Consider the following 55,361-nt stretch of genomic DNA (forward strand, 5'->3'; position numbering starts at 1 on the left):
CATCCCGTCCCTGCCAACGCGTTCCCCACGTTCCAGACCTTGCCGCGGTGAAAGAAACGCAGCGGATCGGCACGTCCGCGCTACCAAATAGGCCCCGAAACAAACTCTGGTGAATAGGAACGGCTAGGCGTCGGCGCCGGTCGGGCGGCAGATGCTGCCATTGGATGATTGTCGATCGCAGGGTCATGGCGTGTTGCCACCCATAAGGCCAAGGCGCGCAGCGCCTGATGGCCCACTCGCGGAGTCAATGGAACCTCACGTTCAGAGGTTCCACGTTGGTCCGATCTCCATGGGATTAAGATCAGGCGAATAAGCCGGTAGAAACAGGAACCAGGCGCCGCGCTGTTTCAGACACCGGGCGGCCTTCTCGCTCTTATGGACGGCCAGATTGTCGAGGATCACCACGTCACCTTTGTGCAGGGTCGGAGCAAGTTGCGTCTCAATGTAAGCCTCGAACGCCAAGCGGGTGATCGGACCATCAATCACCCACGGGGCGCTCAACTCGTTGCAACCCAGCCCGGCCACAAGGGTATGGGTTTTCCAGTGTCCGAAGGGAGCGCTTGCACGTAGGCGCTGGCCCTTGCGGGAGCGGCCGCGCAGGCGCGTCATCTTGGTTTGACGTACGTCTCGTCGAGAAACACCAGCCGGTGCGGCTGCTCGCGCATGCGGGCCTGGCGCTGTGTCCGCCAGACGCGGCGCTCATCGCGCACGTCGGCGCGTGCGCACTCCGCGGCCATCTGGGCTTTTTTTATAGGTGAAGCCGTGCCGGCACCGCCGCCGCGAGAGGACGGCGGGAGCGGCAACCACTCCATGCTGCTCCAGCAGCCTTGCGGCCAGTTCGGGCATGGTGATGGCGGGCCTTGCCTCAACAGTCTGGATCAGGAAGCCCTCATACGGCACTAGCTTGCCGCCTCCGGGCGGACGGCCTTGCCGGGCTGGCGCCGGTGAACTGGTGTCGCGTGTCCGCCGCACCAGCTTGATGGCGAAACTCTCGCTGACGTCAAAGTGCTCGGCTGCCGCCCGGCAGGAATGCCCCGCCTCGACAAAGTCGGCGACGCGCACCCGAAGATCGAGAGAATAGCAATGACCCATGATCCACCTCCCGGTCCAGGCAGTGAATCACAGATCGCACCAAGCCAAAACCCAGGAGTCGAATTTCCAGTCCGATGCGCTAGACAAGACTAATCTTGCCGCCGGGCAAACCCTCTCACGGCTTCTCACTTTGAGGCCGGCCGATGAATTGATTTCTCTCATCGTCGCAGGCCTTGATAAGGCGACTGCGGCTGGCAACAGCGAAGCGCTCATTGGCTTGGCTCATGCCTATGCGGATGGGATCGGTGTCAATGCGTCCCAAGAGAAGGCAGCAAGCCTGCTGCAGGTCGCGGTTGATTCAGGAATTCCAGAAGCCAAGTACCGGCTTGGGCTCATGTACAAGTCCGGGATCGGAGTCAGCGCGGATCTCAACAAGGCCGTCGAACTCATCAGCAGCGCTCGAGAGAGCGGCTTTCCTCTCGCAGCTGTTGCTTTAAGTTCCATGACGGAGCCTGCATTGTCCGGTTCGGTCAATGAAGCTGGGAATGGTCCATCCGCAGCGCCGAATGCCGTCGCTCAATGACAAACGCATGAACGAGACATGCTGTCAGACTCGAATGCATGCCTTGAATCCAAACATGCTCATCGATCAGTGACAGATGGCGGCAATACAAGACGCTCCTTCAATTTTGCAGTGCGGGATTGATTCTATATTACCCAGCTCTGGGCGCGTTGCTATTGCCAACCACGCTTGGCTTTAGAGCCCTTGCTTAAAGAATGATCGCCAAGATTGACCGCCAAGGCAGAACACGAGTGAGTCATGTGTTCATCCATGAACGAAGCAAGTTGTGGATCGGTTTAGGTTAGTTCCAATCCAACGTTGGTGGCTATACTTGCTGTGAGAGGTTGGTGAAATATTGTATCAACATGCCGGGAGCCATTGTCCAGATTGCCTGTGCCAATGTACGCTTAAGATGAACTATCCTTGCTAAGGCATCCTTTTCTACCTCCTAAGCATAATTAGATACCCCTTTATTAAGGATGGATAACAAACCGTTAATTTGTACAATTCGAGGTAACCTCTGCGGAAAGGCTTCCTCGCATGTCACACCTTCTGCCAGTCACCACGGTCTTAGGCTGCAAGAATTCGATGCTGCGCGAGGGCTTGAGGCATATCCTCTCAAGTACCCGGTTCCGATTACATCCGGAAAACCTGACGCGCGGAGATATCACTCTGGACCACGCAGTTCAGGAAAGCCCGCTTCTCTTCATCCTTGATGCGAATCTTTATCCATCGGGACTAGCTGAGGGGATCTGGCCATTGAAGCAGCAACATACGCAAGCCCGTATTGTCGTGCTGTCTGACAGCTTCAATCTTGAGGGCATGAAATCCGCCTTTCAATCGGGAGCGGACGGATACTGCCTTGCGACAACAGGATGCGAGGCTCTGATCAAGTATCTTGACCTCGTCATGCTGGGTGAAGTCGTTTTTCCGTCTGCAGCTTTCCTGGCGGCCATTTCGACCCGCGCGGACGAGTTGGATCTCTCAAAAGAAGCGCCTACCATCAAGATATCCTCTCTGCAGGTTGCTCCGGCTTCGGAAGGTCATGACTCTCCCATTCGGACCTTGTCGAGCAGAGAGGCGGAGATTCTGCAGTGCTTGATGCAGGGAGCTCCGAACAAGGTCATCGCGCGCAAACTCGACGTCGCCGAAGCAACCGTGAAAGTTCACATCAAAGCTATTCTGCGCAAGATCCGCGTTGCAAACCGAACGCAAGCTGCCATGTGGGCCGTCAATCATCTGGCCTCAAATTCAGCTGATGCATCTTGGATACAGTCGGGCGAGAGATTGGCCGCGCACAGTCTTCGCTGACGAGGTTTGGTATTACGGAGCGTTCAATGGGGCGGGCTCACCCGAGGGGCGTAATCCCGCGCCCCTCTGCGCTTTGTAGTGCGCGACTTCTTGATGGCAAACCGAAGCTGCTCCGTCGAAACGGGTAATGGCGGCAAACTCAGGTCGGCCCATACTTTCCTTAGTCGAGCAAGATTCCTCCTCAACAGACTAGGAATCTCATCCAGTCTTCCGCATCGGCTCAGTCGAGACAGTCAGGTCGTCTACTAACACCGGATGCTCATCTGCTTCTGATTTGCGGTCATCAAAGAAAATACCTGTCCCACGGTCTTTCGGCCTGCGTCCCTCGTGATGGATGGTGATCAGGAAATATCCTGAATATTGAGGGTACTGCCTGTCCGGATACATGATTACTTGCTCGGGATCGTGAGATGACTATGTATTTGATACTTTATATCATGTACATGTCTTTTGATTAAAGATTGTTAAAAGGATTTGAATGGGTAATGATTGTCTCTAATGAGATTATAAGCTAAACATCTTTGGGGAATTTTGTTATTCGCCTCACCGAATCAAGACCAGAAAGGCATCTGCGATGCGGAACACCTACGATCTTGATAGCCTCCCTCATCCAGGAGCCTCTTCGGCTAAGGATGTTGCGTATTCAAGATACATGGAGCTGGCCCGTTCGGTTGAGCCATCGTCGGCAGAACATGCCGCTGCTCGCTCCATCAAGGCGCTCCTCATCGAGCCGAACGCCCTGTTAAGGGAAGGTCTGCGCAGGATTCTCTCCGAGACAGCTTATTCACCCGCGGCGGCAGCTGCGAGCCTCGATGAGATGGGGTCGGTGCCGAGCTTGGATAGCAGCACTATCGTCCTCATCATCGATGCAAGCCGCGATCACGATGAAACCTGTCGTCAGGCCCGGATGTTGAAGGAGAGCAACCCGAGTGCCAAAGTGGTCATGCTGATCGAGGAGTACGACCTTAAACAGGTGGTTGCGGCTTTTCAGGCTGGCGCGGATGCGTACCTCAAAAAGTCGGTCTCGCACGAGGTACTCGTGAAGTCCCTGGATCTCGTGATGCTAGGAGAGGCCATCTTCCCTAGTGCGATCCTCGACCTGCTGCGGGAGCGGGAAGCCCAGGCCGATCATGCGAATGAAGCGCCAGCTCCGGAAGAGCTTCATGAGATGAGCCCTCCGGCGAAAGGTCTTTCGGTTCGCGAGACGGTCATTCTACGCTGCCTTATGGATGGCGACTCGAATAAGATCATCGCTCGAAAGTTCGACATCACGGAAGCGACCGTCAAGGTCCATGTCAAAGCGATCCTGCGCAAGATCCAGGCAAAGAATCGGACCCAGGCTGCAATCTGGGCTGCAAGCCATCTGCCGTCGAACCGCGGCGCGCCTACCAGCTGAGCTTATCGGCTTAAACCGCTTTCAGCAGTGGGAGCCGCTGGCTCCCACTGGTCGTTATAGAGCGTGAGTAGGTCCTCCGAATAGGTCAAGCCGAGCGCAAAGCAGGCATAGAGATGTGGACTGATCCTCCAGGATCATCGCAGCTCCCCTGTCGGCAATCATCAGGGTTGGCGAGTTCGTGTTCCCGCTCGTAATCGTCGGCATGACGGAAGCGTCGATGACGCGCAGGCTCTCAATCCCACGGACACGCAAGCGCGCGTCGGTGACGGCCATCGGATCGCTGTCAATCCCCATCTTGGCTGTCCCGACCGGGTGGAAGATCGTGGTGCCGGTATCCCGCGCGCCATTCAGAAGCTCGTCGTCCGTCGTCAGTTCGGCGCCGGGCTTGTACTCCTCGGGGCGGTACTTCTGAAGGGCCGGCATCGAGACAATGTGCCGGACCAGGCGCAGTGCATCCACGGCCACTCTCTGGTCCTCTGACGTCGACAAATAATTCGGGCGGATGAAGGGCGCGTCGCCCGATTGGCTGGAGCGGATCCTGACGTTCCCTCGACTGGTCGGCCGCAGGTTGCAGACGCTCACCGTGAAGGCAGGGAAGGGATGAGGATCGTCCCCGAACTTGTCCAGCGACAGAGGTTGGATGTGAAACTGGAGATTCGGTGTTGCATATTCAGGAGACGAGCGGGTAAACGCTCCCAGCTGAGACGGCGCCATCGTGAGGGGCCCTTTGCGAAAGAGGGCATACTCAAGCGCCATCTGTCCCTTCTTGAACAGAGACCGATAATCCTCATTGAGCGTTCGCACTCCGTGCACCTTATAAATCGGGCGGAGCTGCAGATGGTCCTGCAGGTTCTCTCCGACGCCTGGCAGGTGGTGAACCACCTCAATTCCGTGCTGCTGGAGGAACGTGCCGTCCCCAATTCCTGACAGTTGCAGGAGTTGCGGGGAGGCGATGGCGCCTGCCGAAAGCACGACCTCCTTCCGCGCCAGAATACGCCTTGAGGTGCCGTTCTGGAGTATTTCGACGCCAACGGCACGCTTGCCCTCGAAAAGGATGCGCGTGGCATGGGCTTTCGTTTCAACCTTCAGATTGGGACGGGACAGGGCCGGCTTGAGGAAGCCGCGCGCCGCGGACCAGCGCCGCCCACTCTTCTGGTTGACGTGGAAATACGAGATACCTTCGTTGCTGCCCGTATTGAAATCGCTGACGCGGGGAATGCCGGCCTCGACCGCGGCTTCGATGAAGGTATCCAGGATGTCCCAGCGGGTGCGAGGGGCCTCGACGCGCCATTCGCCGCCCACGCCATGATGCTCGCCGGCTCCGAGGTAGTGATCTAGGTGCTGGCGGAAGATCGGCTTCACATCGTCCCAACCCCAGCCCGTAAGGCCCATTTGGCGCCAGTTGTCGTAATCCTCGCGCTGGCCTCGCATGTAGACCATAGCGTTGATCGCCGAGCAGCCGCCCAGGACCTTGCCCCTCGGATAGTTCAGGATCCGGCCGTTCAGGCCTGCCTCAGCTTCGGTCTTGAACATCCAATCGGCGCGGGGATTGCCGATGGCGAAGAGATAGCCGACCGGGATGTGAAACCAGATCCAGTTGTCCTTGCCGCCGGCTTCGAGAATGCAGACCGAGTTTCGCGGATCCTTGGACAGGCGGTTTGCCAGAACGCAGCCGGCGGAACCTGCCCCGACAATCACGTAATCAAATGTATCGCTGCCTGACATAGTTCGGCTCAATGAAATGAGCCGGCGTTCAACGATATGAACGCCGGCAGAGTTTCTCATGCTCGTGTGTTAGGAGGCGCCCTTGGTCTTGCGCCTCATCAACTCCAGGATTTCTCCCACGATTCCGCGGCGGAAAAGCAGCACGCAGATCACGAAGATAATGCCGATCAGCACCGTCACAGGAAAATCGGACGCAGCCAGATAATTCTGCAAGGCAATCACCAGACCGGCGCCGACGATGGGGCCGATCATCGTGCCGATGCCGCCGAGCAGGGTCATGAGGATGACCTCACCGGACATCTGCCACTGCACGTCGGTGAGCGTTGCGAACTGGAACACGATGGCTTTCGTTCCACCTGCCAGTCCCGCCAGCGCGGCCGACATGACGAAGGCGCCGAGTTTGTAGCGATCCACCCGATAGCCGAGTGAGACCGCGCGCCTCTCGTTCTCGCGGATCGCCTTGAGGATGTTGCCGAACGGCGAGTTCACGATGCGCCAGATGGCGAAGAAGCCGAACAGAAAGATCGCCAGCGTGACGTAGTACATGGTCAGGGGCTGGTTCAGGTCGATGAAGCCGAACAGATAGCCGCGCGGCACGCCCTGGATACCGTCCTCGCCATGGGTGAATGGCACCTGCAGGCAGATGAAGGCGAACATCTGCGACAGCGCCAGGGTGATCATGGCAAAATAAATGCCCTGGCGGCGGATGGCCACGAACCCGATGATCAGACCCATGACGGCGGCTCCGGCCACGCCCAGCAGGATGCTGGTCAGTGGCTCCAGGCCCCACACCTTGGCCGCATGGGCGGTGACATAGGCCGCTCCGCCGAAGAAGGCCGCGTGGCCGAAGGAGAGAAGCCCGACATAGCCGATGAGCAGGTTGAAAGCGCAGGCAAAGAGCGCGAAGCACAGAACGCTCATCAGCATGACGGGATAGAAGAAGAACGGAGCCGCCAGCAGCGCCGCGATGGCGATCAAGCCCAGCACCATGGAGGAGGTGCGCAGCTTGGGCTGTTCCGCAAGATATTGGGTCCCGACAGCCATGATATTACTCCTCCCGCCCGAAGAGACCCGCTGGCCTGACGAGCAGAACGATGGCCATGATCACAAAGATAACGATACTTGAGGCTTCCGGGTAGAAAACCTTTGTCAGTCCCTCCAGCACACCGAGCATGTAGCCCGTGAGGATGGCACCGAGGATCGAGCCCATGCCGCCGACGACGACGACCGCGAAGACGATGATGATAAGGTTCGAGCCCATCAGTGGACTCACCTGGTAGATCGGAGCCGCCAACACGCCGGCCAACCCGGCGAGGGCCGCGCCCAGGCCGTAGGTGAGGGTCAGGAGCAGCGGCACGTTCACGCCAAAGGCCTGGACGAGCGTGGCGTTTTCCGTGGCAGCCCGCAGGTAGGCGCCGAGCCGCGTCTTCTCGATGAGAAGCCAAGTACCCAGGCAAATGCAAAGAGAGGCGACGACCACCCAGCCACGATAGATCGGCATGAACATGAAGCCCAGATTGAGAGCTCCCGTCAGTTGCGGCGGTGCGGCATAGGGTTGGCCGGCTGCGCCGAACCAGTAGCGGAAGGCGCCTTCGAGAATCAGGGCGAGGCCGAAGGTCAGCAGCAACCCGTAGAGCGGATCCACACCGTAGAGACGGCTCAGCATCGTCTTCTCGATCACGACCGCAATGGCACCGACAATCAAAGGTGCCAGAATGAGCGCCGGCCAATAGCCTATGCCTAAGACGCTCAGCAGCAGGTAGGCGGCAAAGGCGCCCAGCATGTATTGCGCGCCATGGGCGAAGTTGATGACCCGCAACAGGCCGAAGATCACGGCGAGGCCAAGGCTCAGCATGGCATAGAAGGAGCCATTGATCAGGCCGATGAGGATCTGGCCAAAAAGGGCCGGGGTCGGAATGCCAAAAATCGTACTCATGATGCTCTACACCCCAAGAACTTCGTGGAGTTCGTCCATGCGCGCATCGAGCTCGTGGCCCGGGAACGAGTTCACCATACGCCCATCCTCCATGAGGTAGAAGCGATCGGCCACCTTCTTCGCGAAGCGGAAGTTCTGTTCCACGAGCAGGATGGTCATGCCGCGCTTCTTCAAGGCGACCAGAACGTCGCCGATGCGCTGGACGATGACAGGAGCCAAGCCCTCCGTCGGCTCGTCGAGAAGGATGATCCTCGCACCTGTGCGCAGCACGCGGGCGATGGCGAGCATCTGCTGCTCGCCTCCCGAGAGCTTCGTTCCCTGGCTCGAACGGCGTTCATGGAGGTTGGGGAAGAGACTATAGATCTCCTCCACGCTCATGCCGCCTTCCGAGACCGTCGGCGGCAGCATCAGGTTCTCGGAGACGTTGAGACTCGCGAAGATGCCGCGCTCCTCGGGCACATAGCCTATACCGGCCTGCGCGACCTTGTGGAGCGGCAGCCCCAGGAGATCCTTGCCGCGCAGGCGGATGACGCCCTCGCGACGGCGGAGAATGCCCATGATCGCGCGCAAGGTGGTAGTCTTGCCCGCGCCGTTGCGGCCGAGCAGGGTGACGGTTTCGCCCTCGCGGATGTCGAGATCGACCCCGTGGAGAACATGGCTTTCGCCGTACCAGGCGTTGAGCCCACGGACTTCGAGGAGGGGAGCGCTACTCATGCTCGGTTCCCATGTAAGCTTCACGCACGCGCGGATCCTGGCTGACCTTGTCATAGGAGCCGTCGGAGAGAATCTCGCCCCGCGCCAGAACGGTAACGCGATCGCAGAGATCGGAAACGACGTTCAGGTTATGCTCGACCATCAGCACCGTCCGATTGTGGGCGATGCGCCGGATCAGGTCGGAGATGCGGCCGATATCCTCGTGCCCCATGCCGGCCATAGGCTCGTCGAGAAGCAGCATGGCCGGGTCGAGCGCTAGCGTGGTGGCGATTTCCAGCGCCCGCTTGCGCCCGTATGATAATTCGACGGCCGGCAGATGCGCATAGGCTCTGAGTCCCACAGCATCAATGAGTTCCATTGCGCGATCGTCGAGTGTTGAAAGAGCCGAAGCGTGGCGCCAGAACTGCGTTGCGAGGCCGGACGGACGCTGCAGCGCCACGCGCACATTGTCGAGCACGGACAAGTGCGGAAAAACCGCCGAAATCTGGAAGGAGCGGACAAGTCCGAGACGCGCGACCTCGGCGGGCTTCAGGCTGGTGATATCGGAGCCCTTGAAGGTGATCTGCCCGCGGGTCGGCGTGAGAAATTTCGTGAGGAGGTTGAAGACGGTCGTCTTGCCGGCGCCGTTCGGCCCGATCAGGGCATGGATCGTGCCCTCGTTGACGGACAGCGTCACGTCTTTCACAGCCAGGAAGCCGCGAAACTCCATGGTGAGCCCGGTGGCGCTCAAGATAGGTTGCGTACTGACCATATGAACCGGCCGACACTCTCTTGGTAAGGAGGAAACGGCTGGTTCGGGCGCAAGGCTCGACACCAGCCGTTGTCAGATGATGAAGGGGTGGGGCGGCTCATGCCGCCCCACCGCAGCCTGAGGATTACTGCGTGGCCTGGCAGCCGCTTTCGGCAAACGACAGGTAAGCCTGATCGCCGGGAACCTTGGCGAGCTGCTTATACATGTCCCACTCGCTCTTGCTCTCTTCCGGCTTCTTCACCTGGAAGAGATACATGTCGTAGACCATGCGGCCGTTGGGCAGCACCTTGCCTTTCTTGGCGAAGACGTCCTCGACCGGCATCTCATGCAGGGCCTTGGCGACCGGCTCGGTCGCGTCCGTGCCGGCCTTTTGGATCGCCTTGAGATACTGCGTCACAGCTGAGTAGGTGCTCATATGGATCATGTTCGGCATACGGCCGGTCTTCTCCTGGAATTTCTTCGCGAAGGCACGGTTCTCGTCGCTCTGATCCCAGTACCAGCCTTCGGTCAGGGTCAGGCCCTGGGCAGCCTTGAGGCCAAGGCCCTTCACCTCGGCGAGGGTGAAGAGCAGCGCCGCCAAGCGCGTGCCACCCTGGGTGATGCCGAACTCCGCCGCCTGCTTGATGGCATTTGCAGTATCGAGGCCGGCATTGGCCATGCCGATCACGTTGGCGCCGGAGCTCTGTGCCTGCAGCAGGAAAGACGAATAGTCGGTCGCGGCCAGCGGATGGCGGACGGCACCGAGAACCTGACCACCTTTCGACTTCACGAATTTTGACGTCTGCTCCTCAAGGGAATAGCCGAAGGCGTAATCCGCCGTGAGGAAGAACCACTTGTTGCCGCCGTTTTCCACCAGCGCGCCGCCAGTGCCGACCGCGAGTGCATGGGTGTCGTAGGCCCAGTGGAAGCCGTAAGGGGTGCATTGCTTGCCGGTGAGATCGGTCGTCGCCGCACCGGTCGTCATCGTGATTTTCTTCTTGTCCTTGGACAGGCCCTGGACTGCGAGAGCGACAGAAGAGGTGGTCAGTTCCATGATGGAATCAACCTTCTCCGTATCGTACCACTGCCGGGCGATGCTAGCCGCGACGTCAGGCTTGTTCTGATGGTCCGCGCTGACGATCTCGACAGGCACGCCAAGAACTTTGCCGCCGAAATCCTGCACTGCCATGCGGGCGGCTTCGACAGAGGATTTGCCGCCGAAATCCGCGTAAACGCCGGACTGATCGTTCAGGATGCCGATCTTGACCACACCATCGGAGGCCTGCTGTGCATAGGCCGATTGCGCCATGACGGTGCAGCTGAGAGCGAACAGTATCTTATTGAGAACTCGCATCGATTTCCTTCCCTTCATTCCGAAGCCAGTTGATCCAGCCATTGTTCGAGCCGCAGCATGAGGGTACGCCCGGCGATGGTCAGAAAGGTACAGCGACTTATGTCTTGTGCAATGCGAGAAGGGGTCATCCTTAAGTCGCAGATATCTTTAGGCTTCAAGCTTCTGCCTCATTTTCAGGCATGGAGCATCGCCCGCCTCCGAAACCTTGGCCGCATTGCCGACAACCCTGATCCGCATCTCCAGTGGTTCACAGAGCTTCGGGCGGCACCTATATCTCGCTCAGCTTTCCCTCCTCCCATTTTCTCGATTGGAGTCCTGAGATGACCGTTCATGCGAAGCCTGTGGATCGCCGTGTTGTGGGGTGAAGGACCCGTCGCTGCTGGTCGGGCAGGCCTATGTGGCCGGCGAGTGGATCGATGCGCCGGACCGCAAGACCATTCCCGTCACCGATCCCTTCGACGGCGCGCTCATCCTCGAGGTTCCCGACCTCGGTCCCGACATTGCCCGGCGTGCCATCGATAAGGCCCATGCGGTGCAGAAGGACTGGGCCAAGCGCACCGCCAAGGAGCGCGCCCAGATTCTGCGTAAATGGTACGACCTGATCATCGCTAATGCCGACGATCTGGCGCTGATCCTCACCACCGAGCAGGGCAAGCCGCTGGCTGAGGCCAAGGGCGAGGTGATCTCGAACGCCGCCTATATCGAGTGGTTCGCCGAGGAGGCCAAGCGCATCGACGGTGATGTCATTCCCGGCGCCAATCCGAGCCAACGCATCGTCGTGCTCAAGCAGCCGGTAGGAGTCTGCGCCGCCATCACGCCTTGGAACTTCCCTAACGGCATGATCACCCGCAAAGTGGGGCCGGCGTTGGCCGCCGGCTGCACCATGGTGCTCAAGCCTGCCGCCCAGACCCCGCTCTCGGCGCTGGCCTTGGCGGTCCTGGCCGAGCGGGCGGGCGTGCCGAAGGGCGCCTTCTCGGTGATCACCGGCGAGGCCAAGCCGATCGGCGAAGAGTTCTGCCACAACCCTAAGGTGGCCAAGATCACGTTTACCGGTTCGACCGGGGTTGGCCGCTGGCTGATGAAAGAGGCCGGCGATAGCATCAAGCGGCTGTCGTTGGAGCTGGGCGGCAATGCTCCTTTCATCGTGTTCGACGATGCCGATCTCGATGCGGCGGTGGAGGGTGCGATGGCGTCCAAGTTCCGCAATGCCGGTCCGACCTGTGTCTGCGCCAACCGGATCTACGTGCAGGAGAGCGTGGCGGAGGCATCTGCCGAGAAGCTTGCGGCCAAGACCCGGGGGCTCAAGCTCGGCCGGGGCACGGAGGCGGGCGTGACCATGGGGCCGCTGATCGACGATCGGGCCGTGGCCAAGATGGAGGAGCACGTGGCGGATGTGCTGGAAAAGGGTGGCAAGCTGCTGGTGGGCGGCAAGCGCTCGGATCTGGGCAGCACGTTCTTCGAGCCGACGGTGATGACGGGCGTGACACAGGCGATGAAGGTGACGAAGGAGGAGACGTTCGCGCCACTGGCGCCGATCATCACGTTCAAGGACGAGGCGGATGTGATCGCGATGGCCAACGACTCGGAGTTCGGGCTGGCATCGTACTTTTATGCCAAGGACATGGCGCGCGTCTGGCGTGTGGCGGAGGCGCTGGAGAGCGGCATGGTGGGCGTGAACACGGCAGCGCTTGCCAACGAGATGGCACCGTTCGGCGGCGTGAAGCAGTCAGGCTTGGGGCGCGAAGGTTCCAAGTACGGCATCGAGGGCTTCCTCGAGCTCAAATACATCTGCCTTGCAGGGATGTAAGCATGAAGAAGCCCGGCCTTGCCGGGCTTCTTCTTTTGATGATGGAAGCTGGCGACGTTTACCAGGTTCCTACGCGCTTCTCGCCCTGAGCAGCAGATCCGCCAATTCCACGAAGCCCTCTCCCGAGTGGCCATTCGCAAGATAGGCCGGCTTGCTGGTCAGGCGGTGCGCGAAGGTCTGGATATTGGCGACCCCGACGCTCAAGGGAAAGGCTGCGAACATGGGCTCGTCGTTCGGCGAATCGCCGGCATAGACCACGGCATTTTTCGCCTCTTCCCAATCCATGCCGAACCCATCGGCGAGCAGGGTCTTAGCCATGCTCAGCTTGTTGTAGTCGCCGAACCAGCCGTTCACATGAATGGAGCTGACCTTGGCCTGTGCACCAGCACGCTCGAAGATGGAAACGATCCGGTCCACCTCCGCTTCCGGCAAGGCGGGCACGTCCTCGCAGAAGTCGATGGCGAGATCCGCCATGCGATAAGCCTGATCGCTGGCGAGCGCCGCGCCGGGAACGCTTGCGAGCACTTCCGTCTCGATAACGTCGAGTTTCGCGCGATTCCGCTTCAGTTCCTCCGGGCCTGCCCAGAAGCGCTGCTGCATGGTCTTGCGTTCGCGATCGTAACGGAAATAGAAGGCGCCGTTTTCTCCCACCACGGCATCCACCGGCCACATGCGGGCGATGTGATCACACCATCCCGCCGGCCTCCCGGTCACGGGGATGACGAGGAAGCCTGCTCGATGCAGCCGTTCGAGTGCGCCGTAGGCAGCCGCCGTCAGCATTCCTTCCGTGGTAATAGTGTCATCAATGTCGGTCAGCACCACGCGAATGGAACGCGCCATTTCCAGCGACATCTGGGATAGGGGCTTCATGCCGTGCTCCTCGAAGAGCGGAGGCAGGGGCGCTGGGTGGAGTGGGACATCGGCAGGGGTATCCTCAGGTGCATGGGATAGATCGTGAGACGGCTAATTGCCGGTCTTTAAGCATGATCTCAAGGCGTGTTCCAAGGTCTTTGATGAGCTGGCACGTCGTCCTGTGTGCAATCTGCAGCCAAAGGCTTCACGCGTGGGATTTCTGACGTAAAGTGACGCCATGCCAAACGATGATGCCGAAATCCTCTACGCCCTCTTCGATGCCGCCCTGAAGGCGGCGCTTCCGGATGGGCAGTTCGATGACCGCTTGCCGCCCAAGCCGAAAGGGCGGACGATTGTTCTCGGCGCCGGCAAAGCCTCGGCCCGCATGGCGGTGGCTTTCGAGGAGGCGTGGGCCCGCGCGGGAGGAACCTGCGAGGGGCTCGTGGTCACGCGATATGGGCATGCGGTGCCGACGCGAGCCGTCGAGATCGTCGAGGCCGCGCATCCGGTTCCCGATGAGGCCGGGTTGCAGGCAGCGGGACGGATCCTGACTCTGGCTCAGGAAGCCGGTCCCGACGACCTCGTCGTCTGTCTGATGTCCGGCGGGGCCTCGGCGCTTCTGTCGCTTCCGGCCGACGGGGTAACGCTGGCAGACAAGCAGAATCTGAACCGCGCCCTGCTGAAATCCGGCGCTCCGATCGGGGAAATGAACCGGGTGCGCAAGTCACTCTCCGCCATCAAGGGAGGCAGGCTTGCGGCGGCAGTCGGCAAGGCGCAGCTCGTCACCTATCTGATCTCGGATGTTCCAGGCGACGATCCCGGCAGCATCGGCTCCGGTCCGACGATTCCTGAACGAGTCGATCCGGACGTCGCTCTCGGCACCTTGCGCAAGTACGGAATCGAAGTGCCTGAACATGTCCTGCAGACCATCCGGTCCAACGCCGTCACCGGGCCCGTCGCCGGCGGCCTGGTGCACATGCTGTCGACGCCCAAGATGGCGCTCGATGCTGCTGCTGCCAAAGCCCGTGAACTGGGGCTGACGCCGCTCGTGCTCGGCGACGCGCTTGAGGGAGAGGCGCGGGAGGTCGGGCGTGTCATGGCCGGCATTGCACGTTCGGCTCTGATGCATGGCGAGCCAGCCAAGGCACCATGCGTTCTGCTGTCCGGCGGTGAGACGACGGTGACGGTTCGCGGGCAGGGGCGGGGCGGCCGCAATGCCGAGTTCCTGTTGTCTCTGGCTCTCTCCTTGAAAGATCAGGACAGGATCTCGGCCATCGCCTGCGATACTGACGGCATCGACGGCTCCGAGGACAATGCGGGCGCCTGGTTCGACGGTGGCCTGTTCGAGAGCGCACGCGCGAAAGGGATCGATCTGGCCTCTCACCTGGACACGAACGATGCCTATACGGCGTTCGCGCAACTCGGCAGGCTCGTCGTGACAGGCCCGACTTTGACGAATGTGAACGACTTCCGTTGCATCCTCGTTCGTCCATGAGCGAAGCGGGATGCCGGCTCAGATGGAATAGCTGAGCCCTGTCGTGTTCGTTTCCGGCACGATCATCGTGACCTTGGTTCCGCGGCCTTCGTGGCTCTCGATTTCCAAGTCTCCGCCGTGAAGCTTGAGGATGTACCAGGCGAGGCTTAGGCCCAACCCCGTGCCGGGCAGCTTCTTCGCATTCTGGCCGCGGAAAAAGGGTTGCATGATGAAGGGCAGGTCCCGTTCCAGGATGCCGATCCCCTGATCCTTGACGACAATCCGGATCATGCCGGCTCTCCTGCGGGCTGTGATTTCGATCAGCCGCTCCGGCGGCGAATATTTCATGGCGTTGGACAGGACGATGACGAGTGCCTGCTCCAGCAGGATGGCATCACCGATCACCATAGCGGGCAACCCGCGAAGCTGGAGTCGAATCGCGCGGGACGGGTCCTGTCCGCCTTGTTCCCTGCAAACCCGGCGGATGAGTTCGTCGAGGTTGAACTCGCTTGGGTTGAGGACAATTCCGCCGGCGGTTGCCCGGCTATAAGACAGGATCGTTTCGGTGAGTTCGTCGAGGCGCAGGCTGGCGCGCCAGATCTTCTCCGCCTTTGCCCGAACATCGTGCGTGCTCAGCTGATCGGCACGCCGGATCAAGCCCTGAGCCAGGGCATTGATCGCCGAAAGAGGCGTTCTCAGCTGATGAGCCAGGAGAGCGACACGGTCCAATGGATGAGCCGGACTCCTCGATACTGTGCGACTGCTCGCACGGCGAGAGGTCCTGGGAGTTGGCCGGGAAGGACGTCGGGTGGCTGCGGGCACAGACGCGATACCTATATTACGTTATAACGTTTATATTAGGGCTTGATCCGAATTAGTGCGCCCAAGGCCGTTGTCCATCCCTCATTCTCACCTGAAAGGGCAGACTTGTCATTCAATGAAGAAATGCAGTCTGTCTCAGTTCAGAGAATAATCTATGATGAGTCAGAGTCGTTGCTAAGTCTAATGATCCGGCTGTACCAGCATGCACGCGAGTTTTGAAAGTAAGAGAAGCAAGAAAATCTCGAAGGTATGATCGGGCCTTTCACGCGCTCGTGGCCGGTATTGTCGCAGATCGCGATTTATTTGAAACCAACCTATCGGGACGGCGTTGCCCTGTCAGAATATCTGTTTCAGGAGAATCATCATGGATAACGATCGCGCCGAAGGCAGCATGAAGAATATTAAGGGCCGCGTGAAGGAAGGTCTCGGCAAGGCCGTGGGCGACTCGAAGATGGAAGCCGAAGGCAAGATGGATAAGACCGAAGGCAAGATCCAGAACACCATTGGTGGGATCAAGGATTCGCTCCGCAAGAGCACCTGATCTCATTGAACGAAGTCAATAAGACGGGCCCGGCTCTTCGGCCGGGCCTTTTTCATGCGGATTTGTCCGCCTTGCGGATCAGGAAGCTGATCCGGGAGGCTTCCTGGTTTTGCTTCTCCAAGACATCGCCGGTTTCGCGGATCAGATTGGGGACATCGATGCCCGCCAATGGATCCGTGCAGATGACGTACAGCGTTTCGCCGGGCGCCATGGAGAGCAGAGCCTTACGCGTGCGCAGAACCGGCAGCGGGCACTTCAGACCGGACAGGTCAAGTTCGGTCATCGCCTACGCCTCCGCTGCGCCAAAACCTTCGCCTCCGCCCAATCGTCTGGCGTGTTGATGTTGAAGAACGGATCAACAGGCTCAACGGGCCAGGAGGCCTCGGCATATCCATGGAGCCGCGCCCAGTCACTTACACTGCGCATGCCGTTTTCCAAGAGCGCCTGACGCAGATCCTGGCGTAGAGAAACAGGCCAGAGGCCGACAGCGAAATGAACCTGCGAGCCTGAAGAGGCGCAGGCGAGAGGCCGTTCGGCTTCATGACGCGCCTCATGCAGTTGCGGTACCAGATCCAGGGGGATGAAAGGCGTATCGCCTGGAATGCTGGCGATCCACTCGATGCCGGGGCGATGTGTGGCAGTCCATTCGAGAGCTGTCAGGATGCCCGCCAACGGTCCCAGGGAACCTGCAATCGAATCCGGCACGACAGGAAAAGGCATATTCTTGAAGCGCGGAAGTGTGCTGTTCGCATTGATGATCACGCTTTCGCATTGCGGGGCAAGGCGCCGCGCCACATGCTCGAGAAGCGTAAGCCCCTCGAAGACGAGGAGGGACTTGTTGCCCCCTCCCATACGGCGGGAAAGGCCTCCCGCCAGAATCACACCGAGGGTGGAGGGCGGCATCGTGCCGGGCCTGTTCACTCGATCACGATTCGCGGTGCGGGTCTCGCTGGCGCACCACCCGCTAGCGAAGTCCAGACCTGCTGTGCCATGTCCTTGTAGATCCTGGCATGTGGACCTTCCGGATCGGCGACGACAACCGGGCGGCCGGCATCCGATAACTCGCGGATCGTCATGTCGAGCGGAACTTCGCCGAGGAAGGGAACCTCAAGACGCTTAGCCTCTTCACGCGCTCCCCCGTGGCCGAAGATGTGGGAACTCTGGCCGCAATGAGGGCAGACGAAGGTGGCCATGTTCTCGACGATGCCCAGGATCGGGATCTCCACCCGCTTGAACATGGACACGCCGCGCCGCGCATCGATGAGAGCCAGATCTTGCGGCGTCGAAACGATCACGGCGCCAGCGAGCGGCGTGGCCTGCGCCATGGTCAGCTGCGCGTCGCCCGTGCCAGGGGGCATGTCGACCACGAGCACATCGAGATCACCCCAAGCGACCTCCCGCAGCATCTGAGTGATGGCCGACATCACCATCGGCCCACGCCAGATCATGGCGGCTTCCTCCTCGACAAGGAAACCGATGGACATGACCTTGAGGTCGTAAGCCTCCATTGGCTCGAGAACGCGATTTTCGAGTAGGCGCGGCTTGCCGTGAATGCCGAGAAGCTTCGGCATGGACGGGCCATAGATATCCGCATCGAGCAGGCCGACCTTCAGCCCGAGAGCCTTCAGCCCGAGAGCGAGGTTGCAGGCGGTCGTCGACTTGCCGACACCACCCTTCCCAGACGCGACGGCGATCACCTGCTGCACGCCGGGAATGCGTTGGTTCCTGGGCTGGGCTGCCGCCCGTGGTCGCTGAGGCGCGGCCGGGGAGGGGGGCGATGCGCCGGAACCGGCGGGCCGGTCGGCGGTGAGGCTGGCGAAGACGCCCTTCACGGCCGGCAGTCCCTGCACGGCCGTGACGGCGGCCTGGCGCACCTGTTCCATGCTCGCGGCCTCGGACGGTTCGATGGTGATCGAGAACATGACCCGGCCGGCATCGTCCACCACCACGTCCGACAGCCGTCCCGAGGCAACGAGGTCGGTTCCGCTTGCATCGACCGGAACGGTCGACAGAGCCTGCAGCACATGCTCACGGGTAATTGCCACGATGAAATCTCCTGAATGGCTCTGAGGGCTTCTGACCCCTCATGTATAGGGCAAGAGCGCGCACGTTAAGACGGTCCGAGACAGCCCAGTTGCAATATCCGAACCAAACTGCACCTTGTCCGTTGTTCACCCGATCCCTCGGGAGCCGGTTCGACCGGTCGCGTCACAGCCTTCGCTGATCATTCCCGAGAGCGAATTACACAAGATCGAGGAGACAACGATGCACCAGCACGGCCATAACGATCCGAATGCCGGGAAGCTTTATGAGCTGATCAAGGACGTGAAGATCGCCATGATGACCACCGTCGATACGGACGGGACTCTCCACAGCAGGCCCATGCACAACCAGGAGGCGGATGAGCATGGGGACCTTTGGTTCTTCACCCAGATCCAGTCTCCCAAGACGACGGAGCTCTCCCGCGACAGCGAGGTCAACTTGGCCTATTCCGATCCGAGCAGCCAGACCTATGTGTCAGTGACGGGCAAAGCCGAGATCGTGCGCGACAAGGCGAAGATCGAGGAGAAGTGGTCGGAGCCCCTGCGCGCATGGTTCCCGAAAGGCGTGGACGATCCGCAGATTGCCCTGATCCGTGTTCATCCGGCCAAGGGCGAATACTGGGACAGCCCGTCGTCGACGCTAGTGCATCTCTACGGTTACGCGAAGGCCGCCATCACTGGTCAGCAGCCCAATCCTGGCGATCAGGCTAAAGTCAATCTGAGCTGATCTTTGCTGCACCGCGAAACATTCGGGGCCGCATGCGGCCCCTTTTCTTTGTCTTAAATTATCCTACCTCTACGTTACAAGCTTAGGTATAGTTGCAGAACAACAAGTAAACCGGAAAACAACCGCACGGCGTTCATAAAAACAATCTTTTGGGGGCAGTCTTAGGGAGGAAACAATGAAATCCGTCCTGCTTGCCGCAGTCTCATTTGTTGCTTTCGCGTCCTCGAGTTTCGCTCAGCCTGCAACTCAGAGCCCAACGGGCAACCTGGAAAAGCTCTCATCGTTCCAGAGCACCGGAACCACTGAGCCGCGGCCGATTCCGCAGGAAGGTCGTCGCGCCGATGCCATCCGGAAGAACCTTGAGAAGATCCAGCTCCCGGCCGGTTTTAAGATTGATCTCTATGCGATCGTGCCGGATGCGCGCCACATGGCCGTCGGCCCCAATGCCGGCGTGGTCTTTGTCGGCACCCGCAAGAGCAACGTCTATGCCGTCACGGATCGCGACAAGGATCGGGTTGCGGACGAAGTGAAGCAATTCGCGCCATCGGTCGCGTTCAAGATCCCGAACGGCGTGTGCTTCTCGCGCGACGGAGTTCTCTACGTGGCGGAGCAGAACCGGGTGCTGCAATTCCCGGCCGCCGAGTTCTTCTATGAAGGGCCGGATGTCGCGGCGTTCGTCGTAGCCAAGCAGGGCGATCTCATTCCTCCCACGGAGGAGAGCTTCAACCATACCGCCCGCGTGTGCCGGATCGGACCGGACAACAAGCTCTACATCGCGCTCGGCCAGCCCTTCAACGTGCCTGCGAAAGACAAGTTAGACCTCTACAAGCGTACCGGCATCGGCGGCATCGTCCGCATGGATCAGGATGGCAAGAATCGCGAGGTCTATGCTACCGGCATCCGCAACTCGGTCGGCATGGATTTCAATCCGGCCGACAAGTCGCTGTGGTTCACCGACAACCAGGTGGATGGGATGGGCGACGACCAGCCGCCCGGAGAAATCAACCGCGTTGCCAATATGGGACAGAATTTCGGCTTTCCCTATTACGGCGGCGGCACCGTCCGCACAGTCGAGTACAAGGACGATCCGGTTCCGGCAGGTGTGGTCGGTCCGCAGGCTGAAATGGATCCGCACGCGGCCGATCTCGGCATGATGTTCTACACGGGCAGGATGTTCCCGCAGACCTACCAAGGCGGCATCTTCTCGGCCCAGCACGGTTCGTGGAACCGCACCAAGCCGGTCGGTGCGCGCGTCATGTTCACGCCGATCAAGCAGGACGGCACAGCGGACAAGTCGCAGATCTTCGCCGAGGGATGGCTGACGGACAACGGTGAATATCTCGGGCGGCCGACGGATGTGGCCATGCTGCCTGACGGTTCCCTTCTCGTATCGGACGATACGGCCGGTGCAATCTACCGGATCTCCTACGAAGGCCGGTAAGGCCTGCTTCGATGGGCGTGCCCGGTGGCACGCCCAACCTCTTCCAGAAGGTCAGTCATGAAGATGATCCGTGCCTTGGCTCTGCCAGGGATTTTCCTGAGCGTTGTCCTTGTCGATCATTCCTACGCGGCGGATGCTCGGGCAGGACGCCAGAAAATTACGACTTGCCAAGCCTGCCATGGTCTCGATGGGCTGTCGAAGAATCCGGAGGCACCCAATCTGGCCGGTCAGATTGAACCCTATCTCGTCAAAAGCCTGACGGAGTATCGCTCAGGCGACCGCAAGCACGAGACCATGAACATAGTTGCGAAGGAATTGTCAGACGAGGATATCGCCGACGTAGCGGCTTACTACGCTTCGATCCAGGTCGATGTCCTGCCGCCGTGAAGTGGCTCCTGAAAGTCTTGTAGCCGGCACTCTTTCATCCCGGACGCCCCTTCGCTATTGTCTCGCCTCCTTTGAGTGGCATGGAGCAGGGGATGGCGGATATCGCAACCCGGGTCTACAACCATACCTGGAAGATCGATCCGATCGTCCGGTCCGTTCTGGATACGGATTTCTACAAGCTTCTGATGGCGCAGACGATTTTTCGACGCCACCGCGACGTGCAGGTTACGTTCGGTATCCATAACCGCACCACCCGCATCCGTCTGGCCGACATCATCGATGCCGGTGAACTGCGCGAGCAGCTTGACCATGTGCGCAGCCTGTCCCTGACGCGGGGCGAGTCCACTTGGCTGCGCGGCAATACCTTCTATGGCAAGCGGCAGATGTTCTCGCCGGAGTTCATGGACTGGCTGGAGACCTTCCGCTTTCCGGAATACCTGCTCGAGAAGGAGGATGGTCAATACGTGCTGACCTTCCACGGCCCCTGGATCGAGACCACCATGTGGGAGATCCCGGCGCTGGCCATCCTCAACGAGCTGCGCTCCCGCGGTGTGCTCAAAGGCATGGCAAAGTTCGAGCTTCAGGTGCTCTATGCCCGCGCCATGACACGGGTCTGGGAGAAGATCCAACGGCTTAAGCAGCTTCCCGATCTGTCCATCTCCGATTTCGGCACGCGGCGGCGGCACGGCTTCCTCTGGCAGGATTGGTGCGTACAGGCGATGATCGAGGGCTTGGGCCCTTCCTTCCTCGGCACGTCCAACTGCCTCATCGCCATGCGCCGCGAGGTCGAGGCCGTCGGCACGAATGCCCATGAGCTGCCCATGGTCTATGCCGCCCTAACCGACAGTGATGAGGAACTGGCCGAAGCGCCGTACCGGGTGCTGGCAGATTGGCAGCAGGATTACGAGGGCAACCTGCGCGTCATCCTGCCCGATACCTACGGCACCACGAACTTCCTGCAGAATGCCCCCGAATGGGTCGCGTCATGGACGGGCATTCGCGTGGATTCGAAGGATCCGATCGAGGGTGGCGAGGAGGCCATCGAATGGTGGCGCCAGCGCGGACAGAATCCGAGTGAGAAGCTCGCGATCTTCTCCGATGGACTTGATGTGGATGTGATCGAGCGGATCCATCAGCACTTCCGCGGCCGCATGCGCATCGGCTACGGCTGGGGCACGCTCTTCACCAACGATTTCCGCGGCCTTGCTCCCGATGGCGCGCTCGACCCGATCTCCATCGTCTGCAAGGTCATCTCGGCCGATGGCCGGCCGACGGTGAAACTCTCCGACAATCCGACGAAAGCCATGGGGCCGAAGTCGGAAATCGAGCGCTACAAGCGCATCTTCCAAGTGGGGCAGCAAACGGCCCAGCCTGTTCTGGTGTGACGGATATGATCATCGATCTCAATTGCGACATGGGTGAAGGCTACGGCCCCTGGCCGATGGGGGATGACGAGGCGATGCTCGACATTGTCTCCTCCGCCAACATCGCCTGCGGCTACCATGCGGGCGACCCGTCCATCATGTTCCGCACGGCGGAGACGGCGAAGCGCAAGGGCGTCGCCATCGGCGCCCATCCGGGCTTCAACGATCTGCACGGCTTCGGCCGCCGGGTGATCCGAGGCGACAGCCCTGCCGAAATCGAGCGCATGGTGGCCTATCAGATCGGTGCCATGCAGGCGGTCGCGGCGCTTGCCGGACACAAGGTCACCTATGTGAAGGCGCATGGTACGCTCAACAACATGGCGAACGAGGACATGGATCTCGCCCTTGCCATCGCCCGCGCCATCAAGGGCGTCGATGCAGGCCTCGTCAACGTCTGCATGCCTGGACTGCTGATGGAGAAAGCATCCGAGACGATCGGCGTGAAGGTCGCGCGTGAGTTCTTTGCCGATCGTACTTACGAGGACGACGGAACGCTGACGAGCCGCAAGAAGCCCGGCTCCGTCCTGCACGATGCCGATGCGGCCGCCGAGCGTGTGCTGCGTGCCGTGCTGGACAAGGCGGTGACGACGACCTCCGGCAAACGCATTCCCGTTCAGTTCGACACGATCTGCGTTCACGGCGACGAACCGAGCGCGGTCGTCATGGCCCGGACGGTTCGTGCGAAGCTGGAGGCGAACGGCATCGCCATCGCGCCGTTCTCAGGCGTTCAGCGCTGATCAGCCCTTGAAAGCCTTCGCGAGGAAAGGCTGCAGGGCTGCCAGCGTTTCCTCCGGCGCCTCTTCGGCGAGATAATGGCCGCAATCGATGCCGTGACCTTCCACATGGCCGGCCCAGTCGCGCCATACGGCGAGAACGTCGTACCAGCGCTCCAGCCCGTTCTTCAGGCCCCAGAGGGCCTGCACCGGACAGGCGATGCGCCGGCCCGCCCGCTGGTCCTCTTCATCGAGGCGCATGTCGATGGTGGCGCCAGCCCGATAATCCTCGCACATGGCGTGGACCGTTTCCGGATCGGTGTAGCAGCGACGGTACTCGGCGAGCGCCGCTTCATCGAAGAGCGAGCGCCCGCGGCGAAGGTAGAACGTGTCCGGATCCGACGCGATCAGGCGCTCGGGGATGGGGTGCGGCTGGGCTAGAAAGAACCAGTGCCAGTAGCCCATGGCGAAGGCCATGTCCGTGCGCTGGAAGTGCTCCGCGGTGGGAATGATGTCGAGAACGGAGAGCGAGACGATTCGTTCCGGATGGTCGAGAGCCATGCGATAGGCACAGCGCCCGCCGCGGTCGTGTCCGACGACGGCAAAGCGCTCGAAGCCGAGGGCCTGCATCATCTCCACCTGATCGCGCGCCATGGCCCGTTTGGAATAGGGCTCGTGATCCGGCGTCGTCGCAGGCTTGGAACTGTCGCCATAGCCGCGCAGATCGGCACAGACAACCGTGTAGCTCTCGGCAAGCTTCGGAGCCACCTTATGCCACATGACATGGGTCTGCGGATGACCGTGCAGCAGAAGGACGGGCGGTCCGCTTCCGCCATGGCGGAGGTTGATGACGGCTCCGGAGGTTTCGATTTGGCGGTGTGTGAAAGTCTCGAACATCCCGCTGTTGTCTTACAGTTTTCGCCGCGGCGCCAGTTCCGCCGATACTCTCCGTCAACAAAGGCAGAGATGAGACGTATGTTCGGTGCCGGAAATGGTGCGGATCGTCACCAGGAGCGGCGCTCCCCATTGTCGATATGGATGATCCCGCTCCGATAGATCTTGAGACCTCCGACCTGCGGGTGCGCCCGCAAATAGGCCATGACGCCTCTCGCGCGGGCTCGTACGCGAAAATCGACAGCGCGGCAGGAAAGATGCAGGGAATGGCGGGCTCCGCCGGCGCGCCAGTTGCGTCCGCTGGTGCGGTGGGTGGACTCGACGCTGACGGGACCGAACTTCTCCGCAACGGATGCCACCACATCGCGCAGATCACCGGGGGTGCAGTTGGTCGGAGCGCTTGCGCGCAGGGTGATCGCCCCCTGAGATACGAGCGACGCGAAGCCGGAGAGAGTCTTTGCATTCGGCAGGCTTCCGGTGACGCCGGGATCGTCGGCGCGGTTGTCGGAGGGCAGGCTGGCATATTGCGCAGGAGGGATGATCTCGCCGTCCTCATCGCCCGCTTTGAGCGCAGCCGGAGACAGGCCCAATAAAAACGCGCCCGTCATGAGTGTCATCCTGGACGCGTGACGAACTCGGTAAACAGTGCTCATCGGGTTCTCCCGTAGTGAGCCCCTACAAAGTCACTGCCGCCGAAATGGTCCTTCCAGCGGCATCCACTTTTTATTGGTCAGTAACTGACGGTTGAGTACGCAACGTTAGGTACCGCTACCTAAGATAAGCTTGGCGCTAGGCAAGAACACCTAAACGGGTCTGAAGGATCAGAGACCCTGGTTCGTCGGCAAAGCTTTATTTTGCAAGGAATCCTATCAGAGGAAATTTTGGGTGAGTTACGGGATAACAGGGCGGCAATCTTGCAGAAGTCTGTCGGAATGCACACATCAGTGCCCGTTGTGCCAATCATGGAATTGGCCACTTGGAGACAGGAATGAACACTGCTCATAGCGCCGTTTTCGACGCTATCAAGACCGCCGGCCCGACCCAGGCCGATGCGATCGCACGCGTCACGCTCGTCGCAAAACTGCTGGATAACGCCGTGATGATTCCCGGCTTGAACCGGCGCATCGGCTTCGATGCCGTGTTGGGTCTCGTGCCAGGCATCGGCGATATGATTTCGGCTGCTCTCGCCAGCTACATCATCTGGGAGGCGCGTCAGCTCGGATTGCCGCGCTGGAAGATCGCGCGCATGATCGGCAACGTCGCGGTCGATACGGCCATTGGTGCGATCCCGCTGGCGGGCGACGTGTTCGACGTCTTCTTCAAGGCCAATCAACGCAATCTTCGGATCATCCACGAGCATCTGGGTACGCCCAAGCGCGGGCCGCGTGAGATCGACGGCACGGCCGTTCGGGTGGAGGAGCGCTGAATGAAACGCCTCCTCTGGATTCTGGCCTGGAGCGCCGTTGCGGTGTGGTCTCTGTTCGCGTGGGGCACCTACGGGCTGCTCGATTTCTTCGGCGGCTTTGCGGCGCGCAATGCGGATATCGTCACCGGCCACCCCGAGACGGTCGAGTGGCTGTCCTGGGCTTTGATGACGTTGCGCAGCCTGGGGCTTGGCGCCATCGTCGTGGTCTGGGGTTTAGTCTCGCTGGTGATCCTCGCCGTTCCGGCCCTGCTCGGCCTGTTCCTGAGCGGCTCAAGCCGCGATCAGCGTGTCGAGGACTGGCGTGGGTCTCGGATCGATCCCCGCGCGCCGGGCCCGTTTCCGCCCTCGTCAGGACAGCATCCGATCCGGCGGATCGAAAGGCGATAAAGCGAAAGGGCGAAGCGGATGCCGCTTCGCCCTTCGTGTTTCAGGCCTTATCGATGGCTTGAGATGAACTGCTTGAAGCGCTCGGATTTCGGAGCGCCGAACACGTCTGCCGGCGTGCCTTCCTCCTCCACCACGCCCTTGTGGAGGAACACGACCCGGTTCGACACGTCGCGGGCAAAGCCCATCTCATGCGTCACCACCAGCATGGTGCGGCCTTCCTCGGCGAGCGAGCGCATGACGCGCAGGACCTCGCCGACGAGTTCCGGATCAAGCGCGGAGGTCGGCTCGTCGAACAGCATCACCTTGGGATGCATGGCGAGCGCCCGCGCGATGGCGGCGCGCTGCTGCTGGCCGCCGGAGAGATGGGAGGGATACTGATTGCGCTTGTCGACGATGCCGACCTTCTTCAGCAGTTCCTCGGCTTCGGCGATGCACTCGGCCTTCGGGCGCTTCTGCACATGCACCGGAGCTTCGATCACGTTCTCCAGGATCGTCATGTGGGACCAGAGATTGAAGCTCTGGAACACCATGGCGACGCGCGAGCGGATGCGATCCACTTGGTGCTGATCGGCAGGCTCCATGCCCTTGCGGCCCTTCTTCAGGCCGATCGTCTCGCCGCCGATGCGGATGTCGCCGGAATCCGGCACCTCCAGCATGTTGATGCAGCGGAGCATGGTCGACTTGCCGGAGCCCGATGCGCCGAGGATCGAGATGACATCGCCCTCCTTCGCACTGAGCGAGACGCCTTTCAGCACCTCAAGGTTTCCGAAGCTCTTGCGCAGATTGTTGACGGAGACGGCAGAAGCGGCCTCGGAGGACGCAGATTGGGTCGACAAGGATGCAACTCCGTTAGACATGAGCGGCCTCCAGACGCGGCTCGATGGCCGGGGGGCGGCGCAGATGAGGCGAGAGCCACCATTCGATGGCCATGATGATGCGCGTGATGATGAAGTTGAGAATGAGGTAGATCAGTCCCGCAACGATGAAGACCTCGACCGCGCGGAACGTCTGCGAGATGAGTTTCGCGGCAAGCCCGGTCACCTCCATCATGGTGATGATGGAAGCTAGCGACGTGGCCTTCACCATGAGAATGATCTCGCTGCCATAAGCGGGGAGGGCCTGACGGAGCGCGATGGGGAAGACGATGCGGCGGAAGAGCAGGAAGCCCGACATGCCACAGGCCCGCGCCGCCTCGACCTGGTTGTAAGGCACCGATTGCAGGCCGCCACGCATGATCTCGCTGGCATAGGCTGCGGTGTTGAGGGTGAGGGCCAGCACTGCGCACCAGTAAGGCTCGCGGAAGAACGTCCATAGGCCCCATTCCTGCAGCGTCGGACGGAACTGCCCGAGGCCGTAATAGATCAGGAAGATCTGCACGAGCAGGGGCGTTCCGCGGAACACGAAGACGTAGGCCTGCGCAGGCCAGTCGAGGGCCTTGACCCTCGACATGCGCATCAGCGCCAGGAGCATCGCGAAAATGGCGCCGAACGCGACGGATGTGAAGGCCAGGTTCAGCGTCAGCGGCACGCCGCTCATCAGGGTCAGGAAGGTATCCCGCATGAAAGCGAAGTCCATCAGGAAGCCCTCCGCATGCCACGCATCGAGTGGGACTCCGCGCGCTGGAACAGATAGGTCGAAACCCAGGTGATAAGCAGGTAGAGAACCGCCGCCGTGATGTAGAAGTCGAACGGACGGCGGGTCGAGCCTGCCGCAATGTGCGACTGGCGCAGCAGCTCGACGAGGCCCGTCACGGAGATCAGGGCCGATTCCTTCAGCACCAGCTGCCATGTGTTGCCGAGACCCGGGATGGCATAGCGCAGAACCTGAGGCGCGATGATGCGGCGGAACATGAGCCAGCGATGCATGCCGACGGATCGCGCCGCCTCGATCTCGCCCCGGTTCACGACCTGATAGGCCCCGCGGAAGACCTCCGCCTGATAGGCGCCCGACACGATGCCGATGGCCAGGGCACCGGTGACGAAGGCCGGCACGCCGATGAAGCCTTCGGCCCCGAACAGGCTGCCGATGGCGCCGAGCGCCGCGCTGCCGCCGAAATAGAAGAGATAGATCACGAGCAGATCGGGAATGCCGCGCAGGACGGTGGTGTAGCCGTCCGCCAGGCTTCGGGTGACGAGATTGCCCCCGATCTTCCCCCAGGCCACCAGGGTTCCGACGACGGAGCCGGCGAGGAAACCGCAGAGGGCAACGGCGATCGTCATCCCCGCCGCGGTGAGAAGAGCCCATCCCCAACCGTTGGGGCCGAACCCGACGAGCTCGAAATAGCTCAGCTGCTGCACGCTTCAACTTTCCTGAAAATGTCTCCCCTCACGAAAGCAGAGAGTAAGACAGGATCTGTCAAATCCGGCCTTTGACCGGATCATGTCGCGGGTCCGTTTAGCAGGACCCGCGACTTTGTTTCCAGCACGATCTCGTCAGACTTGCGGAGTAGCGTCGATCTTGAACCACTTCTCGGACAGCTTCTTGATCGTGCCGTCCTTGATCGCAGCCTGGATCGCCTCGTCGAAGGACTTTTTCAACTCGGTGTCCTCCTTGCGCATGCCCACGGCGACACCCCGGCCCAATACGCCGCCGCGCATGCCCGTGCCGGCAATGACCATATCCTTGAACTCCGGCTTCTCCTGTGTGGCTTTCAAGGCCCCGTGGCCTGCGAAGATCGCGTCGACGCGGCCGGCGGTCAGGTCGAGGTCGTGCTGCTCCGTCGTCTTGTACTCGCGGATCTCGACCGTATCCTTGAAGTACTGCTCCACGAACTGTGCGTTCACGGTCGAACCCTGCACACCTATCGTTTTGCCCTTCAAAAGCGACTTCCAGGCTTCGATTGCCTTCTTCGCACCCTCAGGGTCCTTTTCAAAGCTCACCGTCGTGCCGGTCCCTGCCAGCTTGGCGAGCGGAGAATCTTTCATCACGCCCCAGCCGTGGGGAGTGGCGGCATAGGGAAGCGAGAAGTTGATCGTCTCCAGGCGCTTGTCGGTGATGTTCATGCCGGCCATGATGGCGTCGTACTTCTTGGCCTGAAGCGCCGGGATGATGCCGTCCCAATCCTGGGCGACGATCTCGCACTTCACCTTCATGCGCCCGCAGAGCTCGTTGGCGAGATCGATCTCATAGCCTTCGAGCTTGCCGCCAGCGCCCGTGAAGTTCCACGGAGCGTAAGCGCCTTCCGTGGCGATCTTGACGGTCTTATCCTGTGCCGTCGCTCCGCCAACGGCGAGGGCGGAGGCCAACAGGCCGAGACCCAATGTCTTAAAGAGTTTCATCGTCATCCCTCTGGTCAGCTTCGACTGATCCTATTGTCGGATGAGGGTCGTCGAGGACCTCCATCTCGTACTCAGAAGCTAACATTCAAAAGCCAAGCCGGCGCAAGTCCTAAACATGCTGAATAAAGCGCCCAAGCTGGCGATTTCGGTCGCAATCGGGCCTGATCGATACAAAAAAGGCGCGGCCGAAGCCGCGCCTCTCATGGATCGAAGCGAAGATCAGCCCTTGGGGGAGATATCCACCTTGAACCACTTCATGGACAGGGTCTTAACCGTGCCGTCCTTGACCGCCGCATTGATCGCCTCGTTGAAGCTCTTCTTCAACTCGTCGTCGCCCTTACGCAGACCGACACCGACGCCGGCACCCAGGAGGCCGCCGGTGATGGACGGACCGACCATGACGTAATCCTTGAATTCCGGCTTATCGAGCGTGCCCATAATGGCCGTGGAATCCGCCAGGACGGCGTCGATACGGCCGGCCGCGAGGTCGAGGTCGTGCTGTTCGGTGGTCTTATCCTCGCGGATTTCCGCAGTGCCCTTCAGGTACTTGTCCGCGAAGTTGGCGTGGATCGTCGAGCCCTGGACGCCAACGGTCTTGCCCTTGAGGATCTCCTTCGAAGCGTCGATGGCCTTCTCGGCGGCAGCCTGCTGGGTGCCGAGGTGATAGGCTTGGCCCGTGCCTGCCATCTTGGCGACGGGCGACGACTTGGCGACCATGTAGCCGTTGGGGCCGTTCACGTAGGGGCCCGCGAAGTCGATGGTCTTCTTGCGCTCGTCGGTGATGCTCATGCCGGCCATGATGGCGTCGTACTTCTTGGCGGTCAGCGCCGGGATGATGCCGTCCCAGTCCTGAGCGACGATCTCGCACTTGACGTTCATGCGCTTGCAGAGGTCGTTGGCGAGGTCGATCTCGAAGCCCTCGAGCTTGCCGCCTGCGCCCGTAAAGTTCCACGGCGCGTAGGCGCCTTCCGTGGCGATTTTCACCGTCTTCTGCTGTGCGGCTGCTCCGCCGACCGCAAGAGCGGAACCGAGAAGAGCCAAGCCGACGGTCTTAACGAATTTCATAGTCGTTCCCTTGTTTGTGGGCCCCGGCGCGAAGCCGAGGCCTGACTTGCCCGCGGCCCTCTCGGGCCGCGCCGTGACGCAGTAACAGCCAAACTTGGCAAAAAGGCAAGAGGTGGTGAATCAGGCTTCACACAACCCGAAGCTTGATCTCGCCCAGCCCCTCGATGGCGCCCACGATGGTCTGACCTTGCGTCACTGCGCCCACTCCGTCCGGGGTGCCGGAGAAGATCACGTCGCCAGGGACGAGTTCGAAATAGGAGGAGAGATAGGCGATCTGCTCGGCGACGGACCAGATCATGTCGGACAGATCCGCCTTCTGCCTAATCGTGCCGTCCACCGACAGGGAAATGACGCCACCGGCAGGGTGTCCAACCTGCGAGACGGAATGGATCGGTCCGACCGGGCCCGAATGATTGGCGGCCTTCCCGAGTTCCCAGGGGCGGCGAAGCTGCTTGGCTTCGTCCTGGAGGTCGCGGCGGGTCATGTCGAGCCCGACCGCATAGCCGAAGACGTGGTCGAGGGCCTGCTCGACAGGAATGTCGCGTCCGCCCTTGGCTAGCGCCACCACCATCTCGATCTCGAAATGGTAGTTCCCGGTTTTCGGCGGATAGGAATGATCTGCCGTTTCACCGTCCATGACGGGCTGCAGAGCATCCGCCGGTTTCATGAAGAAGAAGGGCGGCTCGCGGGTCGGATCGCCACCCATCTCCCGCGCATGGGCCGCATAGTTGCGGCCGACGCAATAGACGCGTCGGACCGGGAACACGTCGGGGCTGCCGACAACGGGGAGGGCAGGAATCGGAGGCACGGGAATGACGTAGGCCATGGAAGCTCGCGGAGTGCAGGGGTGATCGGACAGGGGCCCTGAGGCAGGACCTGCTGCTTTCCTACACCTTGGAATGTGCGCCACAAGCCGCCGCAAGCAGGATTCAGGTAACCCTTTGGGCGAACATGAAGACGGCGGGCCCGGTGGACCCGCCGCGAAGAGAATTCAACCAATAGCCCGCTTAGCGACGACGAGCCGTACCGCCCGGGAGACGTTGAGCGTCTGCGGCGTGGTGCTCGAGGTGCGGAACCACGGAGGCCGCAAACTGGCGCAGTGACGGATCGTTGCCGGCCTGAGCATAGCCCGAATGCAGAGCCAGGGCCTCTTGGTGAGCCATGCGCTGGGCTTGACCATAGAGGCGGTCGAACTGCGGACCCGAGGTTGATGCGAGCTGGTTCAGCATGGCGGTCTTCTCGGGGCTGAGCGGCATACCAAGGCGGATTGGTGTCACCGAGCCCGTCGATTGCACATCGGCCGTACGGCCTGCCGCTGCACCCGTCGTCGCGCCGACGCCGGCGCCGACAGCCGCACCTACAGGACCGCCCACCAAAGCGCCGACGCCAGCACCGGCCAGAGCACCGGTTGCCGTGCCGCCGGCCGTGCCCGGAGTGCCGCTGGCTGCAGCGCCGGCCGTGGCACCAGCCGTCGCGCCGACGCCAGCGCCTACAGCCGCACCCACCGGGCCGCCGACGAGGGCGCCGATGCCGGCACCGGCGAGCGTGCCGCCCATTGCACCGCCGATGAACTCACCGGATGCGTTATAGACCGGCCGACCGCCGTTGAGGGCCTGGCTCGTCATGCCGTGATCTCGGATCATGTTCTCGGCGTAGCGGCGCACGGTCGGGTTGCGCGAGCGCTCGAGGGCGAGCTGGCTCGAGGCGATCTCAAAGGCATCCGATTGAGCCGCCATCATGCGGTAGGTCTGGCTGTCCATGACCTGGGCAGAGGCCGGGACGGCCGAAACGGATGCAAGCAATGCCGAAAGGGCAAGATATTGTTTCATGAGGTGACTCCTGTTTCCGGTGTCGCAGAACACCACGCGAAGCCGCTCGGGCTTGCAAAGCTCATGGGTGGCTGCTGCATCCGTTCAACGGAATGCGATCTAAGCGGTTCCAGAAAAGGCAAGGATAGAGTGCCACTAAGGATGAGACCGATGGCCACCAGAAGAAGGGCGGAGCGTCAATTCCAATAAAAACAAGGGTTCAAGGGAAATTACACGCTTCGGACGGCAATCGAAGCCTTGCAATATTCTCTGCCTGTCGAGAAGCTTGGCAGGAATGCCGGATCAAGACTTGTCTTTTGGCTGGCGGATACGCGCGAGCGAGAGCATGCCCATCCCACCGACCGTGCCGTCAGGCCTCAGTCCCCGAAGCTCGGCCGCCAGGAGAAAGCCGGTCTCATCCTGCCCGATCGTGAAGAGATGATAGCCGGCCTTGTGGGTCAGCGTTCCGCTCCGGGCCGAGGCAGAAGGGGCGCCGATGACCGGAATGGGACCGCGTGGACCGTCGAGATGGGCGAGCGAGCCCACATGGTTGTGCCCGTGCAACACGAGCTCCGCGCCGACCCGGCACAGCATCTTCTCGAAACGGGAGGCGTCGGTGAGGTTGCGGCCCGCCTCGGCACCGCCGATATGGGGCGGGTGGTGGATCAGCACGATCCGGAAGCAGCCCGGATCGCGCCCCAGCTCACCGAGAATCTGTTCGACGGCTTTCATCTGTTTTGATCCGACCCGGCCGCTCGCCACGAAGGGCAGGGTAGGGATGGCCGAGGACAAGCCGATGATGGCAATCGGCCCGTAGCGGCGCAGATAGGGAAAAACCCCTTCGCTGCCGTCATCGCCCCGGGTCCAGGGCGAGATCTCGCGCATCAGACCTTCGAGCGAACCGCGGACATAAGCATCGTGATTGCCCGGCACGAAGGTGACGCGTGACGGATCGCCCAAGCCTTCGAGAAAGACGCGGGATGTCTTCCATTCATCGGGCAGGCCGATGTTGCAGGTGTCGCCCGTGCAGGTGATGTGGTCCGGGTTCTGCGCGTGGATATCGGCGACGAGCTCCGCCAGAAGCTCCATGTCGTGAAGATCCTGCCGGCTACTGTGCCAGTTGTACCAGCCGGTCAGGCGCTTGCTCAGGAGCTGCTTCAGGCGCGGCCGGGGAAGTGGGCCCACATGGGGGTCGGTCAGATGAGCGATGCGGAACATGGCGGCCGGGTTGATGCGAGTGGAAGCGAGAGTTCGCGCGCGCAACCGCTTGCGTCAAGCGCTGCCGATGAAGATACCGGCGAGAAGCACCAGAACGCCCCCGACGATGACCTGATAGGTCGCGCTCCAGAACGGCGTCTCCATGTATCGCGTTCGGATCCATGAAATCGCGACCAGTTCCACCGCCACCACGAGCGCCGCGACGCTGGTGGCCAGGATGAAGGCATTGGGCCAGGAATCCGGCACGAGATAGGGCAGGGTATGGCCGATGCCGCCGGCCGCCGTCATGAGGCCGCAGACCAGGCCGCGCAGCCAGGGCGAGCCGCGGCCCGTGATCTCGCCGTCGTCCGAGAGGGCTTCGGTCAGGCCCATGCTGATGCCGGCGCCGACGGAGGCTGCAAGCCCGACGAGGAAGGTCTCCCAATTGTTCTGGGTCGCGAAGGCGGCGGCAAAGAGGGGCGCGAGGGTCGAGACCGAGCCGTCGATGAGCCCGGCCAGTCCCGGCTGCACATATTGCAGCACGAAGAGCCTGCGGCGGGCATGTTCCTCGGCGGCTTCCGCGTTCTCGGTCAGATGGGCCGCGTGCAACTCGTTGGCCTTGCGTTCATGGCCGCGCTCGACTTCCGCCAGCCTGGTGAACAATTCGCGCAGGGACACGTCGAGGGTCTGCTGCGCGGCCTTCTCATAGAAATTCGCCGCCTGCAGCTCCATGATCTCCGCCTCGCGACGCATGCGGTCAAGGTCGAGGTGGGGGCTCCACCAAACAGCGCGGCGCTTCAGGAAGCCGCGCACATCCTCCCGGCGGATGGGGGGTAGATGCTCGCCGAACCGGGAGCGATAGAAGCCATATAGGGAGTTGCGATGGGCTCGCTCTTCCTCGGCCATGCCGTCGAAGATCTCGGCCGAGGCAGGGAAATCGGGGCGAATGCGATCCGCGAAATGCTGGTAGATCCGCGAATCTTCCTCTTCGTTGGCAATGGCGAGCGCGATAACCTCGCGCCCGGAAAGTTCGGACAGAGACTTCATGTCTGCTCCTATTTAGAAGTATTCTAAACAAGGAAGCGGACTGTCGCAAAGCCTCTCTGAGGCAGCAGGACGGCTGGATTGAAGCTTAGTACTGCGCGCCCGGGATCAGGGTCGAGTAGATCGAGCGGTCCTCGAAGTTGAGGGCCGGGGACCAGGAGAAGCGGGCGGAGCGGTTGAGACGGGACAGGATCAGCGCGAGAAACATTGGAACACCTTTGGTTGGCGCTGTCTTAGACCTTCGTATAATGCAGGTCACGCGCCAAATTGCGGGAACAGCTATGCATTTGATGAATGACTACATTCATCCTCCGGTAATCTTGTTATGATTGCTTGGTCCGATGTCTGACTCTCAGCCGCCTCGCAGGGCGTCGCGCCTCATTTCCTGGAGCCTTCATACGTACTGGCGCTTCTCCCGCGGCATGACGCTCGGTGTGCGCGGCGTGGTTCTCGACGACCGGAACCAGATCTTTCTCATCAGGCACACCTACGTTCCCGGCTGGCACCTACCAGGAGGAGGCGTCGAGACCGGTGAGACGGCCCTCGATGCGCTCGCTCGGGAACTCAGGGAGGAGGCCTGTATCGCCGTGGACGAGACGCCCCGTCTGTTCGGCGTCTTCTTCAACAACAGGATCTCCCGGCGCGATCACGTGCTGGTCTATGTGGTCCGGCGCTTCACGGTGCTGGAGGTTAAGCGGCCGGACCGGGAGATCGCCGAGGCCGGCTTCTTCCCCCTCGACCGGCTGCCCGAAGGGACGACGGTCGCCACTCGCAACCGTTTGGCCGAAATCCTCGAGGGGCAGCCTGCCTCCGCGAACTGGTGAGAGAGCATTTGCGCCGCGTTCCCGACGCTGCTATGGCCTAGCAACTTCAGGAAACGCCGAGCCCATGAGCATCACCCGGATTCTGCGACGACGACACGGCTGACATCCGTCCAGCCGTTATTTCAGTATTCTCGTCCTTCGTCCCGAGACCGTTCATGACCGAGCTCTCGCTCCTGATCCGCACTGAACAACCCATCGATTCCGAGGCCATCGAACGCCTGCACGAGCGCGCCTTCGGGCCGGGACGCTTTGCCCGCACTGCCTCGCGCCTGAGGGAAGGGGCGTCCCACCTGCTTGATCTGTCGTTCACCGCCTTGGTCGGCACGCTGCTGGTCGGCTCGGTGCGCATGACGCCGGTGATGGCCGGCGGCGTGCCCGCCCTGATGCTGGGACCACTCACCGTCGAGCCGGCTTTCGAAAGCCGCGGCATCGGCGCGGCCCTGATGCGCCGCGCCCTCGATGCCGCCAAGGCGAAGGGCCACACCCTGGTTTTGCTTGTAGGCGACGAGCCCTATTACAGCCGCTTCGGATTCAAGCGCATCCCGCCGCAGCAATTGCAGCTTCCCGGGCCGGTCAATCCGATCCGATTCCTGGCGTTGGAATTGGTCGATGGCGCGATGGCCGGCGCAAAGGGGTTGGTGAGCCTACTGCCGCAGGATGCCTGATCAGGCCCTGCGGCGTCCTTCGATCAGCCAGGCGGCCAGGGTCGAGCCGATCAGGAGTACCAGACCGACGAAGCCGAGCGCCATGGGGAAGACGGACACGCCGCGGACGATGGCGCTGTCGCTGGGCTTGATCCCAATCCAGTCGCCGCCGGAAAAGCGCGTGCCGGAATGCACCGCGAGAACGCGGGGCACCGTAATGCTCTGATCGCCCGCCATGGCCACCCGCCGCACCGATCCGCCCGTCGCGTCGGCAATCGAACTCAAAGCTTCCGTGTTGCTGAACACGTCCATCAGCTCGCGGGGATTGGCCGGGCCGATGCTGACGAAGGTGATGAGATTGCCTGACCGGACCGTATGCAATCCGAGTTCGCGGCTTGCGACCTGCGCGGTGAATAGGCCGGGGCGCGTCTCGGTCAGTGGGACGCTGCTCTCCGCACCGCTCGGCGCGACGAGGGTCGCGGGATCAGCCGTTTCCGCCATGGTCTGCCGCTCGATGCGAATGTCGCGCCCTTGGGCGCTCGCACGTAGCGCTTCCTCCTCAAGGGCAGGCTCCTTCATGAGCCAATGGGCGAGGCGACGCAGGAGGTCGAGATGCGGCCCGCCGTCCTGATAGCCGCGGGCCCAGAGCCAGGCATGATCGGACAGCAGCAGAGCGACCCGGCCCTTGTCCTCCCGGCGCAGGACGAGAAGCGGCAGGTCGTTCGCCCCCGACATGAGAGTATCGCCCGATTGCACCTGCGAGCCGATGATGCGCAGCCACTCGCCCCAGGCAGGCGGCGATTGCTCGGAGCCCGGCAGGTCGCGGGTGACAGGATGCCGGTCGCCGGTATCGGTGATCCGCGCCTTGTAGGGCTGCTCGACGATGCTGCCGTTGGGCTGGCCCGGAATGATCGGGGCGAGCCGCGTCTGGGCGAGGCTGCCGTAGCTCGCGAATTCGGGACCGGCCGCCACGAGGATTGCGCCGCCCTCGCGCACATAGCGCACGATGTTCTCGAAATAGCTGGAGGGCAGGATGCTCTGGTTCGCGTAGCGGTCGAAGATGATTAGGTCGAATTCCTTGATCTTCTGCTGGAACAGCTCGCGGGTCGGGAAGGCGATCAGCGAGAGTTCGTTGATCGGCGTGCCGTCCTGCTTCTCCGGCGGGCGCAGGATGGTGAAGTGGACGAGGTCCACATTGGCATCGGATTTCAGGAGATTGCGCCAGGTGCGCTCGCCCGCATGCGGCTCACCCGAGACGAGCAGCACGCGCAGCTTCTCGCGGATGCCCTCGATGGGAACGACGGCCCGGTTGTTGGCTTGCGTCAGCTCGTTGGCTAAGCCTTCCACTTCGAGCTCGACCACATTGGTGCCGCCATGCTCGATGCGCACGTCGAGTGAGAAAGGCGTGTCGGCGCGTACCTGCTGGCGGGTGAGAACCTGCCCGTCGCGGCGCACGGTCACGAGAGCCGAGCCCGTGCCGCCGCGTTCCATGATCTGCGCGCGGATGGTCTGGTCCTTGCCGACGATGCCGAAGCGGGGAGCCTCCAAAAGCTTGATCTGCCGGTCGCGCTCGTCGGGACGACCGGTGATGAGCGCGTGAAGCGGCGCCCTGAAGCCGAGCCCCTCCACGGAGGGCGGAATATCGTGCACCACGCCGTCGGTGACGAAGACGACGCCGGCGAGTCGGTCCGGCGGCACGTCGGACAATCCGTTGGAGAGGGCGGCGAACAGACGCGTGCCGTCATCGCCGTTGCCGTCATCCGCTTCGATGAAACGGGGATCCACGTCGGCCAGCGAACCGAAGCGGCGCTCCAGTTCGGCTCTCACCTGATCGGTCATGGGAGAGCGGTCGCCCAGCGTCTGCGAGGTCGAGCGGTCGATGACCACCGCCACGATATCTTTCACCTTCTCCCGATCCTCCTGCACCAGCGCCGGGTTGGCGAGAGCAAGGAGAACGAGCCCGAGGGCAATCGCCCTGAGGATTGCGACGGGGCCGCGGGAGACCAGCGCAAGGATCGCCAGCAGGGTGACGACCGCGCCGAGGGCCCAGAGGACGTAAGTCGGGATGAGGGGTGAGAAGCCGATCGAAAGCAATACAATCTCCCCCTTACTGCCCGAGGCGTTCGAGCAGTGCCGGCACGTGCACCTGGTCGGCCTTGTAGTTGCCAGTCAGCGCATACATGACGATGTTGACGCCACTGCGATACGAGAATTCCCGCTGGCGCTGATCGCTGCCCACGACCGGATAAAGCGACTCGCCCCGCGCTCCCACGGCCCAGGCGGCCGCGAGATCGTTGGACGTGATGATGATCGGCGAGACTCCGTCGCCCGAGCGGGCGGGACGGCTTGCCTCGCCCTCGGCTTGCGGCGGCAGGGCCTCGACCCAGGTCTGTCCCGTGGCGTAGCGGCCGGGGAAGCTGTCGAGGATGTAGAAGGTTTTGGTGAGCACGTGATCGGCCGGCACGGGCTCGAGTTCGGGAATGTCGAGGCTCGCCAGCATCCGGCGCAGGTATTGCCCCTCGGCGGTGGGCGCTCCGTCCGGACGATTGCCGAAGGCATCGCGCGTGTCGAAAATCACCGTTCCGCCGCCCTTCATGAAGGCATCGAGGCGCCGGATCGCAGCCTCGGACGGCATGGGTCGCGCTGCGACGATGGGCCAATAGATCAGCGGATAGAACGCGACCTCGTCTCGCGAGGGATCGATCCCGATGGGCTCGCCCGGCGAAAGGGCAGTCCGCTGGCTCAGCACCTGCGTCAGCCCTGTCAGTCCCGCCTTGCTCGTCTCGTCGACCTGTGTGTCTCCCGTGACGACATAGGCGAGCCGCGTCACGAGAGCGGGGTTGGAGCTCTCCATGGTCATGGACGATCGGCGTTCCTGCGCGCTCGCGTCGGAGAACGGATTGAGGAGAAGGGACGCGCCCAAGACAATGGCGGCCGCAGCGCCGGCCCGGCGCAAGCGGCCGGTGAGGTTCGACAGATGGCCGCCGAGCCAGAGCGAGGCCAGGGTATCGGCCAGCAGGAGCAACAGGGCCAGCATGAACAGCGGCATGCGCAGATCGGTTGTCTGTGAACCGGCAAGGGGCGCGATCCGCGCATTGAGAGGAGCGTAATTGAGCAGGGCGAGCCGGTCGCCCGATAGAAGCGCATTCACTGCAAGGCTCGAATCCACGGGACCGTAGAAACCCGGCGGATGCTCGTCATTCGCACGCTCGGCATAGTTGCGCGCTACGGCACGGGCATTCGCCGGGGGCGAGGTGAAGATGCCATAGCCGTCAAGGGTCAATCGTGGCGCCACGGTCTCGTTCTCCGCATTGCGCGCTTCCGCATTCACATCGTTCGGCGCACCGGCGAGAGCCGTGGTCCGGCGCAGCATGTCGACGAAGAGGCCCGACAGAGGCAGGTTCGACCAGGTGGTGTCGGCCGTGACGTGGAAGAGCACGATCATGCCGTCGCCGCGCTTGTCCGCCGTAACGATAGGCGTGCCGTCGGCCAGGGATGCCCAGGTTCTCTCCGGGAGATCGCCGTCCGGCTCCGCGAGGATCTGACGGCGGATGCCGATTTCCTCCGGCACGGCAAGGCCGAAATAGGGGCTTTCACGGGTGAACGGTGCGAAGGTCTTCGGCGTGTCCCAGGACAATGTGCCGCCAAGGCTGCGTCCGCCGCGGCGCAGGCGCACCGGCACGAGTTCGTCATTGCCGGCGGCAAGCCTGGAGCCGGCGAAGCGCAGCAGCATGCCGCCCTTCTCGACAAAGGCCGTCACCTTGCCGAGTGTTTCCCGATCGAGGCCGCCGACATCCGCCAGCACAAGAATGGAAACCTGTTCGTCGATGAGCTGGTTCACCGCATCGGCGACAGCGCCGCGGCCGTTGCGGATCTCGGAATAGGGCGAGAGCGCTCGCTCGATATAGTAGAGGGGCGAGAGAAGCGGCTGGGCCTGATCGGAGGTGCCACCGAAGACGAGACCGACGCGGCGGCGCTTGCCGCGTTCGTCGAGAAGATGCACGGCCCCGGCAGAGCCTTCACCGAGGATTTCGATGCGTGCGATGGCGTTGCGGATCTCGGTCGGCAGGTCGAAGGCGACATTCGTCTCGGTGGCGTTCTGATCGAAGGAGAAGTGCATGTCGGCGAGCGGCAGGCTCTTCAGATCGAGTGCACGCACCGTTCCGGCATCGCGTCCGTTCGGCTCGGGCCGCACGAGCCTGACATTGAGCTGGCCGCTGGCGTTTTCGACGCCGGCAATGGCCAGAACCGGAGCGCGATCCGCTTTCAGAACGGTGATCCGCTGCCCGTTTGCCATTTGCGCCAAACCGTCGATGAAGCCCTGTCCCTCAACGCCCGCAACCCCATCGCTGATCCAGACAATGTTGGCCTCTGGCGTGGATTCCATGAATCGCCTGACGGAATCGAGATGGACCTGACGGTCCTGCAGATGCGGAAGTGGTTTCAGAGACCGCAATCGTTCCAGTGCGGCGGCCGGGCTCGCGAGCTCAATGGCGGCCGGGGCTTCCGCCGTGGCCACCAGCGCGACAGTGCGTCCGTCGCGTCCGGCCGCTTCGATGCGCTCGGCCGCGAGGTTCATGCGATCCCGCCAGTCGTGAGCGGCGGCAAAGCCGTTGTCGAGCATGATCAGAATCGGCGAACGGTTGTTGTCTTCCGCCAGCGGGTTCCAGATCGGACCGGCAGCCGCGAGGATGAGGAAGGCGGCAAGCAACAGCCGCAGCAGCAGAAGCCACCAGGGCGTGCGTGCGGGCATTTCCTGTTCAGGCCGCAGATCCGCGAGAATCTTGAGAGGAGGGAAGTCGACCCGCCTCGGCTGCGGCGGCGTGATGCGCAACAGCAGCCAGATCGCCGGCAGGGCCGCAAGCGCCGTCAGGACGAGCGGAACGGCGAAGGTGAGGGGAAGGCCCAGCATCGCTCAACGCCCTCCCAAACCGGTGCCGCGAGAGGTCGACACGAGCGTCATGATGCGCAAAGCCGCTTCGCTGGCAGGACGGTCGGTGCGATGAATGGTCAGCGTCCAGCCGCGGCGGCGGGCGAGTTCCTGAAGCTCTTCCCGGTGCTGCTCGATCCGCAGGCGATAGGCCCGGCCCCAGGAGATCGCATCTCCGATCCGCAGCGAGAGGCCATCTTCCAGATCGTGCAGAACGGCCTGCCCCTGGAACGGGAAGGTCTCCTCGACGGGATCGACGATCATCACCAGATGCCCGCGCGCCCCGCGCGACGAGATGCCTTCGACCATGGCGGTAATGTCGCGCACCGGCGACAGGAAATCGCTGATCAGCACGGCTTCGTGCTGCGGCGCGACGGGAGCCTGCGGCGGAAGGTCTTCCTCGAGCGAGGAGCGGTCCGTCACCAGGGTCTGGGCCATGGTTTCCGCGATGCGCCGGGTGGCGCGCGGCGGCATGAGACCTAGCATGCCGACCCGCTCTCCGGCCTCGACGAAGCTGTCCGCGAGTGCAAGGCCGAGCACGATGGCGCGTTCGATCTTGGGCGCTTGCGCCAAGTCCGATACGTAGCCCATGGAGGCGGAACGGTCGATCCAGAACCAGACGGTCTGGGCCGTTTCCCACTCGCGCTCGCGCACATAGAGCCGGTCATCACGGGCCGAGCGGCGCCAGTCGATGCGATGCGCCGCCTCTCCGGTGACGAAGGGACGGAACTGCCAGAAGGTTTCGCCGGTGCCGGCGCGCCGGCGGCCGTGAATGCCGTGGGCGAGGTTCGCGGCGACGCGCCTCGCCTCGAGCACGAGGTGCGGCATCCGATCGGCGAGGGAGAGCGCGCTCTCCGTTTCACGGCGGCCCGGCGAGCGGGCGCTTTCGGGGAGGACCCGGACACGGGTCATGATGGGGATCCTAGCCTGCCAGCCGCGAGGTGAGCCGGCCGATGACGCTTCTGATGGACTCTCCATCCGCCCGGGCTGAGAAGGTCAGCGCCATGCGGTGCTTCAGCACCGGTTCGGCGAGCGCCACCACGTCGGCGATGGACGGGGCCACACGGCCCTCAATCAGCGCGCGGGCACGCACCGCCAGCATCAAGGCCTGGCTCGCGCGGGGGCCGGGGCCCCACAGGATCTTGTCGGTCACGCCATCGATCCCGTCTCCCTCCGGGCGGGCCGAGCGCACGAGGTCGAGGATCGCATCAACCACGCTCTCGCCGACCGGCAGGCGGCGGACCAGTCGCTGGGCGTTCATGAGCGCCTCGGCATTCATGACCGCCAGGGGTTTATGCTCGTCGGCGCCCGTCGTTTCGATCAGGATGCGTCGCTCGGCATCACGCGTCGGATAGCCGACGTCGATTTCGAGCAGGAAGCGGTCGAGCTGCGCCTCGGGGAGGGGATAGGTGCCTTCCTGCTCGATCGGGTTCTGCGTGGCGAGCACATGGAAGGGTTGCGGTAGGTCGTGCCGCTCGCCGCCCACGGAAACGTGATGCTCCTGCATGGCCTGGAGCAGGGCGGATTGGGTGCGCGGGCTCGCACGGTTGATCTCGTCGGCCATCAGAAGCTGCGCGAAGACCGGACCCTTCACGAAACGGAAGGAGCGGCGCCGGTCGGCGCCCTCGTCGAGGATTTCCGAGCCTAAGATGTCGGAGGGCATCAGATCCGGCGTGAACTGGATGCGGCGGGCATCGAGCCCGAGCACGATGCCCAGCGTTTCCACGAGCTTCGTCTTGGCGAGGCCCGGAACACCGACGAGAAGGCCGTGGCCGCCGGCCAGAAGGGTGATGAGGGTCAGGTCGACCACGTCTTCCTGGCCGAAAATGACCGTGTGAATGGCCTCGCGGGCACGTCCGACAGTCTCAAGGGTCGCCTCCGCGCTGCGGATGATCGCGTCGTCCAATGCGGTAGGCGCTTGAGCAATGCTGGCCGTCATGAGGTCATTCTCCCTCTCACTCGCAATTGCCCCCGGTAGCTAGTCTGCCTTCGATCCGTGTCGAGATGCAAGGGTCGTTGCGCCGCAGCAAAGGACTGAATGGAGTGGACGAGACCGCCGAGGACTCTATGCTCTAGGAAGTAACAATCGATGGCCGTTCGTCGATCCATAAAGTTCAGATTCCTGTTCACGCTTGCGTCATGACCAATCCCTCACCCCCCATGCCCGGGAATGCCCTGGCCCGCCTGACAGAGGCGCTCGGCTCCGATGCGAAGCGGAAAGGACCGCCGCCGGTCGAGCGCTGGAATCCAGCCTATTGCGGCGAAATCGATTTGCGCATCGCTGCCAATGGCACATGGCATTACATGGGCACGCCCATCAATCGCCCCGCTCTCGTGAAGCTGTTTTCGACCGTTCTGCGCAGGGATCCGGAACGTTACGTGCTCGTCACGCCCGTCGAGCGGGTCGGGATTGAGGTCGAGGATGTGCCGTTCCTCGCGGTGGAAATGGCTGTGGAAGGCGTTGGTGATAGCCGTCAGATCGCCTTCCGCACCAATGTGGACGATCTCGTGCAGGTCGGGCCTGAGCACCCCTTGCGCTTCGACCAGGACGCCAATGGCGGGGTAAGGCCTTATGTAAAGGTGCGGGGTGAACTCTGGGCGCGGGTGACGCGAGCCCTGGCGCTGGATCTGATCGCCTTGGGTGAAGAAAAGGATGTGGATGGAGTTGTCACGTTCGGTGTGGCAGCCAGTGGTATGTTCTTCCACATCGATCCTGCCAGCGAATTGGGCGCCCCCTGATGCGGCTTGCCCCCCACGACGCGCCGGATTTCCTGACGCTGGCGGCCGAGCGGCTGCGGCCCGAACCTCCGCATCCGGAGGAAGCTCTGGCCAATCCGAGGGGCGATCACAGCCTCGACAACGTGCCCCTGGCCCATCCCCTGACCCCGAAACCGGCCGCGGTCCTCGTTCCCGTCATCATGCGCGAGGAGCCGATGCTGCTTCTCACCGAGCGCTCCGCGCATCTGCGCCAGCATTCGGGGCAGATCGCCTTTCCGGGCGGGCGGGTCGATCCGGAGGATGCCACCATCCTGGCGGCGGCCTGCCGCGAGGCGATGGAGGAGATCGGCCTCGACAGCCGCTTCATCAGCCCGCTCGGTTACCTCGACGCCTACTTGTCCACCACGAATTATCTCGTCATGCCGGTGGTGGCTCGGGTCTCGCCCTCCTACACCCTCGACCTCAATCTGGACGAGGTGGCCGATACATTCGAGGTGCCGCTCAGCTTCCTCATGGATCCCGCGCGCCACGAACTCCATTCGCGGGAATGGAAGGGCAGGCTTCGCCGCTACTATGCAATGCCCTACGAGGGACGCTACATCTGGGGCGTGACGGCGGGCATCATCCGCAATTTGTATGAGAGGCTCTACAGACCATGACACGAGCGGTGATTCAGGGACTTGTGCTGTTCCTTCTGCCGTTCGTCCTCTTCGCAGTTTATCTCGTCAGCCGTCGCCGCAATCCGCTGACTTGGTCGCACTGGAGCGATCAATCGCTCTGGCTTGCGATTGCGGGCTTGGGTTTCGTCATCGTCTCGCTGGTTGCGACAGGCCTCTTCGCTGAGCGCCAGACGGGCAATTATGTGCCGACCCATGTGGAAAACGGACAGGTCGTCCCAGGACATTTCGAGTGATGGAAACCCTCGACCGTCAGGCCTTGGCAAGCCTTCTTGAGCACCCCGCGCTGCGCCGCCTCCTGGAGGTCTTCAATGACGATGTCGAGGAGACGCGCATCGTGGGCGGAGCCGTTCGCAATGCCCTTCTCGGGCGGCCCGTGACCGAAGTGGATTGCACCACCACCATGCTGCCCGAGGCCATCGTCGAACGCGCGAAGGCCGCCGGTTTCAAGGCGGTGCCGACCGGGATCGAGCACGGCACGATCACAGTCATCGTCGCCGGCGAGCCTTACGAGATCACGACCCTGCGCGAGGATGTGGAAACGGATGGACGGCATGCGGTCGTGCATTTCGGACGCGATTTCGTGCTCGATGCCATGCGCCGCGATTTCACCATCAATGCCCTCTCGCTCGGTCTCGACGGACGGCTTTACGACTACACCGACGGCGTGGCGGATCTGGCGGCCCGGCGTGTCCGCTTCATCGGAGACGCCCGCACCCGCATCCGCGAGGATTACCTGCGGATCATGCGCTTCTTCCGTTTCCACGCGGAATATGCGCAAACCGATCTCGACCCGGAGGGGCTCGCCGCATCGGGAGCCGAGCGACAGGGACTGGCGATCCTCTCGAAGGAGCGCATCCGGCATGAGCTTCTGAGGCTGCTCGTCGCCCGGCGGGCCGAGGACACGATCCGCATCCTGGCCGATCACGGCTTCCTCACATGGCTCCTCGGCGGTGCTGCCGAATTCGGGCGCCTCAGTCGGGTGGCGGCTTATGACACGGAGGATCCTGTCCCAGTCTGGCGCCTGGCGGCGCTCGCTGTCATGGTCGAGGAAGATGCGGAGCGGTTGCGGGAGCTTTTGCGGCTCTCCAACGACGAGCATAAGAAGCTCGTCGCCTATGCCGATCTCTTAGGCCGTCTCAAGACCTGGGCCTTGCCCCTGGACGCAGCGGCCGTCCGCCGTCTGGCGGCTGATCATCAGGTCGAGACCCTCGCTGTCGTCCTGGCGGCCACGACCGGCGAACCCTTTCCCATCGTCCATGCCGATGCCCGTGAGGCTCTCGACCGCTTCCGCAGCGGCACTGAGCCGGTGCCGGTCTTCCCCTTGCGCGGGGCCGATCTCGTCGAGGGCGGCATCCCGAAAGGGCCGAAGATCGGTGAACTGCTCGCGCGGGCCCGCCAGGCCTGGCTGGCGGAGGGCTGCCGGACGGACGAGGTCTATGCGCAGGATTTGCTCAGACGGGTGCTGGAGCAGGCTTAGGGCTTTGGATCAATCCGCCGCCTCACTCCCTCCCAGGTCATGGCCGGGCTTGTCCCGGCCACCCCGATCCTGTGAGACGCTGCGCTTTTCTTGATCGGAATCACCGGCACAAGGCCGGTGATGACGTTGAGACGTCAGAGACGATCTCGGGCTCCGCTGCGCGGCTCCGGGATGGGTGCCAAGCCCTTAAGGCCAGCGCACCGTCGGCGGCATGGAGGAGAGGATCGACGCGATGTTGCCGCCGGTCTTCAGGCCGAAGATCGTCCCCCGATCGTAGAGCAGGTTGAACTCCACGTAGCGTCCGCGCCGCACCTGCTGCTCGATGCGATCTTCTTCCGTCCAGGGCTTGGTGGCGTTGCGCCGGACGATCTCCGGATAGACCTTGAGGAAGGCCTCGCCCACATGGCGGGTGAAGGCGAAGTCCTCGTCCGGATTTCCGGTCCAATGGTAGTCGTAGAAGATGCCGCCGATGCCGCGCGCCTCGTGGCGGTGCTTGAGGAAGAAGTACTCGTCGCACCACTTCTTGTACTTCTCGTAGGAGCCTTCCGGCGCATGAGCCTGGCAGGCTTCCTCCATGACCTGGTGGAAAGCGATGGTGTCCGGATCACCTTGAGTCCGCCGGCGGTCGAGCACGGGCGTGAGGTCGGCGCCGCCACCGAACCAGGGCTTCGTGGTCACCACGAAGCGGGTGTTCATGTGCACCGTTGGAACATTCGGGTTCCATGGGTGCGCGATGAGCGAGATGCCGCCGGCCCAGAAGCGCGGATCCTGATCGGAGCCTGGGATCTGGCCGCGGAATTCCGGCGCGAATTCTCCATGCACCGTGGAGACATGCACGCCCACCTTCTCGAACACGCGGCCGCCCATCATGGACATGACACCCCCGCCGCCGGGAGCGCCGCCATGGTCCTTGCGCTCCCAGGGCGTGCGCTCGAACCGGCCGGGCTCGGAAGCCTCCGGGGGGAGGGGAGCCGTCACCTCGTCCTCCAGAGCCTCAAACGCGGCGCAGATCCGGTCGCGCAGCAACGCGAACCAGATGGGAGCCTCTGTCTGCAGGCGCTCGACGGCATTCGTATCGGTCATGGCAGTCCTGTCTTTCATCATGGGCAGCCCTCATCCCCGCTGGCGGGCCGAGGATGACATTCTCTCCGTCTTGGCCGGGACAAGGCCGGTGATGACGAAGGGAGAAAGTCCGGTAGACTTTCAGGGGTGTGGCTGCTGTGCTGTTCTCACGGGCTTGTTGGATCGGGTTTCGGAAACGCGTTCGTCTGCCGCAGGGCTTCACCGAGGATCATCGCGGCGGTCACGGCGACGTTCAGGGAGCGCATGCCGGGCTGCATGGGAATGATGACCCTGGCATCCGCCACCCGGTGGACCTCCTCCGGCACGCCGGCGGATTCGCGGCCGACCAGGATGATGTCATCGGGCCGGTAGGCGAAATCGGCATACGGGATGGCGCCCTTGGTGGTGGTCAGGATCAGACGGCCCTGGGCCTCCTGCCGCCAAGCCTCGAAGGCGCGCCAGGATATGTGCCGCGTGATCGTGACATGGTTGAGATAATCCATGCCGGAGCGGCGCAGGTTCCGGTCGGACACGTCGAAGGCCGCAGGTTCGATGATCTCCACCGGCACGCCGAGGCAGGCGGAAAGGCGCAGCATGGTGCCGGTATTCTGCGGAATGTCCGGCTGATAGATGGCAAGACGGGGCATAGGCCCCTCATCGGGGCAACGGGGCCTGCCGTCAAGGGAGCGCTCGGGGGCAGATGAGCCGGCGGCATTTTGCGCCACAGGCTGGAACAACTCCAATCCGGCTATGGACAGGCGGGCTTGACCGTGCCAAAGAGCCACCGCGCGGCGACTCCCAGTCGCATTGCGCGTGCGTCGCCGCGCATGCTTGTTCCATTTTGGACCTCGTGTGCCAAATGCCTGGGTTCCCAAGGCATTGCCGATGCGCGGTTCTCGTTTTTTGATCAATGCTGGAGAGCCAAGTGGCCGAGACCACCACTCATGTCGCTGAGCCGACACGGCGCGATTTCCTCTACATCGCCACGGGCGCAGCTGCCGTTGTCGGCGGAGCCACCCTGGTATGGCCCTTCGTCCAGTCCCTGGCGCCCGACGCGGCGACGGTGGCGGCCGGCGCGCCCGTCGAGGTCGACCTGACCCCGATTGCCGAAGGGCAGATCGTCAAGGTTTTCTGGCGCGGCAAGCTGATCTTCATCCGCCACCGTACGGCCGAGGAGATCAAGGCGGCCGAGGATGTGACCGTCGCCTCTCTGCGCGACCCGCAGGCCGACTCGGCGCGCGTGAAGCCGGGCAAGGCTCAGTGGCTCATCGTTTACGGCAACTGCACCCACCTGGGCTGCGTGCCGCTCGGCCAGCAGGGTGAGTATCATGGCTGGTTCTGCCCCTGCCACGGCTCGATCTTCGACACCTCTGGCCGCGTCCGCGGCGGTCCGGCGCCGATCAACCTGCCGATTCCGCCCTATACCTTCGCGTCCGACACGAAGATCGTGATCGGCCAAGAGGCCACGGCGTAACCCTCCGCGACGATCAGGCGATATCCATGAGCGACCATCCCACAACTTACGTTCCCAAGAGCGCCTTCGGTAAGTGGTTCGAGAGCCGTTTGCCCATCGCAGGCCTCGTCCACTCGTCCTTCATTGCGTTCCCGGTTCCGCGGAACCTGACCTATTTCTGGACCTTCGGCGCCATCCTGGCGTTCATGCTCGTCGCGCAGATCGTGACCGGCGTGTTCCTGGCGATGTACTACACGCCGAATGCCGGCATGGCGTTCCAGTCCGTCGAGCACATCATGCGCGACGTGAACTATGGCTGGCTGATCCGCTATCTGCACGCCAATGGGGCGTCGATGTTCTTCGTCGCCGTCTACGTCCACATCTTCCGGAACTTCTACTATGGCTCCTACAAGGCGCCCCGTGAGGTTCTCTACATCCTCGGCGTGATCATCTTCCTGCTGATGATGGCTACCGCCTTCATGGGCTACGTGCTTCCCTGGGGCCAGATGAGCTTCTGGGGCGCCACGGTGATCACGAACCTCTTCTCGGCGATCCCGCTCGTCGGCGAGACCATCGTGAGCTACCTCTGGGGCGGCTACTCGGTGGGCAACCCGACCCTGAACCGCTTCTTCTCCCTGCACTACCTGCTGCCCTTCATGATCGCGGGCGTCGTGATCCTGCACATCTGGGCGCTGCACGTGCCGGGCCAGAACAACCCGACCGGCATTCCGATCAAGTCGGGCAAGGACGCGGTTCCGTTCACCCCCTATGCCACGATCAAGGACATCTTCGCTGTTGTGGTGTTCATGATCTTCTTCGCCTACTGGGTGTTCTACATGCCGAACTATCTCGGCCATGCGGACAACTACATCCCGGCGAACCCGGCCGTGACGCCTTCGCACATCGTTCCCGAATGGTACTTCCTGCCGTTCTACGCGATCCTGCGCGCCATCCCCGACAAACTCGGCGGCGTCATCGCCATGGGCTCGGCCATCGTGATCTGGGTGTTCATGCCCTGGCTCGACACTTCCAAGGTTCGTTCCACGGCCTATCGTCCGCTCTACAAGCAGTTCTTCTGGATCTTCGTGGTCGTGTGCTTCGTGCTCGGCTGGCTGGGTTCCCGCCCGGCCGAGGGCTGGTACGTGATCGCCTCCCAGATCTGCACGGCCTACTACTTCGCCCACTTCCTGATCATTCTGCCGGTGCTCGGCTTCGTCGAGCGTCCGCTGCCGCTGCCGAATTCGATCCTCGAATCCGTCATGGGCGTGCAGAAGGGCGGGGCTGGCATTCCGGCCGGCGCCAATGCCGAGCCGCATTCCAAGGGCTGATGCGAGCGTCGAGGAAACATAAACAATGATGAAGCGTACTCTTCTCATCGCAGCCGCCGTTCTCGGCTTCGCCGCCCCGGCCTTCGCTGCCGGCGAGACCCCGGTCCCGCCGCAGCTCAAGTGGAGCTTCCAGGGTCCGTTCGGCACTTTCGATCGGGCTCAGCTCCAACGTGGCTTCAAGATCTACCGGGAGGTCTGCTCCTCCTGCCACGGCCTGAGCTATGTGACCTTCCGCAACCTGCACCAGCCCGGCGGCCCGGAATTCTCCGAGGCCCAGGTCCGCGCTCTGGCGGCGGAATACAAGATCCAGGACGGCCCGAACGAAGCCGGCGACATGTTCGAGCGTCCCGGTCGTGCGGCCGACCATTTCCCGTCTCCGTTCCCGAACGAGAACGCCGCCGCCTCGGCGAACGGCGGCAAGGCTCCGCCGGACCTGTCCCTGATGGCCAAGGCCCGCACCTACGAGCGCGGCTTCCCCTGGTTCATCACCGACGTGTTCCGCCAGTACTCGGAGAACGGCGCGGACTACGTGGCGGCGCTGCTCAACGGCTACGAGGAAGCCCCGGCGGGTTTCACGGTGCCGACCGGCGGTCACTACAACCACTACTATCCGGGCCACGTGATCGCGATGCCGAAGCCGCTCAGCGACGGCCAGGTCGAGTATCCGAAGAACGAGGCCGGCCAGCCTCAGGTGCCTGAGACCGTGGAGCAGTATGCCCGCGACGTGACGGCCTTCCTCACCTGGACGGCGGAACCGCACCTCGAGGCTCGCAAGCGCCTCGGCTTCCAGGTCATCCTGTTCCTGATCGTCCTGTCCGGCCTGCTCTACTTCACCAAGAAGAAGGTCTGGGCGCGGGTGGGCGGCGAGGTCGAAGGCCACGCCACGCCCCCGATGACGCACAACCCATAAGGATCGAGGCCCCGGTTTCCGGGGCCTTTTTCTTTTCTGGTGCTTCGTGCTGATCCGAAGCGCCGCGACAGCGAAGAGTGGTTGAGCCTTTAGATGTCATGGCCGGGCTTGTCCCGGCCATCCCGATGTGAGGAGCGACCAGCCTCATTCGATCGAGATCACCGGCACAAGGCCGGAGATGACGGAAGAGGTGGATTGCATCCAACCTCCATCAGAGAAATCATCCGGCGCCCTAGTGACACGGTGTCGAGCCGGCTTTATCCCGGTATCCATGTTGCAGACGATCGCCGACGATATCTGGGGCCTGCCCTGTCTCGCCTATCACGTCCAACCCAGCCTGGAGCCTGAGACTCGGGCCGCCTTCGAGGCGGCGCAGCGGGCCTTCGTCGAACTCTGGCCGGAACCGCTGCATGTGGGACCCAAGCATGGGCTGCATGTCACCATCTATCCGCTGGTGACGGTGAAGGGAGCCTTCGACAAGGACGCCTACTGGCAGAGGATCGCCCGGCGAAGCCAGGGCCTCCTGGAGGAGCTCTGCACCGGCCATCGAACCCTGGAACTGCGCTTCTCCCGGCTCAAGGTCACCGATACGGCCATCATCGCGACTGCGACCGAGGAAACCGGCCTGATCGAAGCCATCCGGGAGAGGATCGTCCGCGACATCCCCCTGCCGCCGGGCGCGAGCCCGATCAACTACGATCTGATCCACACGACCCTGGCGCGCTACCGGACGAAAGCCTCCATTCCGGACGACGTCATCGAGCGCATCGAGAGCTTGCCTGTTGCCATCACGGCGCCCGTCAAGCAGATCAGGCTCGTTCGCGAGACGCTCTTTCCCTGCCTCGTGACGGACGAGATCGCGGCAATCCCCTTGATCGGAAGGTGATGCTTGGGACGCCGTTCTTCCTCGGCTATGACTGAGCCATAACAGCCCTAGGCAGGCGAGGATCAGATGGCGAAGGCGGTTCTAGGCATTATCGGCGGATCGGGGGTCTACGATCTGCCGGGGCTCGAGGATATGCGCGAGGAGCGCATCGGTTCTCCCTGGGGCGAGCCCTCGGATGTGCTGCGCATCGGGCGCATCGGCGAGACCGAGATCGCCTTCCTGCCCCGCCATGGGCGCGGCCATCGCCTGTCGCCATCCGACATCAACTACCGCGCCAATATCGACGTGATGAAGCGCGCCGGCGTCACCGACCTGATTTCGGTCTCGGCCTGCGGTTCGTTCAAGGACGAGTATTATCCCGGCTTCTTCGTGCTGGTGGACCAATACGTGGACCGCACGCACAGGCGCGAAAGCTCGTACTTCGGTCGGGGCTGCGTCGCCCATGTGCCCATGGCGCATCCGGTCGGCCCTCTGCTGCGCCAGCGCATCGCCGATGCGGCGGTGGCGGAAGCGATTCCGTTCACTCTCGGCGGCGCGCTGGTGTGCATCGAGGGCCCGCAATTCTCGACTTACGCCGAGTCGATGACCTACAAGAAGCTCGGCTACGACGTGATCGGCATGACGGCGATGCCGGAGGCCAAGCTCGCCCGCGAGGCCGAGATCACCTATGCCACCATCGCCATGGTGACCGACTACGATTGCTGGCATCCGGAGCACGACAACGTGGACGTGGCCTCCGTCGTCGCCGTCGCGCACCAGAACGCCACGAAGGTGGCCCGCCTGATTGCCCGCGTGGCCAAGGACTTTCCGGCCGAGCACGAGCCATGCCCCGCAGGCTCCGACCGGGCGCTCGACGGCGCCATCATGACGGCTCCGTCCGCCCGCGATCCGGAGCTTTTGAAAAAGTTGGATGCGGTGGCCGGGCGAGTGCTAAACCCCTCGCAAGCGTGATCGCTCGCCTCTTGCGCTTACAGTGCTTTCAGTTCCATCTCAATTCGACACCCAGGCAGGCTTGACCCCATGGACCAGCGTCTCCTCACCGACCTGAAATCCGCGATCCGCTCGATTCCGGATTATCCAAAGCCCGGCGTCATCTTCCGGGACATCACGACCCTGCTGGGCGACGCGCGGGCCTTCCGGCGCTCGGTGGACGAACTCGTTCATCCCTTCGCGGGAGGGCGTGTCGACAAGGTGGCGGGCATCGAGGCGCGCGGCTTCATCCTGGGCGGCGCCATCGCGCATCAGCTCTCGTCGGGCTTCGTGCCCATCCGCAAGAAGGGCAAGCTGCCCCATGAGACGGTGCGGATCGCCTATTCGCTCGAATACGGCGTCGACGAGATGGAGATCCACACCGATGCCATCGGCCAGGACGAGCGGGTGATCCTCGTGGACGACCTCATCGCCACCGGCGGGACGGCGGTCGCGGCCAGCCAGCTCCTGCGCCAGATGGGCGCCAACATCATCGCCGCCTGCTTCATCATCGACCTGCCCGATCTCGGCGGCGCCGCGAAGCTGCGCGACCTCGGTGTCGAGGTACGCAGCCTCGTCAGCTTCGAGGGGCATTGATCTCTATGGCGTCATCCCGGGGCGGCGCAGCCGAGCCCGGAATCCATAGCCGCTGACAATGCAGGATCGAGCGGAGGCGCTGCCGTCGCGCTTTCATCTCGCGCGTCGTCTCCGTGAATTCCTGCCGTCAGGGGGACGACAGCGGAGGCCGGTGGCAAGCCGTCAGCGACCTCTCAAGCCCGCCTTTCCCAGAACACCATCCCGTCGAACGCGAACACCTCTTCCCCATTCTGGTTCGTGCCCGTGTTGTGATGGAACACCAGGCCCCAGCCAGGGCGGGACGCGGAGGCGCGTTTGGCGGTCACGGACGAGCGGTAGGTGATCGTGTCGCCAGCATAGACGGGCTTGAGCCATTTCAGGTTGGAGAAGCCGGGGGAGGGGCCGAGCCGCGCGGGCCGCTCGCCGCGGCTGAGCGCATAGGCGCGGATGCGGTCGCGGTGGCCGATCATCTGCTTCATCCAGACGCTTGCCGTATGCCAGCCCGAGGCGCACAGGGCGCCGAACAGGCTGTTCTTGGCGGCCTCTGCATCCACGTGGAAGCGCTGCGGGTCGAATTGCCGGGCAAAGCCGATGATGTCCTCGGGCGTGAAGGTGTAGGAACCCAGTTCCTCGGTCTCGCCGACGACGAGGTCCTCGAAATAGGGATTGGCCGAGATTCGTGGAATCTCCCGCTCCGGCGCGGAGCCGGGCAGGCCATCTGCTGCAGCCGCGAGGACGTTGCGGCCCTCGCCTTCGAACGGTTCGGCATCCCTGGTTGCGAACATCACCCAGTTGGTCTGGGTCAAAGCGGTTTCGTCGACCTGGTTCAGCATGTCGAAATGGAACCGCACCAGACCGAGCGAGGGCCTGCTCTTGGAGATGCGGCTCTCCAGAACCGTCATGCGCGAGCGCAGGGTGTCGCCGGGCCTGACGGGCTTCACCCATTTCACTTCCTCGATGCCCGGCGATCCCATGGAGGAGGAATCCAGGATCAGCCCATCGGCGAGGAGGCGCATGTTGAGGCTGCAGCTGTGCCAGCCCGAGGCGATCAACGTGCCGATGAAGCTGTCCTTGGCGGCAATCTCGTCCACGTGGAAGGGCTGCGGATCGTATTCTCGCGCGAAGGCGAGGATGTCGTCCTTCGACACGGTGAGAGGGCCGAAAGTCTCGGTCAGGCCCGGAGGAAGATCTTCGAACGTACGCATGAGCAATCCCCTGTTGAGCTCGCCCTAGAGCATCGGGCCTAAAAGTGGAATCCACTTTTTGGATGAGTTCGGTGCTCCCGTTCTCTCCGGGTGCATCTTGGTCCTACGTTCGGGCCCTCGTGCAGCCGATGCCGAAAGCAGGCTTTTGGATCGTCGACAGGTCTCAGGGCGAAAACTGCCCGGCCGCGTTATGCGCGAGCCGGATCGGTTCGGGCAGGCGGTATTTGGGGGAGCAGCGCAGGACGAGTTCGGCTGCCGTCGGAATATCGGCCAGGTGTCCCGGGGAGATGAACATCGGATTCTTGGCGGTGCGGGTGCGCAACGCGACGCCGATGACCTCCTTGCGGTCGACCAGGGGAGCGGCTGAGCCCTTCTCCTCGCCCAGATCCTTGTAGCGTCCGCACAGGAGCGTCTTGCCGCAGCCAACAGTGGGGCGCTGAAGCCACAGGCCCATATGGCTCGCGATGCCGATGCGGCGGGGATGGGCGATGCCCATGCCATCGAAGAGGAAGACGTCCGGCTCGGCTTTCAGTTTCTCGAACGCCTCTTCGAGAACCGGGCCCTCACGAAAGCTCAGGAGACCCGGAACATAGGGAAAAGGGGTCGGGCGTTGCGCCAGCACGGTCTCCACCGGCAGGAAGCCCGGATAGGTGACCACGACGATAGCCGCCTGCGACTGCTCGTTCTTCACGCTCACGTCGACGCCAGCCACAAGATGCACCGCATCGAGATCGATGGGGCGGTCGGACACGACCTCTCTTCTCAGCTGCTGCTGAAGGGCAATGGCCTCGGAGGGGGAGAGGTCCCAGGAATGTTGATGGTGAAGCTGCATGGTGAAGCATTGACGACGACAAGGCTTCAACGCTCAAGGTTCCGGAACGATCCGTTTTGATCTGGATCATGGCGCATCGTGCGGAAAAATGGCCATGGTATTCAGCGCCGGGCGACGCGCCACTCAAGGATTGAGCGTCGGATGGATCCCAAAAGTGGTGCAAACTTTGGGGCCGATGCCCCGGCCAGAGAGACAATCTGCCCTTCAATGGGCAGATTGACCCGGACAGGGGCGTGCGGTCATGTCCGGACGGATTGAGCAGGAGAAAGGCATTGGCCGATTCAGCCGCCACAGGCCGCAGCATCCCGATCGTCAGCCCGGCCGAAGGCGTTTCGGACGATCTGATCCGGCAGCTCGTGGAGACCTTCTATGACCGCGTGATCCGCGATCCGGAGCTCGGCCCCATCTTCCATAAGGCTCTTTCCGGCCGCTGGAGCCAGCATCTGGCGCTGATGGTGGATTTCTGGTCCTCGATCGCGCTGAGAACCGGCCGCTACCAGGGCAAGCCGCAGGCCGCCCATTTTGGCCTTCCGCTCACGCCGGAGCTGTTCGCCCGCTGGCTATCGCTGTTCGAGAAGACGGCTCAGGACATCTGCAAGCGGGATGTGGCGGATTTCTTCGTGGACCGAGCGCGGCGCATCGCGGAGAGCCTGCAGATCGGCCTCGGGATCGGACCGAAGGCGCTGCGGCTTCCCTAGAGCGGATTCCGCTTGGCCACTTCGCCGGCAAAGCTCCGAAGCACCGCTCCGTTCGGATTCTGAGCGGGCGATCCACCGCC

At 62.6% G+C, this 55,361-nt stretch carries 58 protein-coding genes; 26 read left to right on the top strand and 32 right to left on the bottom strand.

The window, feature by feature from the left end; all coding sequences use genetic code 11:
- Positions 1-261: 261 nt before the first annotated feature.
- Both FS320_RS47670 and FS320_RS47675 read right to left on the bottom strand, forming a co-directional pair.
- Positions 262-609: a transposase gene (locus FS320_RS47670; protein ID WP_244626996.1), complete on the bottom strand. Its 348-nt coding sequence runs from the start codon at positions 607-609 to the stop codon at positions 262-264.
- A 90-nt stretch (positions 610-699) separates the two neighbouring features.
- Positions 700-1,092 (bottom strand): helix-turn-helix domain-containing protein, encoded by a 393-nt coding sequence (locus tag FS320_RS47675; protein WP_244626997.1) that lies wholly within the window; start codon positions 1,090-1,092, stop codon positions 700-702.
- On the opposite strand from FS320_RS47675, the gene FS320_RS06380 reads away from it, so the two are divergent.
- The 3 genes from FS320_RS06380 to FS320_RS06390 all read left to right on the top strand — a co-directional run bounded on the left by FS320_RS06380 (position 1,091) and on the right by FS320_RS06390 (position 4,301).
- Positions 1,091-1,615, top strand: coding sequence for a tetratricopeptide repeat protein (locus tag FS320_RS06380; RefSeq protein WP_152710259.1), 525 nt, complete (start codon positions 1,091-1,093; stop codon positions 1,613-1,615). The two genes, FS320_RS47675 and FS320_RS06380, sit on opposite strands and share 2 nt — an antisense overlap.
- 519 nt (positions 1,616-2,134) lie before the next feature.
- Positions 2,135-2,905: a LuxR C-terminal-related transcriptional regulator gene (locus FS320_RS06385; RefSeq protein WP_152710260.1), complete on the top strand. Its 771-nt coding sequence runs from the start codon at positions 2,135-2,137 to the stop codon at positions 2,903-2,905.
- Between the two features lie 652 nt (positions 2,906-3,557).
- Positions 3,558-4,301 carry a response regulator transcription factor gene (locus FS320_RS06390; protein WP_162002863.1) on the top strand — a complete coding sequence of 248 codons (744 nt, stop codon included), beginning with the start codon at positions 3,558-3,560 and terminating at the stop codon, positions 4,299-4,301.
- Positions 4,302-4,355: 54 nt separating this feature from the next.
- Here the strand turns inward: FS320_RS06390 and FS320_RS06395 are convergent, their stop codons facing one another.
- The 6 genes from FS320_RS06395 to FS320_RS06420 all read right to left on the bottom strand — a co-directional run bounded on the left by FS320_RS06395 (position 4,356) and on the right by FS320_RS06420 (position 10,715).
- Complete coding sequence (locus tag FS320_RS06395; protein ID WP_152710262.1) at positions 4,356-6,026, bottom strand: GMC family oxidoreductase; 1,671 nt, start codon at positions 6,024-6,026, stop codon at positions 4,356-4,358.
- Between the two features lie 69 nt (positions 6,027-6,095).
- Entirely contained in the window at positions 6,096-7,070 is a 975-nt protein-coding gene (locus FS320_RS06400) for a branched-chain amino acid ABC transporter permease (RefSeq protein ID WP_152710263.1), read from the bottom strand.
- A gap of 4 nt (positions 7,071-7,074) precedes the next feature.
- Positions 7,075-7,962, bottom strand: a complete 888-nt coding sequence (locus FS320_RS06405) for a branched-chain amino acid ABC transporter permease (protein ID WP_152710264.1) — start codon at positions 7,960-7,962, stop codon at positions 7,075-7,077.
- A gap of 6 nt (positions 7,963-7,968) precedes the next feature.
- On the bottom strand, positions 7,969-8,676 hold the full coding sequence (locus FS320_RS06410) for an ABC transporter ATP-binding protein (RefSeq protein WP_152710265.1): 708 nt from the start codon (positions 8,674-8,676) through the stop codon (positions 7,969-7,971).
- Positions 8,669-9,427 (bottom strand): ABC transporter ATP-binding protein, encoded by a 759-nt coding sequence (locus FS320_RS06415; RefSeq protein ID WP_152710266.1) that lies wholly within the window; start codon positions 9,425-9,427, stop codon positions 8,669-8,671. Before FS320_RS06415 ends, FS320_RS06410 begins: the two co-directional genes overlap by 8 nt.
- A gap of 124 nt (positions 9,428-9,551) precedes the next feature.
- On the bottom strand, positions 9,552-10,715 hold the full coding sequence (locus FS320_RS06420; protein WP_152710315.1) for an ABC transporter substrate-binding protein: 1,164 nt from the start codon (positions 10,713-10,715) through the stop codon (positions 9,552-9,554).
- Positions 10,716-11,121: 406 nt separating this feature from the next.
- On the opposite strand from FS320_RS06420, the gene FS320_RS06425 reads away from it, so the two are divergent.
- A complete protein-coding gene (locus FS320_RS06425) occupies positions 11,122-12,567 on the top strand; it encodes a succinate-semialdehyde dehydrogenase (RefSeq protein ID WP_162002864.1) in 1,446 nt (481 codons plus the stop codon).
- A gap of 69 nt (positions 12,568-12,636) precedes the next feature.
- Here the strand turns inward: FS320_RS06425 and FS320_RS06430 are convergent, their stop codons facing one another.
- A complete protein-coding gene (locus FS320_RS06430) occupies positions 12,637-13,437 on the bottom strand; it encodes an HAD-IIB family hydrolase (RefSeq protein WP_152710267.1) in 801 nt (266 codons plus the stop codon).
- A gap of 220 nt (positions 13,438-13,657) precedes the next feature.
- Between FS320_RS06430 and FS320_RS06435 the strand changes: the two genes are divergently transcribed.
- Positions 13,658-14,914, top strand: a complete 1,257-nt coding sequence (locus FS320_RS06435) for a glycerate kinase type-2 family protein (RefSeq protein ID WP_152710268.1) — start codon at positions 13,658-13,660, stop codon at positions 14,912-14,914.
- A gap of 18 nt (positions 14,915-14,932) precedes the next feature.
- On the opposite strand, the gene FS320_RS06440 is transcribed toward FS320_RS06435, so the two are convergent.
- Positions 14,933-15,622: a sensor histidine kinase gene (locus FS320_RS06440; RefSeq protein WP_152710269.1), complete on the bottom strand. Its 690-nt coding sequence runs from the start codon at positions 15,620-15,622 to the stop codon at positions 14,933-14,935.
- 457 nt (positions 15,623-16,079) lie between these two features.
- On the opposite strand from FS320_RS06440, the gene FS320_RS06445 reads away from it, so the two are divergent.
- Positions 16,080-16,256, top strand: a complete 177-nt coding sequence (locus FS320_RS06445) for a CsbD family protein (protein WP_152710270.1) — start codon at positions 16,080-16,082, stop codon at positions 16,254-16,256.
- Between the two features lie 52 nt (positions 16,257-16,308).
- Here the strand turns inward: FS320_RS06445 and FS320_RS06450 are convergent, their stop codons facing one another.
- From FS320_RS06450 to FS320_RS06460, 3 genes are read right to left on the bottom strand one after another with little or no spacing between them, the layout of a single operon-like run.
- Positions 16,309-16,539, bottom strand: coding sequence for a sulfurtransferase TusA family protein (locus tag FS320_RS06450; protein ID WP_152710271.1), 231 nt, complete (start codon positions 16,537-16,539; stop codon positions 16,309-16,311).
- Positions 16,536-17,159 (bottom strand): molybdenum cofactor guanylyltransferase MobA, encoded by a 624-nt coding sequence (gene mobA, locus FS320_RS06455; protein ID WP_152710272.1) that lies wholly within the window; start codon positions 17,157-17,159, stop codon positions 16,536-16,538. Before mobA ends, FS320_RS06450 begins: the two co-directional genes overlap by 4 nt.
- 14 nt (positions 17,160-17,173) lie before the next feature.
- Entirely contained in the window at positions 17,174-18,301 is a 1,128-nt protein-coding gene (locus tag FS320_RS06460) for a P-loop NTPase (protein ID WP_162002865.1), read from the bottom strand.
- A 220-nt stretch (positions 18,302-18,521) separates the two neighbouring features.
- On the opposite strand from FS320_RS06460, the gene FS320_RS06465 reads away from it, so the two are divergent.
- From FS320_RS06465 to FS320_RS06485, 5 genes are all read left to right on the top strand, one after another.
- Positions 18,522-19,025 carry a pyridoxamine 5'-phosphate oxidase family protein gene (locus FS320_RS06465; protein WP_152710273.1) on the top strand — a complete coding sequence of 168 codons (504 nt, stop codon included), beginning with the start codon at positions 18,522-18,524 and terminating at the stop codon, positions 19,023-19,025.
- Between the two features lie 175 nt (positions 19,026-19,200).
- Positions 19,201-20,466: a PQQ-dependent sugar dehydrogenase gene (locus FS320_RS06470; RefSeq protein WP_152710274.1), complete on the top strand. Its 1,266-nt coding sequence runs from the start codon at positions 19,201-19,203 to the stop codon at positions 20,464-20,466.
- Between the two features lie 63 nt (positions 20,467-20,529).
- Positions 20,530-20,853 (top strand): c-type cytochrome, encoded by a 324-nt coding sequence (locus tag FS320_RS06475; protein WP_152710318.1) that lies wholly within the window; start codon positions 20,530-20,532, stop codon positions 20,851-20,853.
- 92 nt (positions 20,854-20,945) lie between these two features.
- Positions 20,946-22,238, top strand: a complete 1,293-nt coding sequence (pncB, locus tag FS320_RS06480; RefSeq protein ID WP_152710275.1) for a nicotinate phosphoribosyltransferase — start codon at positions 20,946-20,948, stop codon at positions 22,236-22,238.
- A 5-nt stretch (positions 22,239-22,243) separates the two neighbouring features.
- Positions 22,244-23,014, top strand: a complete 771-nt coding sequence (locus tag FS320_RS06485) for a LamB/YcsF family protein (protein ID WP_152710276.1) — start codon at positions 22,244-22,246, stop codon at positions 23,012-23,014.
- Here the strand turns inward: FS320_RS06485 and FS320_RS06490 are convergent, their stop codons facing one another.
- Positions 23,015-23,887 (bottom strand): alpha/beta fold hydrolase, encoded by an 873-nt coding sequence (locus tag FS320_RS06490; RefSeq protein ID WP_152710277.1) that lies wholly within the window; start codon positions 23,885-23,887, stop codon positions 23,015-23,017.
- 107 nt (positions 23,888-23,994) lie between these two features.
- Positions 23,995-24,537 (bottom strand): YcbK family protein, encoded by a 543-nt coding sequence (locus FS320_RS06495; protein WP_152710278.1) that lies wholly within the window; start codon positions 24,535-24,537, stop codon positions 23,995-23,997.
- Positions 24,538-24,872: 335 nt separating this feature from the next.
- Here FS320_RS06495 and FS320_RS06500 point away from each other — a divergent pair, with 335 nt between their 5' ends.
- Positions 24,873-25,310, top strand: coding sequence for a DUF4112 domain-containing protein (locus tag FS320_RS06500; RefSeq protein WP_152710279.1), 438 nt, complete (start codon positions 24,873-24,875; stop codon positions 25,308-25,310).
- On the top strand, positions 25,311-25,697 hold the full coding sequence (locus tag FS320_RS06505) for a hypothetical protein (protein WP_152710280.1): 387 nt from the start codon (positions 25,311-25,313) through the stop codon (positions 25,695-25,697). It abuts the gene before it with no gap.
- Between the two features lie 47 nt (positions 25,698-25,744).
- On the opposite strand, the gene FS320_RS06510 is transcribed toward FS320_RS06505, so the two are convergent.
- From FS320_RS06510 to mbfA, 9 genes are all read right to left on the bottom strand, one after another.
- Complete coding sequence (locus FS320_RS06510) at positions 25,745-26,554, bottom strand: ABC transporter ATP-binding protein (RefSeq protein WP_152710281.1); 810 nt, start codon at positions 26,552-26,554, stop codon at positions 25,745-25,747.
- The gene (locus tag FS320_RS06515; RefSeq protein ID WP_152710282.1) at positions 26,547-27,272 is read right to left on the bottom strand and encodes an ABC transporter permease; all 726 of its coding nucleotides are present in this window, start codon (positions 27,270-27,272) and stop codon (positions 26,547-26,549) included. Before FS320_RS06515 ends, FS320_RS06510 begins: the two co-directional genes overlap by 8 nt.
- Entirely contained in the window at positions 27,272-27,994 is a 723-nt protein-coding gene (locus tag FS320_RS06520) for an ABC transporter permease subunit (RefSeq protein ID WP_162002866.1), read from the bottom strand. Before FS320_RS06520 ends, FS320_RS06515 begins: the two co-directional genes overlap by 1 nt.
- 135 nt (positions 27,995-28,129) lie before the next feature.
- Complete coding sequence (locus tag FS320_RS06525; protein ID WP_152710283.1) at positions 28,130-28,975, bottom strand: lysine/arginine/ornithine ABC transporter substrate-binding protein; 846 nt, start codon at positions 28,973-28,975, stop codon at positions 28,130-28,132.
- Between the two features lie 219 nt (positions 28,976-29,194).
- Positions 29,195-30,040 carry a lysine/arginine/ornithine ABC transporter substrate-binding protein gene (locus FS320_RS06530; RefSeq protein WP_152710284.1) on the bottom strand — a complete coding sequence of 282 codons (846 nt, stop codon included), beginning with the start codon at positions 30,038-30,040 and terminating at the stop codon, positions 29,195-29,197.
- A gap of 127 nt (positions 30,041-30,167) precedes the next feature.
- Entirely contained in the window at positions 30,168-30,866 is a 699-nt protein-coding gene (locus FS320_RS06535; RefSeq protein WP_152710285.1) for a fumarylacetoacetate hydrolase family protein, read from the bottom strand.
- A 181-nt stretch (positions 30,867-31,047) separates the two neighbouring features.
- Positions 31,048-31,869 (bottom strand): DUF4142 domain-containing protein, encoded by an 822-nt coding sequence (locus FS320_RS06540; RefSeq protein ID WP_152710286.1) that lies wholly within the window; start codon positions 31,867-31,869, stop codon positions 31,048-31,050.
- Positions 31,870-32,151: 282 nt separating this feature from the next.
- On the bottom strand, positions 32,152-33,066 hold the full coding sequence (locus FS320_RS06545) for a metallophosphoesterase family protein (RefSeq protein WP_152710320.1): 915 nt from the start codon (positions 33,064-33,066) through the stop codon (positions 32,152-32,154).
- Between the two features lie 54 nt (positions 33,067-33,120).
- Positions 33,121-34,092 carry an iron exporter MbfA gene (mbfA, locus tag FS320_RS06550; RefSeq protein ID WP_152710287.1) on the bottom strand — a complete coding sequence of 324 codons (972 nt, stop codon included), beginning with the start codon at positions 34,090-34,092 and terminating at the stop codon, positions 33,121-33,123.
- Between the two features lie 338 nt (positions 34,093-34,430).
- On the opposite strand from mbfA, the gene FS320_RS06555 reads away from it, so the two are divergent.
- Together FS320_RS06555 and FS320_RS06560 are read left to right on the top strand one after the other, a co-directional pair.
- On the top strand, positions 34,431-34,913 hold the full coding sequence (locus FS320_RS06555) for an NUDIX domain-containing protein (RefSeq protein ID WP_152710288.1): 483 nt from the start codon (positions 34,431-34,433) through the stop codon (positions 34,911-34,913).
- Between the two features lie 155 nt (positions 34,914-35,068).
- The gene (locus FS320_RS06560) at positions 35,069-35,578 is read left to right on the top strand and encodes a GNAT family N-acetyltransferase (protein ID WP_152710289.1); all 510 of its coding nucleotides are present in this window, start codon (positions 35,069-35,071) and stop codon (positions 35,576-35,578) included.
- Here the strand turns inward: FS320_RS06560 and FS320_RS06565 are convergent, their stop codons facing one another.
- From FS320_RS06565 to FS320_RS06580, 4 genes are read right to left on the bottom strand one after another with little or no spacing between them, the layout of a single operon-like run.
- Complete coding sequence (locus FS320_RS06565) at positions 35,579-37,651, bottom strand: hypothetical protein (protein WP_152710290.1); 2,073 nt, start codon at positions 37,649-37,651, stop codon at positions 35,579-35,581. It abuts the gene before it with no gap.
- 13 nt (positions 37,652-37,664) lie between these two features.
- Positions 37,665-40,469 (bottom strand): DUF4159 domain-containing protein, encoded by a 2,805-nt coding sequence (locus FS320_RS06570; RefSeq protein WP_152710291.1) that lies wholly within the window; start codon positions 40,467-40,469, stop codon positions 37,665-37,667.
- 3 nt (positions 40,470-40,472) lie between these two features.
- Positions 40,473-41,399 (bottom strand): DUF58 domain-containing protein, encoded by a 927-nt coding sequence (locus FS320_RS06575; protein WP_152710292.1) that lies wholly within the window; start codon positions 41,397-41,399, stop codon positions 40,473-40,475.
- Positions 41,400-41,409: 10 nt separating this feature from the next.
- Positions 41,410-42,426 carry an AAA family ATPase gene (locus FS320_RS06580; protein ID WP_152710293.1) on the bottom strand — a complete coding sequence of 339 codons (1,017 nt, stop codon included), beginning with the start codon at positions 42,424-42,426 and terminating at the stop codon, positions 41,410-41,412.
- A 200-nt stretch (positions 42,427-42,626) separates the two neighbouring features.
- Between FS320_RS06580 and FS320_RS06585 the strand changes: the two genes are divergently transcribed.
- The 4 genes from FS320_RS06585 to FS320_RS06600 are packed head-to-tail and all read left to right on the top strand — an operon-like array spanning position 42,627 to position 45,362.
- The gene (locus FS320_RS06585; protein WP_152710294.1) at positions 42,627-43,226 is read left to right on the top strand and encodes a DUF1285 domain-containing protein; all 600 of its coding nucleotides are present in this window, start codon (positions 42,627-42,629) and stop codon (positions 43,224-43,226) included.
- Positions 43,226-43,864 (top strand): CoA pyrophosphatase, encoded by a 639-nt coding sequence (locus FS320_RS06590; RefSeq protein WP_152710295.1) that lies wholly within the window; start codon positions 43,226-43,228, stop codon positions 43,862-43,864. The genes FS320_RS06585 and FS320_RS06590 overlap by 1 nt, the downstream gene beginning before the upstream one ends.
- A complete protein-coding gene (locus tag FS320_RS06595; protein WP_152710296.1) occupies positions 43,861-44,118 on the top strand; it encodes a DUF6111 family protein in 258 nt (85 codons plus the stop codon). Before FS320_RS06590 ends, FS320_RS06595 begins: the two co-directional genes overlap by 4 nt.
- A complete protein-coding gene (locus FS320_RS06600; protein WP_152710297.1) occupies positions 44,118-45,362 on the top strand; it encodes a CCA tRNA nucleotidyltransferase in 1,245 nt (414 codons plus the stop codon). The genes FS320_RS06595 and FS320_RS06600 overlap by 1 nt, the downstream gene beginning before the upstream one ends.
- 186 nt (positions 45,363-45,548) lie before the next feature.
- On the opposite strand, the gene hemF is transcribed toward FS320_RS06600, so the two are convergent.
- Both hemF and FS320_RS06610 read right to left on the bottom strand, forming a co-directional pair.
- On the bottom strand, positions 45,549-46,463 hold the full coding sequence (gene hemF / locus FS320_RS06605) for an oxygen-dependent coproporphyrinogen oxidase (protein WP_152710321.1): 915 nt from the start codon (positions 46,461-46,463) through the stop codon (positions 45,549-45,551).
- A 128-nt stretch (positions 46,464-46,591) separates the two neighbouring features.
- Positions 46,592-47,071 (bottom strand): tRNA (cytidine(34)-2'-O)-methyltransferase, encoded by a 480-nt coding sequence (locus FS320_RS06610; protein ID WP_152710298.1) that lies wholly within the window; start codon positions 47,069-47,071, stop codon positions 46,592-46,594.
- A 263-nt stretch (positions 47,072-47,334) separates the two neighbouring features.
- Between FS320_RS06610 and petA the strand changes: the two genes are divergently transcribed.
- From petA to FS320_RS06640, 6 genes are all read left to right on the top strand, one after another.
- Positions 47,335-47,898: a ubiquinol-cytochrome c reductase iron-sulfur subunit gene (petA, locus tag FS320_RS06615; protein WP_152710299.1), complete on the top strand. Its 564-nt coding sequence runs from the start codon at positions 47,335-47,337 to the stop codon at positions 47,896-47,898.
- 26 nt (positions 47,899-47,924) lie between these two features.
- The gene (locus tag FS320_RS06620) at positions 47,925-49,205 is read left to right on the top strand and encodes a cytochrome b (RefSeq protein WP_152710300.1); all 1,281 of its coding nucleotides are present in this window, start codon (positions 47,925-47,927) and stop codon (positions 49,203-49,205) included.
- 25 nt (positions 49,206-49,230) lie between these two features.
- Positions 49,231-50,115 carry a cytochrome c1 gene (locus FS320_RS06625; protein WP_152710301.1) on the top strand — a complete coding sequence of 295 codons (885 nt, stop codon included), beginning with the start codon at positions 49,231-49,233 and terminating at the stop codon, positions 50,113-50,115.
- Between the two features lie 271 nt (positions 50,116-50,386).
- Positions 50,387-51,001, top strand: coding sequence for a hypothetical protein (locus tag FS320_RS06630; RefSeq protein WP_152710302.1), 615 nt, complete (start codon positions 50,387-50,389; stop codon positions 50,999-51,001).
- Between the two features lie 66 nt (positions 51,002-51,067).
- Positions 51,068-51,952 carry an S-methyl-5'-thioadenosine phosphorylase gene (locus tag FS320_RS06635; protein ID WP_152710303.1) on the top strand — a complete coding sequence of 295 codons (885 nt, stop codon included), beginning with the start codon at positions 51,068-51,070 and terminating at the stop codon, positions 51,950-51,952.
- Positions 51,953-52,021: 69 nt separating this feature from the next.
- On the top strand, positions 52,022-52,567 hold the full coding sequence (locus FS320_RS06640) for an adenine phosphoribosyltransferase (RefSeq protein WP_152710304.1): 546 nt from the start codon (positions 52,022-52,024) through the stop codon (positions 52,565-52,567).
- A 173-nt stretch (positions 52,568-52,740) separates the two neighbouring features.
- Here FS320_RS06640 and FS320_RS06645 read toward each other — a convergent pair whose 3' ends face one another.
- Both FS320_RS06645 and nfi read right to left on the bottom strand, forming a co-directional pair.
- Positions 52,741-53,751 (bottom strand): MaoC family dehydratase, encoded by a 1,011-nt coding sequence (locus tag FS320_RS06645; RefSeq protein ID WP_152710305.1) that lies wholly within the window; start codon positions 53,749-53,751, stop codon positions 52,741-52,743.
- A gap of 163 nt (positions 53,752-53,914) precedes the next feature.
- Positions 53,915-54,583: a deoxyribonuclease V gene (gene nfi / locus FS320_RS06650; RefSeq protein ID WP_152710306.1), complete on the bottom strand. Its 669-nt coding sequence runs from the start codon at positions 54,581-54,583 to the stop codon at positions 53,915-53,917.
- Between the two features lie 272 nt (positions 54,584-54,855).
- On the opposite strand from nfi, the gene FS320_RS06655 reads away from it, so the two are divergent.
- Positions 54,856-55,281: a group III truncated hemoglobin gene (locus FS320_RS06655; RefSeq protein WP_152710307.1), complete on the top strand. Its 426-nt coding sequence runs from the start codon at positions 54,856-54,858 to the stop codon at positions 55,279-55,281.
- Positions 55,282-55,361 lie beyond the last annotated feature (80 nt).

Origin of the sequence: Microvirga tunisiensis, from assembly GCF_009296175.1 — a bacterium.
GTDB lineage: Bacteria > Pseudomonadota > Alphaproteobacteria > Rhizobiales > Beijerinckiaceae > Microvirga > Microvirga tunisiensis.

Bases quoted from the DNA above. Each gene is read 5' to 3' on its own strand.
- FS320_RS47670 (WP_244626996.1), bottom strand. From the start codon at position 609: ATGACGCGCCTGCGCGGCCGCTCCCGCAAGGGCCAGCGCCTACGTGCA.
- FS320_RS06380 (WP_152710259.1), top strand. From the start codon at position 1,091: ATGATCCACCTCCCGGTCCAGGCAGTGAATCACAGATCGCACCAAGCC.
- FS320_RS47675 (WP_244626997.1), bottom strand. From the start codon at position 1,092: ATGGGTCATTGCTATTCTCTCGATCTTCGGGTGCGCGTCGCCGACTTT.
- FS320_RS06385 (WP_152710260.1), top strand. From the start codon at position 2,135: ATGTCACACCTTCTGCCAGTCACCACGGTCTTAGGCTGCAAGAATTCG.
- FS320_RS06390 (WP_162002863.1), top strand. From the start codon at position 3,558: ATGGAGCTGGCCCGTTCGGTTGAGCCATCGTCGGCAGAACATGCCGCT.
- FS320_RS06395 (WP_152710262.1), bottom strand. From the start codon at position 6,026: ATGTCAGGCAGCGATACATTTGATTACGTGATTGTCGGGGCAGGTTCC.
- FS320_RS06400 (WP_152710263.1), bottom strand. From the start codon at position 7,070: ATGGCTGTCGGGACCCAATATCTTGCGGAACAGCCCAAGCTGCGCACC.
- FS320_RS06405 (WP_152710264.1), bottom strand. From the start codon at position 7,962: ATGAGTACGATTTTTGGCATTCCGACCCCGGCCCTTTTTGGCCAGATC.
- FS320_RS06410 (WP_152710265.1), bottom strand. From the start codon at position 8,676: ATGAGTAGCGCTCCCCTCCTCGAAGTCCGTGGGCTCAACGCCTGGTAC.
- FS320_RS06415 (WP_152710266.1), bottom strand. From the start codon at position 9,427: ATGGTCAGTACGCAACCTATCTTGAGCGCCACCGGGCTCACCATGGAG.
- FS320_RS06420 (WP_152710315.1), bottom strand. From the start codon at position 10,715: ATGGCGCAATCGGCCTATGCACAGCAGGCCTCCGATGGTGTGGTCAAG.
- FS320_RS06430 (WP_152710267.1), bottom strand. From the start codon at position 13,437: ATGAAGCCCCTATCCCAGATGTCGCTGGAAATGGCGCGTTCCATTCGC.
- FS320_RS06435 (WP_152710268.1), top strand. From the start codon at position 13,658: ATGCCAAACGATGATGCCGAAATCCTCTACGCCCTCTTCGATGCCGCC.
- FS320_RS06445 (WP_152710270.1), top strand. From the start codon at position 16,080: ATGGATAACGATCGCGCCGAAGGCAGCATGAAGAATATTAAGGGCCGC.
- FS320_RS06450 (WP_152710271.1), bottom strand. From the start codon at position 16,539: ATGACCGAACTTGACCTGTCCGGTCTGAAGTGCCCGCTGCCGGTTCTG.
- mobA (WP_152710272.1), bottom strand. From the start codon at position 17,159: ATGCCGCCCTCCACCCTCGGTGTGATTCTGGCGGGAGGCCTTTCCCGC.
- FS320_RS06465 (WP_152710273.1), top strand. From the start codon at position 18,522: ATGCACCAGCACGGCCATAACGATCCGAATGCCGGGAAGCTTTATGAG.
- FS320_RS06470 (WP_152710274.1), top strand. From the start codon at position 19,201: ATGAAATCCGTCCTGCTTGCCGCAGTCTCATTTGTTGCTTTCGCGTCC.
- FS320_RS06475 (WP_152710318.1), top strand. From the start codon at position 20,530: ATGATCCGTGCCTTGGCTCTGCCAGGGATTTTCCTGAGCGTTGTCCTT.
- pncB (WP_152710275.1), top strand. From the start codon at position 20,946: ATGGCGGATATCGCAACCCGGGTCTACAACCATACCTGGAAGATCGAT.
- FS320_RS06485 (WP_152710276.1), top strand. From the start codon at position 22,244: ATGATCATCGATCTCAATTGCGACATGGGTGAAGGCTACGGCCCCTGG.
- FS320_RS06490 (WP_152710277.1), bottom strand. From the start codon at position 23,887: ATGTTCGAGACTTTCACACACCGCCAAATCGAAACCTCCGGAGCCGTC.
- FS320_RS06495 (WP_152710278.1), bottom strand. From the start codon at position 24,537: ATGAGCACTGTTTACCGAGTTCGTCACGCGTCCAGGATGACACTCATG.
- FS320_RS06500 (WP_152710279.1), top strand. From the start codon at position 24,873: ATGAACACTGCTCATAGCGCCGTTTTCGACGCTATCAAGACCGCCGGC.
- FS320_RS06505 (WP_152710280.1), top strand. From the start codon at position 25,311: ATGAAACGCCTCCTCTGGATTCTGGCCTGGAGCGCCGTTGCGGTGTGG.
- FS320_RS06510 (WP_152710281.1), bottom strand. From the start codon at position 26,554: ATGTCTAACGGAGTTGCATCCTTGTCGACCCAATCTGCGTCCTCCGAG.
- FS320_RS06515 (WP_152710282.1), bottom strand. From the start codon at position 27,272: ATGGACTTCGCTTTCATGCGGGATACCTTCCTGACCCTGATGAGCGGC.
- FS320_RS06525 (WP_152710283.1), bottom strand. From the start codon at position 28,975: ATGAAACTCTTTAAGACATTGGGTCTCGGCCTGTTGGCCTCCGCCCTC.
- FS320_RS06530 (WP_152710284.1), bottom strand. From the start codon at position 30,040: ATGAAATTCGTTAAGACCGTCGGCTTGGCTCTTCTCGGTTCCGCTCTT.
- FS320_RS06535 (WP_152710285.1), bottom strand. From the start codon at position 30,866: ATGGCCTACGTCATTCCCGTGCCTCCGATTCCTGCCCTCCCCGTTGTC.
- FS320_RS06540 (WP_152710286.1), bottom strand. From the start codon at position 31,869: ATGAAACAATATCTTGCCCTTTCGGCATTGCTTGCATCCGTTTCGGCC.
- FS320_RS06545 (WP_152710320.1), bottom strand. From the start codon at position 33,066: ATGTTCCGCATCGCTCATCTGACCGACCCCCATGTGGGCCCACTTCCC.
- mbfA (WP_152710287.1), bottom strand. From the start codon at position 34,092: ATGAAGTCTCTGTCCGAACTTTCCGGGCGCGAGGTTATCGCGCTCGCC.
- FS320_RS06555 (WP_152710288.1), top strand. From the start codon at position 34,431: ATGTCTGACTCTCAGCCGCCTCGCAGGGCGTCGCGCCTCATTTCCTGG.
- FS320_RS06560 (WP_152710289.1), top strand. From the start codon at position 35,069: ATGACCGAGCTCTCGCTCCTGATCCGCACTGAACAACCCATCGATTCC.
- FS320_RS06570 (WP_152710291.1), bottom strand. From the start codon at position 40,469: ATGCTGGGCCTTCCCCTCACCTTCGCCGTTCCGCTCGTCCTGACGGCG.
- FS320_RS06575 (WP_152710292.1), bottom strand. From the start codon at position 41,399: ATGACCCGTGTCCGGGTCCTCCCCGAAAGCGCCCGCTCGCCGGGCCGC.
- FS320_RS06580 (WP_152710293.1), bottom strand. From the start codon at position 42,426: ATGACGGCCAGCATTGCTCAAGCGCCTACCGCATTGGACGACGCGATC.
- FS320_RS06585 (WP_152710294.1), top strand. From the start codon at position 42,627: ATGACCAATCCCTCACCCCCCATGCCCGGGAATGCCCTGGCCCGCCTG.
- FS320_RS06590 (WP_152710295.1), top strand. From the start codon at position 43,226: ATGCGGCTTGCCCCCCACGACGCGCCGGATTTCCTGACGCTGGCGGCC.
- FS320_RS06595 (WP_152710296.1), top strand. From the start codon at position 43,861: ATGACACGAGCGGTGATTCAGGGACTTGTGCTGTTCCTTCTGCCGTTC.
- FS320_RS06600 (WP_152710297.1), top strand. From the start codon at position 44,118: ATGGAAACCCTCGACCGTCAGGCCTTGGCAAGCCTTCTTGAGCACCCC.
- hemF (WP_152710321.1), bottom strand. From the start codon at position 46,463: ATGAAAGACAGGACTGCCATGACCGATACGAATGCCGTCGAGCGCCTG.
- FS320_RS06610 (WP_152710298.1), bottom strand. From the start codon at position 47,071: ATGCCCCGTCTTGCCATCTATCAGCCGGACATTCCGCAGAATACCGGC.
- petA (WP_152710299.1), top strand. From the start codon at position 47,335: ATGCTGGAGAGCCAAGTGGCCGAGACCACCACTCATGTCGCTGAGCCG.
- FS320_RS06620 (WP_152710300.1), top strand. From the start codon at position 47,925: ATGAGCGACCATCCCACAACTTACGTTCCCAAGAGCGCCTTCGGTAAG.
- FS320_RS06625 (WP_152710301.1), top strand. From the start codon at position 49,231: ATGATGAAGCGTACTCTTCTCATCGCAGCCGCCGTTCTCGGCTTCGCC.
- FS320_RS06630 (WP_152710302.1), top strand. From the start codon at position 50,387: ATGTTGCAGACGATCGCCGACGATATCTGGGGCCTGCCCTGTCTCGCC.
- FS320_RS06635 (WP_152710303.1), top strand. From the start codon at position 51,068: ATGGCGAAGGCGGTTCTAGGCATTATCGGCGGATCGGGGGTCTACGAT.
- FS320_RS06640 (WP_152710304.1), top strand. From the start codon at position 52,022: ATGGACCAGCGTCTCCTCACCGACCTGAAATCCGCGATCCGCTCGATT.
- FS320_RS06645 (WP_152710305.1), bottom strand. From the start codon at position 53,751: ATGCGTACGTTCGAAGATCTTCCTCCGGGCCTGACCGAGACTTTCGGC.
- nfi (WP_152710306.1), bottom strand. From the start codon at position 54,583: ATGCAGCTTCACCATCAACATTCCTGGGACCTCTCCCCCTCCGAGGCC.